The following is a 56,522-nucleotide window of genomic DNA, read 5'->3' as shown; positions in this document are numbered from 1 at the left end:
AAGCGCTCGGCGATCGACGAGACGGCGAGCCGCAACTGCCCGCGCGGACGCCCGCGCAGGTCCCCGGTGCTCTCCATTGCCGCGCGCATGTCGGCAATGGCGGGCGCTATCTCGGCGTAGAGGCGTTCGCCAGCCTCGGTAAGGCTGACGCTTCGCGTCGTGCGCTGGACCAGCGCGATACCGAGCGTCTCTTCAAGCCGCTTCATCGTCTGGCTCACCGCCGAGCGGGTGACGCCCATTCGGTCCGCAGCCGCGCGAAAGCTTCGCTCCTCGGCGACGAGGGCGAAGACGGCAAGCGCATTGAGATCCGGCTGCATTGGTTAGCTGTGCTTTCGACGCTGTGAACAAATGGTCGTCTTATCGCAACAGTGAAACAGATCCATCTTCATGGCAACCGCTGCATGGCGGTTCGCAACAGCAACCAGACGGAGACGAAACATGTCCCTCAACAAAGTCGTGCTCATCACCGGGGCTTCGAGCGGCATTGGCGCCGCCATCGGCCGGGAGCTCGGTGCCGCCGGAGCAAAGCTCATGCTCGGTGCGCGCCGCACCGATCGGCTGAACGCCCTCGCAGAAGAGATCAGGGCAAAGGGCGGGGAGGCAATGACACGCCGCCTGGACGTGACCGACCGCGCCGATGTCGCCGCCTTTGCCGAGGCGGCGCGCCAGGCCTGGGGGCGCGTCGACGTGATCGTCAACAATGCCGGCGTCATGCCGTTGTCGCTGATGGCCTCGATGAAGGTCGATGAATGGGACCGAATGGTCGATGTCAACTTCAAGGGCGTGCTCTACGGCATCGCTGCCGTGCTGCCGGAGATGACGGCCCGGGGCTCCGGCCATGTCGTCAACATCGCCTCCATCGGCGCGCTTTCGGTATCGCCGACAGCCGCGGTCTATTGCGCAACCAAATACGCTGTCCGCGCCATCTCCGATGGCTTGCGGCAGGAGCACGACAACATCCGCGTCACCTGCATCCATCCCGGCGTGGTCGAGAGCGAGCTCGCTGACACGATCACCGATCCGATCGCGGTGGAAGCGATGAAGGCCTATCGCGCCATAGCGCTGCAGCCCGACGCGATCGGCCGTGCCGTACGCTTCGCCATCGAACAGCCGGACGATGTCGACGTGAACGAGATCGTCATCCGGCCGACAGCCAGCAAGTAGGGAGGCAAGAATGGATTTTCGTTTTGATAATTCCTGCATCGCGATTGCCGTCGCGTTGCTGCTCGGCGCGGTTCCTCAAACCGCCAGATCGCAGACGATGGAAGAGCGGCTGCAACGCGGCGACGCCGTTGTCAGGAGCCTGAACAATGGCGCTCCGCAGCCTGCGCTGGAACGCATGAGACAGGAGTTTCCGTTCCTGGCCGGAGCAACCCAGGGCTATGCGCTCGGCGACGTCTGGTCCCGCCCGGGGCTCGACGGCCGCACACGCCAACTCGCCGCCGTCGCGGTATTCGCAGCCATGGGTGAGACTGCCTTCATGAAAATTCATGCCGGTTATGCGCTCAACATCGGCGTGTCCGAGCAAGAGCTGAAGGAAGTCATCTACATGGTGACGGTCCCGGCCGGATTTCCCCGTGCGATCGCAGCATCGCAAACGCTTTCCGAGCTGTTCACAGAACGTCGCGCCGCTCCCGGCAAACAACCCTGAGGAGCTGTCCCATGAAACAGATTTCTCTACTTGCCGCTGCCGTGTTCCTTATCGGCGCGGCCGTCTTATCCGCACAGAAAGGCCTCGCTCAGATGAACTCGCAAAATTCCGCTACCCAACCTTCGGCAAGCCACCCCTATGTCGGGATGTGGGTCACGGCCGATGGCTATATCCGCCACAACTTGCTTCCAAACGGTCGCTATGACGAAGCGCGCGGAAGCCGTGACAGCGCATACCAGGGGCGCTATGAGATCCGGGGAAATCACATCGACTACTGGGACGACACCGGCTTTACCGCCGACGGAACGTTCATCGACGGCGTGCTGCACCACGCCGGCATGATCTTGTATCGGGAGAAGTAGACATCAGTCGCATCTCGATAAAAGGTTTCGCATGGCGCCGCTGCATCATATGTAATTTGCTGCAAAGCAAAACAGGGGCTCGCCTTGCCAAACGAACCACGTTCTCCACGGCTTGCAGTGCTGATCGACGCGGACAATACTTCGGCCAAGATTGCCGACGGCTTGTTCGAGGAAATCGCCAAGATCGGCGAGGCAAGCGTCCGTCGCATCTACGGCGATTTCTCCAGCACTCGCTCGAAGGCATGGGCCGATGTGCTGTCGAAGCATGCGATCATCCCGCAGCAGCAATTCGCCTACACCACCGGCAAGAACGCATCCGACATCACGCTCGTCATCGATGCCATGGACCTTCTCCACAGCGGGCGGTTCGAAGGCTTCTGCCTGGTGTCGTCCGACAGCGATTTCACCCGCCTTGCCGCTCGCATCAGGGAGCACGGCATCGACGTTTATGGATTTGGCGAGCAGAAGACGCCGGAGAGTTTCCGGCAGGCATGCCGCCGGTTCGTCTACACCGAGAACCTGCTACCGACTGCGACAGCCAACGCGAACGACGCGGCGCCGGCGAAATCCTTGCAGCCGCCCAGCGCGGCGACGCCGGTCATCACCAAGGTCATTTCACAGATGGGAACCGAGGATGGCTGGGTGCCGCTCGGGATTGTCGGCAATCAGCTCGCCAATCTGGCATCGGACTTCGATCCTAGGACCTTCGGCTTTCGCAAGCTGAGCGATCTCGTGCGCAAGACCAATGCCTTTGAGATCGATCATCCCGAGGGTGGAGCGATGCGCATAAGGCTCAAGCCAGCTGTGAAGAGCCGAGAGAAATCGAAGTCGGCTGCATCGCGCTGAGCCCTGCAAAAAGCTAGTTGTGCCAGTCCGATTGGTGTCCGATTGGCCTCTGGTCGGACCACAATTTCGCTGGCGAAAAACCGCCATTCGGCGTATTATTCTCGTGGCAGAGAGTTCATGGTGGAGGATGCCAATGAACGTCGTTTCGAGAGCGCCTGTCGTCGACTTGCCGGCCCATGAACTTGTTTCATCCGCGCTTTCAAAATTCCGCGCCGGCGACACCATATCGACCAGAGCCGCAATAGATATCATCCGCCGGGCAGGCCCGGCTTGTGCGGACAGCGACGACCAACTGGTCGAGCTTATCGTCATGACCGCAATTGGTAGGACCATGGGGATCGTATTCGACCATCGGTGCCGATAATGCACATCGCCCGGCCCTCAATTGGCTTGCGCACTATCTAAAATCAGACTGGCCACGTAAGCCACTCAGTAACCATGAATTGTGATCGGGATGGATCGCGCCATTCGCTATCGGAACGGATAACTCCGCTGCGCCGTTGCTGTCCTTGGAGTCAAGGAGTGGCGGCAATGCGTGATGAACAATTCGACGTTCCGGTGACGATCGAGAGCGAACGGACCGGACGCCCGCTTTCTGTGACGAGAACGGTCCAGGCGGCCTCGCTTCTGGTCGACAAATGGCCAAACGAAAAGCGCGGGCCGAAATATCGAGCGGCCTTGAAAGCCATGATGGATGCGATGGAGCAGCGGCGGGCGGTTGGCAGTGCGCGGCGGGCATTCACGGCCGCCGCCAAGGAAGCCCATGTGTTTGTGCGCGAAGGCCGGCATTGAAACGCGTCACGTCTGAAGAGTTCGCTGCGACGCGCTTTTGGTTCTTGTTTTTAGGCATGTCGTTGTCCCAAAACCGCTGCGCAGCTTTGGGCGAAATGCATTAAGGAACCTCACGAAATCTCCGCCGTTATGCTCCAGGTCTAAGAGACTGTTTCGAAAATCGCTCCGGCGACTCATATGGTGGTGGTTTCGAGAACCGGAGCGCAGCGGACATTTGGGTCCGTGAGCACCGGAAGCGCAGAAAAGGCCATCAGATGGCCGCCGGAGTAGACTTTCCAAACAGTCTCTAAGTGAGGAGAGAACTGCCATGCCCGACGACAAGACCAAGACCGACAACCGCGATCGCTCACAAGTAGCCGGCGACGAAGACTATGAGGTGAGGCATCTCGCCGAGGAAGCCGGCATCACTCCCGACCAGGCTCGCACGCTGATCAAGCGCCACGGCACTGACCGCAAGGTGCTGAACGAAATCGCCAAGAGCATAAAGGCATTGTGATGGCTGACAAACGGACCGCAATGGCCGATCGGAAGAGACGCCAACCGGACGACAAGGAGGCTCTGCGCCTGGCCGAGACTACCGACGTTTCGCCCAACCAGGCGAAGGACCTGATGCGCAAGCACGGCAAGGACAGCGCCAAGGTCGAGAAGGAAGCGAAGAACTTCAAGGCCGAAGGCTGAGCCGCCGACTTGGCGGCGCGTCCGCCCTCGAAGCCCCTCATCGGCTTCGCACGCTTCGCCTGGTTGCGTTGTGGGCGGGCTATCCTTTATCAATTTTCTAACAAATTCGGCCTATTCCCGTTCTAACCATGGGAGCTGGGCTTTTGGCACATACAGAGAAAATCGCTGCGCGACGCGCCGTCGCGCTGTCGGTTGTCGTGCCGTGCTACAATGAAATCGGTGGGGTCGCCGAACTTTACCGGCGCGTCACCGCCGTTTGCCGTGAACAGGCGGGGCATTCCTACGAGATCGTGCTGGTCATCGACGGGGCCACCGACGGCACCCGCGAGGCCATCTTCGAACTCGCCAAACAGGACATCCACGTCGTCGGCATAGACCTCGCCCGAAATTATGGCCACCAGATTGCGCTCAGCGCCGGCCTGGAGTTTTGCCGCGGCCAGCGCATTCTCATTCTCGATGCCGACCTCCAGGACCCGCCGGAACTGCTCAAGGCCATGATGGCAAAGATGGATGAGGGGTTCGACGTCGTCTATGGCCAGCGGCTGAAGCGGCAGGGCGAAGGCTGGTTCAAGCGCGCAACCGCCGCATTGTTCTACCGTCTGCTGCGCAAGATGGTCGACGTCGACATGGCGCTCGATTCCGGGGACTTTCGCCTGATGAACCGCCGCGCGCTCGATCATCTCAATGCGATGCCGGAGCGTTACCGCTTCATTCGCGGCATGGTGAGCTGGATCGGCCTGAAGCAGGTGGCCTTTGCCTATGAGCGGCACCAGCGCTTCGCAGGCACCACGCATTACCCGTTGAAGAAGATGGTGCTTCTGGCGATGGATGCGATGACCAGCTTCTCCATCGTGCCCCTGCGGTTCGCCTCGCATCTCGGCATGATCTTCGGCTTTCTCGGTCTTGCTGCGCTGGGCTACACGCTGTTCTCATGGATTGCCGGCAGCGTGTTGCCCGGCTGGACCAGCCTGGCCGCAATCGTCCTGATCCTCGGCAGCGTCCAGCTTCTGGTCCTTGGGATTTTCGGGGAATATCTCGGGCGCATGTATATGGAGACCAAGCGGCGGCCGCTCTACCTCATAAACGAGATCGCTGCCCATGATCCTGCCGCCGGCAAACTGCCCGTCCATCGCCTTCAGGAAATGGCCGAGGAACTGACGAAGGGAGCCGCGCGTGCTTCAGGCCGAATTTGACCAGTTCGCGCTGGAATATCAGCAGCAGCATGCCGCAAGTATCCGGCTGAGCGGCGAAACCCCGGATTTCTTCGCGCAGTACAAGATCGCCGACGTCGCAGCAAGGCTGGCTCGCTCCAATATGAAGCCGCGGCGGATACTCGACTTCGGCGCTGGAGTCGGCAATTCGCTGGGGCCCATGCGCGCCGCATTTCCCGACAGCGAAATCACCTTGCTCGACCCCTCATCGCAGTCGCTCGACATCGCCCGCAAGCGCTTTCCCGGCCAGGCCGATTTCCGGCACTTCGACGGCGAAACCATCCCCTATGACGACGCGAGTTTCGATCTCGCCTTCGCCGCCTGCGTCTTCCATCACATCCCCGACAACCTCCATGTCGGCCTGATCAAGGAGATCGGGAGAGTGCTGACCGCTGGTGGCAGCTTCTTCCTGTTCGAACACAATCCCTGGAATCCGCTGACGACGCACGCGGTGCGAAACTGTGCTTTCGACGAGAACGCAATCCTGATCAACAGCCGCGATTTGCGCAAGCGAATGGCTGCGGCCGGCTTCTCCAAACCCGATGTCGTCTACCGGATCTTTTTCCCACGCGTGCTTGCAAGATTGCGACCCTTGGAGCGCTTCCTGACCAGGATGCCCATGGGAGCCCAATATTTCGTGCATGCGGTCAAGCCTGCCGTTTGAGCGGACGCCCTGCCCTTGGACGAGCGACAAGATGAAACCGCCAATCGATCTGCCGCAGAGCGGCCTGGAGCTATGATATGAACGGGATTCAGGCGACCGCAGCGACCATTGCGACTGCGTCGTCGGTCAACGGCGCGCAGCGGGCCAGGGTGATGTTCTGCCTGCTCGTCGCGCCTGTCGTGGCATTCGCGCTTTCCGCCCACGCCCAGGCCATCCTGCAGGACCCCGACAGTTGGTGGCAGGTCAAGGTCGGGCTCGATCTGCTGGCAAATCGTGCCTTCCCGGTTGTCGACAGCTATTCTCATACTTTCGCCGGCCAGCCGTGGATCGCCAAGGAGTGGCTTGGACAGGTTCTCCTTGCGCTCGCCTACACGGCAAGTGGCTGGAACGGCGTGGCGGTGCTGATCATCTCAACCATTGCCCTGACCGGCACGCTGCTGTCATGGTATCTCAGCACCTGGTTGAGGCCGACGGTGGCAGTCGGACTGGCCTTGTTGGTGGCGGCCTTGATCGCCCCGATCTACACGGCGCGACCGCACATCTTCACCTTCCCCATCATCGTGATCTGGACCGCAACGCTTTTCCGCGCCGCGCGCGATGAACAGGCACCGCCTCTATGGCTGCTAGCCCTGCTTGTGCTGTGGGCCAATCTCCACGCGACCTTTACCATCGGCTTCGTCATCGCGGCTTTCGCTGGCCTCGATCTTCTTGTGCGGACCCGCCTGTCCAACCCAGTGCTGCTTGCGAAATGGATTGGCTTCGGACTGCTTTGCCCGGTGGTTAGCCTGATCAATCCCTATGGTATCAAGGCCATCCTTGCCACTTTCACCGTGGCCTATGGCAATGAAGCGGTTCCCTTGATTATCGAGTGGGACCCCTTCGACGCCTCGGATCAACGGTTCCAGGAAGTGGGTATCCTGATGTTCTTTTTCGCGCTGCTTGTGTCGAGACTTCGTATCGGCTGGGCGAAGGCGCTGTTCATCATCTTCGCCTTGCATGTTTATCTCACCCATGTGCGCTTCATGTACCTGTTCTTCCTGCTGGTGCCGATCGTGCTTGCGGCCGAGATTGCGCAGCAATATCCAGCACTTTCCCTGGCGAAATGGCTGACCGACAGACGCGACGGGTTGGAACGGTTTTTTGCAGAGCGATTTTACCGGATCTGCGGCGTGACAGGGGTCTTGCTGCTGGCGGCAACTGCAATGCTCACCAGCGCCTATCCGGTCGCGCCGAGCCAGAAGACCTCGGCCAGGGATGCGCTCGCATTCGTCGAAAGCCATCATCTGTCAGGCAATGTGCTGAATTCATACAATTTTGGCGGCAGCCTGATTTTCCATGGCATCAAGACATTCATCGACGGCCGGACAGATCAGCTCTTTCTCAACGGCTTCATGAAGACAGATGCCGAGACAGGACGCAGCGGTGGAAAGCCTGTCCTCGAAGCCCAGCTCGAGAAGCATGCGATAGACTGGGCCTTGCTGACGCCGGACGACAGCCGCATTCCATTCTTCGATGAACTGGGCTGGAAGCGAGCGTATGCGGACGACTATGCCGTGATCTATACGCGCGATCGCTGATTTTCGGCAGCTTCGCGCCGGCGCACGACTCGTCTTTGAACGCAGTGCGCTGAGCTCGCGACGGCAAAATCCCTATAGGATCTTTATTTCTTTCCTCTTTGCCCCGGCTCGAACCTTTATGGGGTTTTGACCCATATTCCGTCGGGAAGGACATATCTCGGTCGCCTCGCGACAGAGTGACCTCACATGACCTCAACCCTGCCGGCTGCAGGCAAGGCAGTGCAAAACGAAAAGGGAATAAGTCCGATGGACATTGTCGTTCTCGGGATAGGGTTTTTGTTTTTCGCCCTGTTCTTCGCCTTCGTCAAAGCCTGCGACAGTCTTTAGGCGGAAGGACCGCAACATGCTTGTCGACTATATCCTCGGTGGCGCTGTGACCCTGTTCCTTCTCGCCTACCTGACATACGCCCTCGTTCGCCCAGAACGTTTCTGAACGGCAACTGGCGAAGGCACGGAAAGCTATTTCAATGACTTTCAACGGATGGATACAGATCCTCGTCTATTGCGGGATCGTCGTTTTGCTGGTGAAGCCGCTCGGCGGCTACATGTATCGGGTTTTCAGCGGCGACCGCACAGTCCTCTCGCCGATTTTGGCTCCTGTCGAGCGGAGCCTTTATCGTATCTCGGGGACCAGCGAGCGTGAGGAGCAGCACTGGACGACCTATGCCGCGGCCTTGCTGTTCTTCAACCTCGCCGGCTTCCTGGTGCTCTACGTCCTGCAGCGGCTGCAAGGCAGCCTGCCTTACAATCCGGCCGGCATGAGCGCCGTCGAACCCGGGCTCGCCTTCAACACCGCCGCCAGCTTCATGACCAACACCAACTGGCAGAACTACGGCGGTGAAAGCACGATGTCTTATCTCGTGCAGATGGCCGGCTTCACCGTGCAGAACTTCCTGTCCGCAGCGACCGGCATCGCCATCGCAATCGCGCTGATCCGCGGCTTCACCAAGGCTTCCGGCAAATCGATCGGCAATTTCTGGGTCGATATGACCCGGTGCACCCTCTACCTGCTGCTGCCGCTGTGCATCGTGCTGACGCTGGTCTATGTCTATCTCGGCATGCCGCAGACGCTCAGCGCCTACATCGACGCCACAACCCTGGAGGGCGCGCGGCAGACGATCGCGGTCGGCCCTGTCGCCTCGCAGATCGCCATCAAGATGCTCGGCACCAATGGTGGTGGCTTCTTCAACGCCAATGCCGCGCATCCCTTCGAAAATCCCGACGCGATCTCTAACCTGATCCAGATGGTCTCGATCTTCGCCATCGGTGCGGCACTGACCAACGTCTTCGGTCGCATGAACGGCGACCAGCGCCAGGGTTGGGCGATCTTGACTGCAATGGGCGTCCTGTTCATCGCCGGCGTCGCCGTCTGCTACTGGGCGGAAGCATCAGGCAATCCGCTGGTGCATGCGCTGGGCGTCGACGGCGGCAACATGGAAGGCAAGGAAACGCGCTTCGGCATCGCTTTGTCGGCGCTGTTTGCGGTGATCACCACCGCCGCGTCCTGCGGCGCCGTCAACGCCATGCATGACAGCTTCACAGCGCTTGGCGGCATGATCCCGATCATCAACATGCAGCTCGGCGAGGTCATTGTCGGCGGCGTCGGCGCCGGTCTCTACGGCATCCTGATGTACATCGTGATCGCCGTCTTCGTCGCCGGACTGATGGTCGGACGCACGCCCGAATATCTCGGCAAGAAGATCGAGGCCAAGGAGGTCAAGATGGCGATGCTCGCCATTCTCTGCCTGCCGCTGGCGATGCTGATCTTCACCGCCATCGCGGTGGTGCTGCCGACCGGCGTCGCTTCGATGGCCAATGCCGGCCCGCACGGCTTCTCCGAGGTTCTCTATGCCTACACCTCGGCTGCCGCCAACAACGGCTCGGCCTTTGGCGGCCTGACCGGCAACACGCCCTGGTACAACATCACGCTCGGCATGGGCATGCTGATGGGTCGCTTCCTGGTCATCATCCCGGCTCTGGCGATCGCCGGTTCGCTGGTCGCCAAGAAGACGGTGCCGGCCTCCGCGGGCACCTTCCCGACCGACGGGCCGCTGTTCGTCGGGCTGCTGGTCGGCGTCATTCTGATCGTCGGCGGCCTCACCTTCTTCCCGGCGCTGGCGCTCGGACCGATCGTCGAGCACCTGGCTGGCATCCACGGGCAGATGTTCTGAACCTTCCCACCTTGGATCAAAGTCATGTCCTGGCTCGAAACCATACGTCGCAAGATTCGGCATCGCGCCGATCAGGAAGGGGCAACCACGCCGCCTTTCCCGACCCCGCCTCCTTTCCCGACCTTGTCGACGTTCTTCGGCATTGCGGCAGTCATGATCTTGATCTGGCTGCTGGCCTCCGGGCTTCCGCATCTTCTTTCGGCCTACGATCGATCGGCGCCATCCAACAACATCGATACTGGAGCCACTAAATGAGCCAGTCCAAATCCGCGGTTATCATGGATGCCCGCATCCTGCTGCCCGCCATCGACGGCGCCTTCAGGAAACTGAACCCGCGCACCCTGATGCGCAATCCGGTGATGTTCGTCGTCGCCGTCGTCTCGGCGCTCACGTCAGTCCTGTTCGTCAAGGATCTCGTCACTGGTGGCGGCGATCTCGGCTTCTCGCTGCAGATCATCATCTGGCTGTGGTTCACCGTGCTTTTCGCCAACTTCGCCGAAGCGGTCGCCGAAGGCCGAGGCAAGGCGCAGGCCGATTCGCTGCGTAAGGCTCGCACCGAGACCCAGGCCAAGCTGTTGAGCGGCGACGACCGCACCAAGTTCAAGCTGGTGCCCGGCACCAGCTTGAAGGTCGACGACGTGGTGCTCGTCGAGGCCGGCGACATCATTCCATCGGACGGCGAGGTGATCGAAGGCGTCGCTTCGGTCAACGAGGCGGCGATCACCGGCGAATCCGCTCCGGTGATCCGTGAATCCGGCGGCGACCGTTCGGCGGTGACCGGCGGCACGCAGGTTCTGTCTGACTGGATCCGCGTGCGCATCACCGCGGCCTCCGGCCATACGTTCCTCGACCGCATGATCTCGCTGGTCGAAGGCGCTGCGCGCCAGAAGACGCCCAACGAGATCGCGCTCAACATCCTGCTCGTTGGCATGACGCTGATCTTCGTGCTGGCGACGGCAACGATCCCGAGTTTCGCCGCCTATTCGGGCGGCCACATTTCGGTGACCGTCCTCGTCGCCCTGTTCGTCACCTTGATCCCGACGACCATCGGCGCGCTGCTTTCGGCCATCGGCATCGCCGGCATGGATCGCCTGGTGCGGTTCAACGTGCTGGCGATGTCGGGCCGCGCCGTCGAGGCGGCGGGTGACGTCGACACGCTGCTGCTCGACAAGACCGGCACGATCACGCTCGGCAATCGCCAGGCGACGGCATTCCGCCCGGTCAAGGGCGTCACCGAGCAGGAGTTGGCCGACGCGGCGCAGTTGGCCTCCCTTGCCGATGAAACGCCGGAAGGCCGCTCGATCGTCGTGCTGGCGAAGGAGAAATACGCCATCCGTGCCCGCGACATGGCAACACTGCATGCCGCTTTCGTGCCCTTCACCGCGCAAACCCGCATGAGCGGCGTCGACCTCGATGGCTCCTCGGTTCGCAAGGGCGCGGTCGATTCGGTGCTCGCGCTCGTCAATCAGTCGACCGTCGCCACGCATGGTGCGCGCCCCAGCAGCGACACCGTCCGCGACCTCCAGGCGATCGCCGACGACGTCGCCAAATCCGGCGGCACGCCGCTTGCGGTCGAGCGCGACGGACGCCTGCTCGGCGTCGTCCATCTCAAGGATATCGTCAAAGGCGGCATCAGGGAACGCTTCGCCGAACTGCGCAAGATGGGTATCCGCACGGTGATGATCACCGGCGACAACCCGATGACGGCGGCGGCGATCGCGGCGGAGGCCGGCGTCGACGATTTCCTTGCCCAGGCGACGCCCGAGGACAAGCTGAAGCTCATCCGCGACGAACAGGCCAAGGGCAAGCTCGTCGCCATGTGCGGCGACGGCACCAATGATGCGCCTGCCCTTGCGCAGGCCGATGTCGGCGTTGCCATGAACACCGGCACGGTCGCCGCACGCGAAGCCGGCAATATGGTCGACCTCGACAGCGATCCGACCAAGCTGATCGAGATCGTGGAAATCGGCAAGGCGCTGCTGATGACGCGCGGCTCGCTGACGACCTTCTCCATCGCCAACGACGTGGCCAAGTATTTTGCCATCATCCCGGCCATATTCGCCGTCTTCTACATCGCGCCGGGGCACACATCAGGTCCGCTGCAGGCGCTTAACATCATGCATCTGGCAACGCCGCAGAGCGCCATTCTCTCGGCCATCATCTTCAACGCACTGATCATCGTCGCGCTGATCCCGCTGTCGCTGAGGGGCGTCAGATATCGCGCGATCGGCGCCGGCGCGCTGCTCAGCCGCAACCTTCTTGTCTACGGCCTCGGCGGCATCATCGTCCCCTTCGTCGGCATCAAGGCGATCGACATGGCCATCACCGCGCTTGGCCTCGCATAAGGAATTAAGTCCATGCTCAAGCAAATCAGACCCGCGATCACCATGATCGTTTTCTTCACCATCCTTACCGGCCTGATCTATCCGATCGGCATGACCGGCATCGCCCAGGCCTTGTTCCCGCGCCAGGCCAATGGCAGCCTGATCCAGAGGGACGGCAAGGTCGTCGGCTCCGAACAGATTGGCCAGGCTTTTGCCAGCGAGCGCTATTTCCATGGCCGGCCGTCGGCTGCGGGCGACGGCTACGACGCCGCCGCTTCGAGCGGCTCGAATCTCGGGCCGACCAACGCCAAGCTGATCGACCGCGTCAAGGGCGATGCCGACAGGCTGAAAGCGGAAAATCCGAACCAGCCGGTGCCGATCGATCTTGTCACGACTTCAGGCAGCGGCCTCGATCCGCATATCAGCCCCGAGGCCGCCTATTTCCAGGTCGCCAGGGTGGCCAGGGCCAGGCGCGTCGATGAAGCCAGGGTTAAGGCCCTTGTCGACAGCCATGTGGAGGACCGCGAGCTCGGCTTCATGGGAGAGCCTGTGGTCAATGTGCTGGCGCTTAACCTGGCGCTGGACGAGGCCATCAGGCAATGAATGGTGGCAAGCAATGAGTGGTGGGCTGGGGATCGACACCATCCCCGGCGCCATCCATGATCGATTGTGATGCCGGACGACAGAAGCGACGAAACCCGACCCTCACCCGACGCCCTGCTTGACCGTGCGGAGCGGGAGGCGCGCGGTCGTCTGCGGATTTTTCTGGGTGCAGCACCCGGTGTCGGCAAGACCTATGAAATGCTGATGTCGGGCCGTGCAAGGTTGGCCGACGGAGTGGACGTGGTGATCGGCGTCGTCGAGACGCACGGCCGCAAGGAAACCCAGGTGCTGGTCGACGGCTATGAGGTGATTCCCCGTCGTCGGGTCGACTACAAGGGGCGCATCCTCGAGGAAATGGACCTCGACGCCATCCTTGCCCGGCGTCCGGCGCTGGTCCTCGTCGACGAGCTTGCCCATACCAACGCGCCGGGCAGCCGCCATCCCAAGCGCTATCTCGACGTTCAGGAAATCCTGACGCACGGCATCGACGTCTACACCACGCTCAACATCCAGCATGTCGAAAGCCTGAACGATGTCGTGGCGCAGATCACGCGCGTCAGGGTGCGCGAGACGGTTCCAGACTCCATCATCGACCAGGCCGACGACATCGAGATCATCGATCTCACGCCCGACGACCTGATCAAGCGGCTCGAGGAAGGCAAGGTCTATATCCCCAGCACCGCCCGGCGCGCGATCGAGAATTATTTCTCGCCGGGCAATCTGACGGCGCTCAGGGAACTGGCGCTGCGCCGCACCGCCCAGCGTGTCGACGAGCAGTTGCTGACCCACATGCAGGCCCACGCCATACCCGGACCCTGGGCCGCGGGGGAAAGGGTTCTCGTCTGCGTCGATGCGCGTCCGGGCGGGGCGGCCCGCGTCCGCTATGCGCGGAGATTGGCCGACCGGCTCCGCGCCCCCTGGACGGCGCTTCATGTCGATACCCCTCGTTCAGCCGCCACGTCCGAGGAGGGCAAGGATCGGCTGGCGACGCTGCTGCGCCTTGCCGAGCAACTCGGCGCCGAGGTAACGACCATTCCAGGTCAGAACGTCGCGCAGGACATCGTTCGCCATGCGACCGCGAACAACTTCACCCATATCGTGATCGGCAGGCCGACCCGATCGCGCTGGCGGGAATTGATCGAAGGCTCGCTTACTTATGATCTCATCCGCAATGCCGGCGACATCAGCGTCCATGTTATTTCGGGAAACGAACGCAACGCCGAGGCGACGTCAAGGACCGTCAGGGCGGCGGACGAGCAGTCGCAATTCGAGATCTGGCCCTATCTCAAGGCCACGGCCTATGTTGTTGGCTCGCTCGCCTTCGCCGCCCTTCTCCACCAGTTTCTCGACGTCCGCAATCTGGCGATCATCTTTCTCATCGGGGTTCTGACGTCGGCGGTGACGGGCGGTCTCTGGCCGGCTTTGTATGCCTGCTTCATCAGCGCCATTGCCTTCAACTATTTCTTCCTGGAACCACGTTACACGCTGACGATCCAGGATCCGGAGAGCATCGTGGCGCTGGCTGCCTTCCTGGTTGTTGCGGTCATTGCCAGCAATCTGACAGTGCGCGTGCAGCGACAGGCGGTCGCTGCCCGTTCGCGGGCACGCGCCACGGAAGATATCTATCTCTTCTCGAAGAAGCTCGCCGGCGCCGGCACGCTTGACGACGTGCTCTGGGCGACTGCCTTCCAGATAGCCTCGATGCTGAAGTTGCGCGTGGTGCTGCTGCTGCCGGAAAACGGCACGATTACCGTCAAGGCCGGTTATCCACCCGACGACACGCTGGCCGAGGCCGACATCGCGGCCGCCCGTTGGGCCTGGGAGCACGATCGTCCCGCGGGCCGCGGCGCCGACACGCTTCCCGGAGCAAGACGCCTGTATCTGCCGTTGCGGACCGGGCGCACCGCCGTCGGCGTCGTCGGCCTCGACAACGACAAGCAAGGCCCGTTGCTGACTCCCGAACAGAAGCGCCTCCTCGACGCGCTCGCGGATCAAGCGGCAGTCGCCATCGAGCGCATCCAGCTTGTTGCCGACGTCGACCGGGCCAAGCTCGAGGCCGAGGCGGACCGCCTGCGCTCGGCGCTGCTGACCTCGATTTCCCATGACCTGAAAACGCCGCTTGCCGCCATCATGGGCGCCGCCGGCACCCTGCGGGAATTTGCGCCGGCGCTTCCCGAAACGGACCGGGCGGACCTGCTGTCGACCGTGCTCGACGAATCGGAACGGCTGAACCGCTTCATCGCCAATTTGCTCGACATGACCAAGATCGAATCCGGTGCGATGGAGCCGAACTACGCATTCCACTATGTCGGCGACATTGTCGGCACCGCCTTGCATCGAGCCAGAAAAATCATCGGCGAACACAAGACCGAAATCGACATTCCCACGGATCTGCCGATGCTGAGGGTCGACCCCGTCCTGTTCGAGCAGGCGCTGTTCAATCTCCTCGACAATGCCGCCAAATTTGCGCCGCCTGGTTCGACGATCCGCCTGCAGGGCTGGGCCGACAATGGGTCCGTCATCCTGCAGATCATGGACGAGGGGCCGGGCATTCCGCCAGCGGATCTGGAGCGCATTTTCGACACGTTCCACCGGGTGCGCAAGGGCGATCAGGTCCGTGCCGGCACCGGGCTCGGGCTGTCGATCTGCCGCGGCTTCATCGAGGCGATGGGCGGGACGATTTCGGCGGCCAACAGGACCGACCGCTCGGGTGCGGTTTTTACCATCAGAATGCCGGTACCGGCAGACCAACATGTGGGCGACCCCGACATGGATGACCTGCCATGACGAACCTGGACGTCAGGATATTGGTCGTCGATGACGAACCGCCGATCCGCAAGCTGCTGCGCGTCGGCCTTGGCAGCCAGGGCTATGCGATCAGCGAGGCACCGAACGCCAGGACGGCAATCGAGCTCATGGAGACGGAAAAGCCGGACCTGATCCTGCTCGATCTCGGCCTGCCCGGCATGGGCGGCCACGAATTGCTGCGCAAATGGCGGGACGACGGCCTGGATGTTCCCGTCGTCATCCTTTCCAGCCGCACCGACGAGGCCGGCATCGTCTCGGCACTTGATCTCGGCGCCGACGACTATGTCACCAAGCCGTTCGGCATGAACGAGCTTGTCGCGCGCATCCGCGTGGCGCTCCGCCACAAGTTCCAGCAGCAAGGCGAGAAGCCGGTCTTCCACACCGGCGATCTCACGGTCGACCTGGTGAAGCGCATCGTCATGATCGAGGGCAGGGAGATAAAGCTCTCGCCGAAGGAGTACGACATCCTGCGCATCCTCGTGCAGCACGCCGGCAAGGTTCTCACCCACCAGTTTCTTTTGAAGCAGGTCTGGGGCGATTCGACTGACGTGCAGTATCTCAGGGTCTATGTGCGGCAGCTCAGGCAAAAGATCGAGAAAACGCCCGACCAGCCGCGTTACATCACGACCGAAACCGGTGTCGGGTACCGCCTGCGCGAAGTCGACTGAATGCTGGAAAGCATGGCTTTACGCGGACCAAACAACTCAATCGGCTGAGAGTTCCGCGGTCCGGACAAGCGCGCCGCTGAAGCCGGCCAGCGAGATGGAAAAGCTGACAGGCTGACCGGTATCCGCTGCGACAGCATTGACCTTCAACGTCTTGGCGGACTTGAGCAAGGGCGTGATCTTCGTATCGAATGCCACCGGCACCAGGCAGCCGACGACCTGGCAGGTGCTGAATTGCAGCGCGCCCTCCAGTTGCTTGCCATCGATCTCGATATTGATTCCCTTGGCCAACGCCAGTCCGAATGGCAGCGCCAGGGTGCCATTGGCTTGCTCTGCGACCTTGGTGGCCAATTCTATCGCCAGAAGGCGCTGGCCATTCTGCTTGTTGAACTGCTGATGCGACAGGCTGCAGGCCTTGTTTATGCTGGCTATCTGGCAATTGACAGTCCAGTCGCCATGGGTTTCGGACAGGGCCGACGCGCCGCCGGGCAATTGCGGCGCTTTGGCTGCGCCCGCGACGGGCGCCGTCTTGTCGGCCTTGGTCTGCGCCGCTGCTGTCGCGACCGGAAACACGACGATGCAGGCAATGCCCAGCATCGCAGCCAAATGCGCCTTGCTTCTCATGAATTCCCCTTCTTGCCCGCCTCAAAAACCGGATTCCGCTTCTCCGGATCATGCCCTAAAGCGCGTCGCGTCAGGCCGGCCTCATGCGACACGCTTAGGTTGTAGTGTTATGCCTGTTGTTGTCGCAAAACCGCTGCATGCTTTTGCGCGACATGCATTAGAAGTTGACCTTGAGGGACGCGCTGACCGCGTTCTGTTTTACTGTTTCCCCGAAGGCGCCATTGTATCTGACAGCCATGCCGACGCCATTCACGCCATTGAGTTCGAGACCGGCACCGACGCGATAGAGCGGCGAATCGACCTCCTGTGTCAAGTGCAGCGCCGGATTGCCGGGCAGATCTTCCGCAGCCGCGAAACGACCTTCGATCTCCCACTCCTTGTTCGAGAACTCCACGCCCGCCTTTCCGTAGACACGAAGGCTGGCAATATCGCTGAGCGCAATGTCGGTGCCGAGCTCGAGGCCTGGCGTCGCGGAATAATAGGCATTGGAACTGCCGTCGAAATTGAAGGCGGCGACCGAGCCCTCCTCCTTGCCGGAGACGCGCAGCCACCGCGCATCGAATTGTAGTGTCGGCTGCAGGTAGAAGGCACCCATTTGCTGCGTCACGCCGAACCGCGCGGAGCCGCCGAACTGGGCGGTTCTCTGCGTATAGGTGACGCTGTTGCCGATGCCGTCGAGCAACAGTTCCGGCAGATAGAGGCCGGCAAGCGTTTCGCCGGGAATATAGGCGACCTGGTCGACACTCGTGTCGCGTTCGCCGTCGAACCTGCCAGTGCCGCCGCCCAGCGCGAAATCGACGAAATAGTTCTTGTTCTCGTATTTCGCCAAGGCATAGGCCTGCCAGGATTCACCCTCAGTGGTCGACAGCAGCTCCTGGTTGAAATGGATCTCGGAATCGAATTCGGTCCTGCCGATCGTGCCACCCAGCGACCAGTTCCGGCTGACCTCGGCGATGGCGCCAAACGACATCGTCTTCAGGACATCGTCGCGGCTGGTGGTTCCGGCTCCGGCGTCGCGGCTGTAGTCGGCCTGCGGGCTGATCGACGCCCAGACGCAGCGGCCGTCGGAGTTCTTGTAGACGGAAACACCGGTGCATTCACGCGCCGTTTCCAGCATGATGTCGGCTGAGCGGTTGACCATCTCGAATGCATGCACCGCGTAGTGCGGCGTCAGCCTGGTCAGCGCCGCGCCAAGTGACGCCTCGTCCGGCAGGAAGCGCAGCATGTTGATCAGCCGCGCCATCGGATTGTCCGGGCTCGACGATGCCTCGATATCGTCGAGATATTGCGGCATTTGGAACACGCCCGGATCTGTGGTGCCAGAAGCTGGATCCTGCGCCAGTTCCAGGAAGGTCGGATTGTCGGCGTAGAGAACGAGATCGGTGCCGTTGTCCACCCTGGTCAGGAAGTTGAAGCCGACCGCCGGATGCAGTGTCGTCGGCGTGATGCCGGAATCCACCATCGAGGATCCCCTGGCCAGCAAATATTCCGCAAACAGCTTGTCGATGGAGAGGAAATTCAGCGGCGCCTCGCCGTTGAAGTTGCCGGCGCCGGTCAAGGCGAGGGCGTCGGTGATCTGATTGTTGAGATCCACGTCGGTGACAAAATCGCCGGTGGCGCTCTGGCTAACGCCGCCGGTCACATCGACCGTCTCCACCACTGCGATGCCCTTGTTGGTCATCAGCCCGTCATTGAGGAAGGTGCCGCCGCCGAGATCGATGGTCTTGAGGCCGACCATCGAGGAATCGGCGAAATTGTGGAAGCCGTTCAGGCCGCTGCCGAGATCGATATTGCCGATGAAGCGTCCCAGCCCGACAGCGCTCTTCTGATTGTTGATCTGATCGTTGCCGGAAGTGCCGGTGATCGACAGCGGGCTGAAATCGTCGAGCAGGGATTCAAGGATCGCCTTCTCCGGCACAACCGGCCCACCAGCCGCCAGCTCCGCCAGGTAAGCGGTCAAGTCTGCCGCATTCAGGAAAGAAAAGGACGGCGTCGCTCCCATCGCGTACAACAGGCCGTTGTTGTTCACCGCATTGTTGTTGCCGCCGACAAGCATGACCGCCACGCCGGTGCCCGCGCCACCGATCGTATATTGACCCTGAAGGTCGACGGTGATGTTGCCCTTCGATCCATTGGCCGTGCTTTCGGCGTAGGCGGCGACCGAATCGGCGCCTTGTGCGAACAGGTTGGACCTTGCGGTCAGCCTAACCGCACTGGCGTTGCCCTGGCCGGTCGCGCTCTGGCCGAACAGCGCATAGCTTTCCGCGCCGTAGACAGCGACCTGGCTGTTGGCCGTCGCCGCAGCGGCATTGGCATCGCCAATACCGCCAGCCGAGCCGGCGCCCTTGTTCAGGCCGCCGGCGATACCATCGCCGCCGCCAACCGCCTGTGCAACTATACCGTGCGAGCGGATGCCGGTTGTCTCGATCTCACCGGTCTGGATGACAGTGACGGTGCCTCCAACGCCCTTGGAGCCGTCCAGCATCTCCAGGGACAATTCGCTTGGGCCGCCGCCATTGTCATCGGTCGCGAACCGGCCGAAGCTGGTCCCACCGATGCCACCGCCACCGCCCACGGATTGCGCGACAATGGCGATCGAATCCGCGCCTTCGGTGATGATCGCACCGGTGCGCTCGACATAGACGTTGCCGCCGTCGCCACCCGCTCCGCCGAGCCCGCCAACGCCCAGCGCCACGGCAGCCTTGCCGGAAGCATCCGCACCCATTCCGCCTCCGCCACCGACTGACTGCGCAACCACGCCATGCGCCAGAACGCCAGTGGTGTGGATATCGCCAGCGACCAGTACCTCCACATAGCCGCCGTTGCCGCCGAACCCGCCGTCTACGCCGACCTGAAGCGAGTACGCTCCGTCGCCCTCGGACTCGTTGGTCATCGAGCCGCCGAAGCCGCCGCCGCCGCCGACGGACTGGGCGAAGATACCGATGGCGCCGGCACCGGATGTAGTGATGGCGCCTGCGTTGTGATGGACGTAGACAGCGCCACCATTCGCTCCCGCACCGACCACCTGGTTCGGGCCGGGGAGCAGATCCTCCGGCGCCAGCTGGATGCCGATAGCGGTCTCGCCGTCCGAAGCCTGCGTCAACGAGCTCGACGCGCCGCCGCCGCCGCCGATCGATTGAGCGAAGATGCCGTGCGACATGACGCCAAGGGTGGTGATATCTCCATAATTCGTGACGCGGACAGTGCCACCGTTGGCCCCACCTGCGCCGGTTCCGCCAAGTTGCAAGGTGACAGTCGTGTTGCCGCCCTCGGCCTGGCTGTTGCCCGCGCCGGCGGACCCGCCGCCACCGCCGACCGATTGCGCGAAAATGCCGTGGGCGTCGTCACCGGCGGTGACTATGCGGCCCGTTGCATGGTTGGTGACCGTCACATTGCCACCTGCGCCGCCCTTGCCGCCCTTGCCGCTCAGCGTCGCAGCGATCTGATATTCCGCCTCCTCGCTGGTCGTGCCCGCCGCACCACCACTGCCGCCGCCGCCGCCGATGGATTGCGCCTGGATACCGTGCGATCCGTGGCCGGTACGCGCGCCGGTCAACAGGTCCAGACTGCCGGTCGTGACGATGCCGGCATTTTCCACGATCACCTCGCCGCCGCCGCCACCGCCATTGGCAAAGCCGCCGACGACCAGATTGACGGTCAGCGTATCGCCCGAGCCCTGGCTCTGGCCGCCGCCGCCGCCGCCGGCGCCACCGCTGCCACCGATCGATTGCGCGAAAATCCCGACGGACCGATTGCCATAAGTGCGGATTTCAGCAGTATCGCGATTGAAGACGCGCACAAGGCCACCCAGGCCCGCTGCTCCGCCAAATCCACCCACGGAACCACCAATCGCATACTCGGCCTCGACGCCTGATGACGCCGCACCGCCGATGCCGCCGCCGCCGCCGACGGAGCTTGCGGTAAACCATTCGATTGGTCCCGGTCGGTTTGGATCCTAGCGGCGTTGGTCACCTCGATCTCGCCGCCATTGCCGGCATTGCCGCCCGCCAGTCCGATGCCCGCACCGACTGATACGGTCGCGCCGCCGCCATACTTGCCTTCGCTGCCCGCCGCCGCGGCGCCCGCAACGCCACCGCCACCGCCGACCGACTGCGCGACGATGCCGGCAGACCCATATCCGCGCGTATGGATGTCGCCTGAATTGTTCACAGTCACTTTCGTGCCGCTGCTGCTGCCGCCGAGCGCATAGGTGCCCCATTCCGCTCCGTTGGTGACGCCATCACGGTCGCGATCTCCGGTCGTGTCACCGCCGCCGCCGCCGATTGCCAGGTTCGCGTTGACCGTGGTGCCCTCGCTGCTGCCGATATTGAGAGCCTTGGCATCGGCCGAGCCCCCCGCGCCGCCGCCACCGCCGATCGACTGGGCGAGGATGCCATTGGAGAAATCGCCAAACGTATCGAGCGCACCAGAGTTTATGACGGTGACCGCACCGCCATTGTTGCCATCACCCCCTGGCCGCCGATCGCCACATTGGCGTTTACGTTGACATTCGAACCCGTGCTGACCGACGCCGTCGTGCCGCTGGCCGAACCGCCCGAACCGCCGCCGCCACCGATCGACTGGGCGAGGATCGCATTGCTGGCATGGCCGCCCGTTATGATCGTGCCAGCATTGTTGACATTGACGGTGCCACCGGTGTTGCCGGCGCCGCCCCAGCCACCGACTGTTACCGTTGCATTGACGGTGACAGTGCCGCCGAGACCCCCGGCGCCAGCCATGGAGTCGCCGCCATTGCCGCCGCCGCCGCCGACCGACTGGGCGAGAATGCCGTGGGAATTGTTGCCCGTCGTCACGATCGAACTGGTTGGATCGCCGAGGCCGTAATTGACCGTCACCGTGTTGCCGCCGCCGCCGCCGCCCTTGCCGCCAATCGATGCACCAAGATTGATGCTCACAGTGGGGCTGAAACTGCCCGAATAGGTACGGCTGCGTCCGCCGTCGCCTCCGCGACCGCCAACCGATTGCGCCAGTATGCCGCCGCCATTGTCAGGGTTGTTGCTGCCCGGCACATCCGGATTCGCTACCGATGCGATGTGACCGTTGCCGGTGACCTCCACCGTTCCGGCGTTACCACCGGCACTGCCCGACCCGCCGACGGAAACCGACAGCGCGCCTGCCGGATAAGGATAGATGTTTGCCGCTGCCGACAGGGCGAACGCATCGCCACCACTGCCGCCATTGCCGCCGACCGACTGCGCGAAGATACTCTTGGCGCCGCCGCCATTGACCATGATGTCGCCAGTATGGCGAACCACCACATTGCCGCCGATGCCGCCGCCGCCACCGCCGCCGCCGATCGAAACGGAAATGGCCGCCAAACCGGCCGATACCGCGTTCGACGCGCCGCCATTGCCGCCGCCGCCGTCAACCGACTGCGCGAGGATACCATGCGAAAGGCCCCCCAATGTCCTGATATTGGCATTGTTGGTGACATCGACCAGCCTGCCGTCGCCGCCCAATCCGCCGCCGCCGCCGACCAAAACGGCGGCCGTTGTGCCGACGGCATAGCTGAAGCCGCCATCGCCGCCGCCGCCGCCAACCGATTGGGCAAACAGGCCGATCGAACCATATTGGAGTGTCGTGATTCTGTTGGTGTTGGTTGCGCGAACCTCGCCACCGCTGCCGCCGCCATCGCCACCGCCGGCAACGGACACCGCGGGCCCCAAACCAGCCGCGATCGAGAAACCACCGGAACCGCCGCCGCCGCCGACCGACTGCACCAGGAATCCGTGCGAGAAAATACCGTCGGTTCGCAATTCCGCGCCATTCGACGCCGTGACGTTGCGCCCGACACCACCGACGCTTCCATCGCCGCCGACGCCGACATTGACACCCAGCCCAGCCGAGATTGTCGAGGCTCCGGCACCGCCGCCGCCGCCGACAGATTGCGCGACATAGGCATGGGAATATTGGCCTGAGGTCGAAATGCTGCCGGCGCGAACAGTGGCATGGACTTCGCCGCCGTCGCCGCCGCCGGCGCCTTCGCCGCCGATGCCGACGGAAACAGCCCCGGATCCCGCCAGCGTGAAGCCGCCGCTGCCGCCGCCGCCGCCGACCGACTGGGCAAGAATGCCGATCGACCGGTCGCCGCCGGTGCTGATCGTAGCGGTGTTGACGTCAACATCGACACGTTCGCCATTGCTGCCGGCGCTGGCGCCGCCGCCGATGCCGACGGCTACCGCCGCCGAAACATTGACCGAGAAACCGCCATTGCCGCCGCCGCCGCCAACCGATTGCACGATCAGGCCGGCGGAATCGTTGCCACGCGTCGTGATCGTGCTCGTATTGGACGTATATTTGGCCGTGCTGGTGGTGCCGCCAACGTCGCCATCGCCGCCGACGCCGACCGAAACCGCGAAACTGCCCGTGAACGCACCGCCACCGTTGCCACCGCCGCCGCCGATCGACTGCACGACGATGCCCGCCGACCGGTCCTGCCAGGTATCGACCTTGCCGTTGAAATCAGCGCTTGCAGCCATTGAATTGCCGCCGGCCGACCCGGTGCCGCCAACCGACACCGCCGCGGCGACGCCGACTGCTCCCGAGAAGCCGCCATTGCCGCCGCCGCCGCCAATCGACTGCACGATCAGTCCGGTCGAATCGGTCCCGTGCGTCTCGATTTCCTGAAGACCACCAGCAGCTGTGCGGAAAATCACCTCACCGGCATTGCCGCCGGCGGACCCCCTGCCGCCGACGCCGATCGTCGCACCAAGGCTGCCGGCGATCCGCCGTTGCCGCCGCCGCCGCCGATCGACTGTGCGATAAACCCAGCGGACTGACCGCCGAAGGTCTCGATCGAACCGCCGCTGGTGACGTCGACCAGGCTGGCATTGCCGCCAGTACCGCCGCTGCCGCCAACACCGACGGCAACGCCGAGAGAAACGCTTACCGTGAAGCCGCCATTGCCGCCGCCGCCGCCCACCGACTGTGCAATCACACCAGCGGAATCCGAACCTCTGGTGATGACGTTGGCGTTGCCGACGGCGTAACGCACCTCACCGCCGTCGCCGCCTCGTGAACCCGAGCCGCCGATGGCAACCGAAGCGATACCGCCGGCGGCGATTGCGCCGCCGCCATTGCCGCCGCCGCCGCCAACCGACTGCACAAGCATGCCGATCGCCGACCGGCCGTTCGTGTTGATGACAACGCCGTTTCCAGCCTGGTTGGCGGTGACGCTGCCACCGTTGCCGGCGGCTCCGCCGCTGCCGCCTATTGCGACTGCCGCCACAGAGCTCCCGATCGCAACTGCGTACCCGCCATTACCGCCGCCGCCGCCGACCGATTGGGCCAAGACCCCGATTGCGCCGTCGCCGCCATTGCCGTCGGCGCCAGTGCTGATGTCGCCGCCGATGCCGGCGATCACGGCTCCTGCATTTCCGCCGCCATCACCTTTGCCACCAGTGGAAACGAAGACGCTCCCGGCGCCACCGCCATTTCCGCCGCCACCGCCGATCGATTCGACCAGCATGCCGATTGCGTTAGCCCCGTAGGTCGTGATCCTGCCGGTGTTGGTCGCCCTGGCCTCTCCGCCATTGTTTCCATCGGTGCCGGATCCGCCTCCCGCATAAAACAGCCCGAAAGCACCACCACCATCGCCGCCGGCGCCGCCGATCGACTGGACGACCAGTCCGCTGGCGGATTCTCCGTGGGTCGTGATGAAGCCGGAATTGTCACCCGAAGCACTGCCACCTAGCGTTGCAGACCCACCGTTGCTGCCAGAGCCCGCGAAAAGCGTTGAGGTTTTGTTCTCGTCGCCGCCTTTGCCGCCGGCAGAGCGAATGAGCATGCCATACGAGAATTGCCCGAAGGTCGTGACTGAACCAGCATTACTGCCGCTCGCTGTCCCGGCATGACCGCCATTTCCACCCTCGCCTGCATTGGCGTATCCGGCAGAAATCGCATTGCCCCCGGTGCCGCCATTGCCACCGCTGGCGTCGACCAAGATCCCGATCGAGTTCGCTCCGGTGGTTTCGATTATGCTCGAAGCAGTGGCGGTTGCGCTGGCGTTGCCGCCGGCACCGCCATGTCCGCCGTCGCCGTCGTCCGCAAAGACAAGCCCTCCACTGCCACCCCCATTACCACCTCGGCCGCCGGTCGCCGTGGCGACCATGCCGTGATGAAAATTGCCCTCCGTGAACAGCCCGGCGGTGTTGGTGGCTGCAGCGCTTCCGGCGCTATTGCCGTTGCCGCCCTCGCCGCCATTGCCCACGAAAAACAGAGTCCCATATCCGCCATTGCCACCATTGCCGCCGTCGGCCGTTACGTCGTAGGCGCTGACTTGGGGCAGAGCCGGCGCGGGCACGCTCTGGGCGATGTTGTTGACATGCACCGCGTTGCCACCGGCGCCGCCATTGCCGCCGTCGCCGTCATAGCCGCTGCCGTTGCCTCCGTTGCCGCCATTCTGGTTGATAAGGACTTGGGCATGAACAACGTCTGGTGAAAGCGGAAGCACCCCTGCCAGTGCCGTCGCACCAAGCAGCAGCGCCAAGTGACCTGGTAGAATGGGCCGACTTGGTGGAATGGGCCGGCTCGGCAGAATGCGCCGGTTCTCGCGGCGCGTTCTATTTTGTGTCGGTCCAGATTCCTCGTTCGAGAACATTTCGGCCAGGCATTCCGCCGAATTTGGTTCATTGCCAACGAACCCGCGCCGCACATACGTCGCAGAATGCTTTGAGAACAAAGCCATGCACTCGCCCCCTACCTGCGGACGCTCCAACCCCTCTGTGAGTCTGAAGCCGCCACCCGCCTGCCAGTCAATAAGGAATGCCTAATACGCAATAGAACTCAAAGCAGTAACACCAACACTCCATCTGGTCACTTGTGAAGCCTTAGCTTGATTAGAATACCGTAACCTTTTCCGGACGGAATCGAAAAACTTGATCTTTCATCCGAAGGAATCGAAGTGTTGCGTGAAAGACACTGACGAGAATATCCGGCGTTTCATAGTCGTCATATGACGACTATGCTTCGTCCAGACGCCCGGAATCAGAAGTCGACTCACCAACGCATCAATTCGGCTGCCATCGGCGCCTTGACCTTGGCATCGCCAAACAAACGCAAAGAATACAGACCCGAATTCACACCTGTGACGATGATGCTCCGATCGGTGCATAAGGGCCGACAGGCTTTAAGTTCCGATAACCCGCTCGGCACCGAGCGGCGTCCCGATCTGGATTGCTGGCGGAATGCGGACAAAGGACGAGAGCCCGACCTTCGGCGTAGACTAGGGCATGGGGCGCTTGCGGCCTTTGATCTCTCCATGCCGGCGGCATAGCCGCGGCCCGCCACTCTCGCAGGTCCTCACGGTCTGGCGCAAGTCGCGCGTCGCGAGTAGGCGCACAATTGAGTGTCATACTGGTTGCATTACAGTATGAAACTTTGCGTTATCACGTTCCCACAAATTCTCTTTAACAAAATCATGGTTAACAGGTCCCTGCCGTAGCTTAGCCACAGTCGGCTTTTATCAAGCACGGCTGGGGGATATCTACAGCATGGCGGAAATGTCCAAAAACGAAACAGTGGAGCGACAACCTGATGCCGCAGCATAGCGCACATGAACAATATCTACTTGAACTTATCAACGCGGAGAGGGCTAAGGCCGGCGTGCAGCCACTGGCCTTTGACAATGATCTCAGCGAGGCGGCTGAGGGGCACAGCAGATGGATGCTTGCAACCGACACCTTTTCTCACACGGGGTCGGGAGGGTCCACGCCCACCCAGCGTATGAAGGCTGCTGGCTACACCCTCGCGGGCTCCTGGGCGACAGGGGAGAACATCGCATGGGCTACGACCAGGTCACCGACAGGCTATAATGACGAGATTCTGCTTCTGCACAACAACCTGATGAACTCCTCGGGTCATCGTGCCAACATCCTCAACGGGAACTTCCGCGAGGTAGGTCTTGGCTTCGAGGTTGGCGATTACCGGGGGCGCTCCAGCGGTTTCGTGGCGGAGAATTTCGCCAAGACCGGATCAGACCTGTTCCTGACCGGTGTGGCGATCGACGACAAGGACGGGGACAGATTCTACGATCCCGGTGAAGGTCTATCCGGTCTCACCATCACAGCGAAGAGTTCGACGGGCACGACGTTTACGACGAAGACCATGGCCGCTGGCGGCTACGACCTCGCCCTCAAGCCGGGCACCTACACAGTAACCTTCTCGGGGGCGGGCATCGAAGCTTCGACGCGCACCGTCTCTGTAGGGAGCAAGAACGTCAAACTCGATCTCGTCGACCCCAAGCAGGGAGCCGTCGCTGCCGTTCAGGATGAACCGGCGGCCGTTTCCGATCCGGCGCCGCAGCAGGACCCGACGCCAACGGCGCAAGCTGAACCGGCCACGACAACCCAGCCGGATTCTGGGCAGCCGGTTTCTGGCTCCGAGTGGCTTGCAACCTTCTTCGGCAAGCAAGGCGCAAACTTCCGGTCCGGCCAGACCTTGGCCGAACATGAGGAGGCTGAAGGAACGCCTGGCACGGCTAAGGAGAGTGGTGCACAGGTGGCGCTTGACGGCGATAACATCGTGTTTCCACAACTCGGGAACGCTCGGGGCCAACTCGACGACGCTGTCGAGCAGGTCCGGGACGGTGCATCGACCGCGTTAGCAACTGCAGGCGATCCGAGATCGGCATTTGATTGGGCAGAGTACGCACACACGCAAGCGGGCGATGCCGACGCGCTGGCTGCGAAGCTCATCGAGCAACTGTCTGCGCATAACAACAGCACGATCGCCGATCAGGCCGCTTAGTCGATGCCGGACGATGCGGGCCTGCAGTTATGGGCCCGCATCGCCTGCTGACGCATGCGTTGTGCGAGGGGACATCAATGTCACAATCCGGTTTAGAGAGGCTCCGCCCACCGAGGGCGAAGTCCGAATTGGCTGCCTGCCTGGCGCATTTCCGGCGCGCCTTTTTTGCGGTGGCGGGTTTCAGCGGCCTTATCAACGTGCTGATGTTGTCCGGCTCGGTGTTCATGCTGCAGGTCTACGACAGGGTCCTGCCCAGCCGTAGCTTGCCGACGCTGGTGGCTCTGGTCCTGCTGATTTCGATTCTTTATGTTTTTCAAAGTGCACTCGACGCGATCCGCGGCCGGGTGCTGGCGCGTATCGGCAGCGGACTCGACGAGCGCCTGAGTGAACGGACCTACCGCGTGATGTCGCAACTGCCCTTGGCCAGAGGCCGTTCGGGCGAAGGCATGCAGCCGGTGCGCGATCTCGATCAAATCGGTGGCTTCCTGGCCAGCGGTGGTCCCGCCACTCTTTTCGACCTGCCGTGGATGCCGCTTTATCTCGGACTCTGCTTTGCCTTCCATCCTTGGCTCGGCCTGGCTGCGCTGATTGGTGCGATCCTGCTTTTGGCATTGACCGTGCTCACGGAGAAAACGGTCCGCCGTCCAGCAACCGAAATGTCTGGGTATGCCGGAGCGCGCAGCAATATCGCACTGGCAAGCATCCGTAACGCCGAAGTGCTCGAAGCGATGGGCATGAGATCCACCCTGGCCTCGCGCTGGGCGGAGGCAAACGGCAAATACAGGCAGGCGCAGATGCGCGCCAGCGATGTCACAGGTTCGTTCGGCGCGCTTTCGCGCGGTCTCAGGATGCTGCTGCAATCAGTCGTTCTCGCGATCGGAGCGTATCTGGTGATCGGCGGGGAAGCCACGCCTGGCATCATCATCGCCAGTTCTATTCTCACTGCGCGAGCGCTGGCGCCAGTCGAACTCGCAATTGCGCACTGGAAGAACTTTCTTGCCGCCAGACAAGGCTGGCGCCGGCTGAACGAACTTTTTACGCAGTTCCCTGCCACAGAGGATCGCTTGCAGCTGCCGCCGCCGCGGATGCAGCTCTCGGTTGAAGGAGTTAGCGTCGTTCCGCCAGGCGAACCCCGTTTTGTCGTACAGGACATTGCGTTTTCGCTGAGCGCCGGTTCCGCGCTCGGTGTCATCGGTCCGAGTGCATCGGGTAAATCGTCGCTGGCGCGGGCGCTCGTCGGCGTCTGGCCGGCAGCGCGCGGCAAAATCCGCCTGGACGGTGCCGCCATGGAACAGTGGCCGGCTGAGGCACTGGGGCGACATATCGGCTACCTGCCGCAAGATGTCGAACTTTTCGCGGGCACCATTGCTCAAAACATTGCCCGCTTTGATCCTTCTCCGGATCCGACAACCATTATCGCGGCGGCCAAGACCGCGGGAATGCACGAAATGATCCTGCGCTTGCCTCGCGGCTATCAGACCGAGATCGGGGAAGGCGGCGCGTCGCTTTCAGCAGGACAGCGGCAGCGCATCGGACTGGCCCGCGCGCTTTATGGTGATCCTTTCCTCGTCGTTTTGGACGAACCGAACTCAAATCTGGACGCTGGAGGCGAGCAGGCTTTGACTCAGGCGATACTTGCAGTCAAACAGCGGCACGGCGTGGTTGTCGTAATCGCGCATCGTCCAAGTGCCTTGGCGGCAGTGGACCTTTTACTTGTTCTCGACTCCGGCCGTCAGCACGCATTTGGGGCGAGGGATCTGATCGTCCGGGGCGTGACGCCGAGCTCCCCCGTGGGAACGCTTCAAGCAGTTGCCTCGGAGGGAAAGGCATCAGGATGAATTTATTTCATGATCGATCGTTGTTTGGCGTGCGTGACGGCGTGAGGGAGATGATGCCGCATCTTCGTGCCGGAGCGAGCCATCTGGCGGGCGTCAAGGGCAAGATCGGCGGGCTGCTGTTCGTTCGGGCTAACCTCCATACCGAATTGCGATCGCAGCCGACGCAGAACGACTTATCCCTTCGCCGGTATATGCTTCTTGGTGCCGCAACCGTGGCGCTGCTTGTCGGCGGCCTTGGTGCATGGGCCGCAACGACGGAATTGTCAGGCGCCGTAATCGCCACCGGCCATATCGCAGTGGAATCCAACGTCAAGGCGGTTCAGCATCCAAGCGGCGGCGTTGTCGGTGCGATCAACGTGCGCAACGGCGATGAAGTCAAAGCAGGCGATATTTTGCTTCGTCTCGACGACACGCTTACACGCGCCAATCTCGCCGTCATAACCAATACCCTGGACGAACTCTCGGCGCGGGAGGCACGCCTCACAGCAGAGCGTGAGGGTTCCGAGGCGATATCCTTCTCCGAGGATCTCACCAGCCGCTCCTCTGCTGGACATGTCGCGCGTGTGATCGGCGGGGAGCAGAAACTTTTCGCTTTGCGCCGGGGAGCTTACCGTGCTCAAATCGAGCAACGCAATCAACGGATGAGCCAGCTCAAGGAGGAGATCGCGGGCCTCGAGGCACAAAGGGCGGCCAAGGAGCACGAGATTGCATTGGTCCGCGACGAGATCAGGGGCGTCAGGGGCCTATGGGAGAAAAAGCTCGTTCAGCGGTCGCGACTGCTGGACCTGGAGCGGGGCGAGGCCCAGATCGAGGGAGGGCGCGGCCAGCTCGTCGCTGCGATAGCCGAAGCGAACGGCAGAATCAGCGAAACGGAAATGGCCATCATCCAGATCGAGCAGGATTGGCGCAGCGAGGTCGCGAAAGAATTACGCGAAACGGAGGCTCGCACCGCAGAATTGGAAGAACGAAAGATCGCCGCGGAGGAATTGCTTAGGCAAACCGATATTCGTTCACCCCAGAACGGGCGGGTGCATCAGCTTGCGATTCATACGGTCGGCGGCGTCGTCACTGCCGGCGAGCCAATTATGATGATTGTCCCGACCGCTGACGAACTGACTGTGGACGCACGCATCACGCCTCAAGACATAGATCAGGTCCAGCCCGGCCAGCTTGTCCATCTGCGGCTGTCGGCGTTCAGCCAGCAGGTCACGCCGGAAATCGAAGGACATGTAGCAACGGTTTCTCCCGACCTCGTCGAAGACGAGCGGAACGGACTATCCTACTACACCGTGCGGATCAGGCTTGACGAAGCCAAGCTTGGCTCGTTGGATCCGGAAAGCCTCAAGCCGGGCATGCCGGTGGAGGCGTTCATGCGCACGACCGATCGCACCGTCATCTCGTTTCTGATGAAGCCATTGACCGACCAGATCAGCCGCGCATTCCGCGAATAGTCGCGCGGCTGGGCTATCGCCGTGCCGTGGCCAACGGCTCCGGGGAACGCAGCGCCGCCCCCGAGCTTTTCAACTGTGCGATGTTGCGGTTCAAATTATCTGCTCAAGGCCCGAAAGGTATGGAACTGCAGGATGCCCTCCAGCTTCTTGTCGTCGGCCTCGTATTGGTTCCCTTCGCCAGCACACATCGATCGACGGGCTTTGCGGCCTGACTGGCTAGCCGCCAATTCCGATCCGGCGAGGCTTTAGCCATGGCATCATCAGACAAACGCCCTATATAATCGCAAGGTTCTGTTTTGTGCGGGCCCAAGGTTCTGTTTCGTAAGGGAATGGATGGATGTCGCCGCTTCGCCTATCGACGATCTTGATGTCGGCAACCCTGGCAACAGCGGTGCTGTCGGACGCGGCTCTCTCCGCGCAGAACGTCACTCCTGCCAATCGTAACGCGGTGGTCCGGCAAAGCGACTTGCTGATGCTGGAGAACAGGCTGCGGCGGCAGCAATATCAGCAGCAGCAACAGCAGTTCCGTGCCCAGGATCGCGTGGTCGTGCCGCAACGGCCAGATGTGCCGCAGATGGCGCCCACTTGCCAGTTGCAGCGCTCGGGCAGCCGCTTTATCAGGACCTGCCGATGATGAGCTCATTTATTTAGCCGACTTATATCCTTGAATGCCACTCGCCTCCAAGTAGCATCAAGGCGGTTTTGATTTCGCAACGTGCTTTTGTGCTTTGGCACTGCCCTGATTGGATCGTCGTCAATGGCAGCCACCAAGAAGAAGGTCGTACGCAAAGCGAGGAAGGGCGAGCGGATCCGTCAGGTCGCGGCGATTCCCTTTCGGCTGGGCGAGCATGGCGGCGTCGAGGTGATGCTGGTCACCTCGATATCGACAAGGCGCTTTATCGTGCCCAAGGGCTGGCCGATGAAGGGCAAGAGTGGGCGCAAGGCAGCCACCATCGAAGCGCAGGAGGAAGCCGGCGTCCTCGGCAAGACGCTGAAGCAGCCGGCCGGCACCTATTCCTACTGGAAGCGGCTGACGAACCGTTTCGTCCGCGTCGACGTCACCGTCTACCTGCTGGCGGTGACGGACGAGCTGGCCAACTGGCAGGAAGCCAAGCGACGGCAGCGATCATGGCTGACGCCGGCAGACGCAGCAGTGCTCATCGACGAGCCCGATCTTTCAACACTGCTGAAGAACCTGAAAATTCCCCAGCCAGCGCGCGCCGGCGAACTTGAACCAAGGCCTCATTTGGCGTCGTCTTCTCCCTGAGGAAAAGGCCGCACCGGCCTGCCCGTATAGGCCCACAACCATTCGCGCGGCAGTGGTCCCTTGTTGCGGTCGCTCTGTTGCGACTGTTCCCACGCATGCGCCAATATGCCGACCGAGCGCGACAGCACGAAAAGGCCGCGTGTCAGCGGCGGCGGAAAGCCGAGTTCGCCATAGATGACGGCGGTGGCGCCGTCGATGTTGAGCGGGATCTTCTTGCCCTTGCGCCGCGCGACCTCGGCCTCAACAGCCTCGGCGATGTCGGCGAAACGTCCACTGACGATGCCGCGCGCGGCAAAATCGCGGGTCAGCTCGATGAGGCGCGGCGCCCGCGGATCGACCGGATGGAAGCGGTGCCCGAGCCCTGGCACATAGGACTTTTCCTCGGCGAAGAATCGATCGAGCCGCGCCACGACGGCATCGCCAAGCGTCACGCCTTCGTCCACTGCCGCAGCGATGTCACCATAGAAGGCAAGCGCCTGCTCACCGGCGCCGCCATGCACATCGCCAAGCACGTTGATGGCTGAGGCCATGGCACTGTTGATGCCGACGCCGCAGGTAGCCGCCATGCGGGCAATGGCGATCGACGGCGCCTGTGGCCCGTGGTCGACGGCGGCCCCCAGCGCGATGCCGAGCAGCGCCGCCTGCTCCTCACCAGGCAGTTCGCCGCGCAGCATCAGCCAGATCATCGCCGGAAAGCTGACGCGGCCGATCAGGTCCTGGACCTCATAGCCGCGCAGCCGGATCACGCCAGGGCGCATTTCGATGATATCGGTTTGCCACCATTCCTCGCCGCGCTCGCGGCCGGTTTTTTTCCCACCGTCCCTCATGTTCTCGCGTCGCTCATGTCTGCGCTCTTGTCTTGACGCGCGGCGGCAGACTGGCAAACACCTCGTCCATATGCTCGCCCAGCGTTGGTGGCGGCCTGGTCGGCAACGGTGCTGCGCCATCGACCATGAACCCGCCGCGCACGACGGTCAGCGGTCGGTGGATGTTCGGCATGCCATCGAAGCGGGCGGTCATCTCGCGCGCGATCACTTGCTGCTCGGCCAGCACCTGCGGGATGGTCAGCACCCTGCCCGCTGGCACGCCTGCGCGATTGAGGGTCTCCTCCCAGGCTACGGCCGAGCCGCTCGCCAGTGCGTCCTCGATCAGCGCCTTCAAGGCGATGCGGTTGCGCTTGCGCGTCTCGCGCTCGGCAAATCGCGGGTCCGACGCCAGCTCCGGCAGCCCGACCAGCCGGCAGAGCGTGACGAACTGCTCCTGCTTGTTGGCGGCGATGTTGAGCAGGCCGTCGCCGGTGCGAAACGTGCCGGAAGGTGCCGCCGTCATGTTCTCGTTGCCCATCGGCTGCGGCTCGACGCCTGCCGTCAGATAGTTGGAAACCGGCCAGCCCAGCGCGGAAAGCGTGCATTCGAGCATCGACACGTCGAGGAAAGCGCCCTCGCCTGTCGTCTTCTGCTTCACAAGTGCCGCGGTGATGGCGAACGCCCCGACCAGCCCACCCAGCGTGTCGGCGACCGGATACCCGACACGCAACGGCGCGGTCTCCGGTGTGCCGGTGATGCTCATGATGCCCGAAAGACCCTGGATGATCTGGTCGTAAGCCGGATTGTCGCGCATCGGCCCGGTCTGGCCGAAGCCCGAAATCGCGCAATAGACAAGACTGGGGCGGACCTCTTTCAGCCTGGCATAGCCGAGCCCCAGCCGATCCATCACGCCTGGGCGGAAATTCTCGACCAGCGCGTCGGCGGAGGCGACCAGATCGAGGAAGCGTTCGCGATCGGCCTCTTTCTTGAGATCGAGCACCACCGATCGTTTGCCGGCGTTCTGCGCCAGGAACGAAGCGCCCATGCCGGTGCTGTTGAGTTCCGGCGAGCCGCCGAGCTGGCGCGCCAGATCGCCGCCTTGCGGCGCCTCGACCTTGATCACATCGGCCCCGAGCAGCGCCAGCTGATAGGCACAGTAGGGGCCAGCCAGAACATTGGTCAGGTCGAGGACGCGGATGCCGGACAGCAGATCGGTCATGATGTCACAAACAGGTCAGGCATCGCCCGGCACGTGTTCCGGTCCGCGCGTGCGCCGGCGTTCGATGAAAGCGTAGATATGCGGTCCAATCAGCCCGATGAACGCCAGCGTCAGCAGCGTCAGCGACAGCGGATGTTTGTAGAACACCGACCAGTCGCCGTTCGAGATGGTCATCGCGCGGCGGAACTGGGTTTCGGCGAGCGGCCAGAGGATCATGCCGATGATCACCGGCGCCGTCGGGAAATCGAAGCGCCGCATCAGGAATCCGGCCCCGCCGAGCAGATAGAGGATGACGAGGTCGATCGGCGATTGAGAAATACCGTAGGTGCCGACCGTGGCGAACACCAGGATGCCGGCATAGAGCTGCGGCGCCGGGATTTTCAGCAGGCGCACCCACAACCCGATCAGCGGCAGGTTGAGGATGACGAGGATGATGTTGGCGATGAACAGGCTGGCGATCAGCCCCCAGACCAGATTGGCCTGCGTCATGAACAGCATCGGCCCGGGATTGATGCCATAGCTCTGGAAGGCCGACAGCATGATCGCGGCCGTCGCCGAGGTCGGCAGCCCAAGCGTCAGCATCGGCACCAGCACGCCGGCCGCCGACGCGTTGTTGGCGGCTTCCGGTCCGGCAACGCCTTCGATGGCGCCGACCGTGCCGAACTCCTCCTTGTGCTTGGAGAGCTTCTTCTCGATTGCGTAGGACAGGAAGGTCGGGATTTCGGCGCCGCCGGCCGGCAGGGCGCCGATCGGGAAGCCGAGCAGGGCGCCGCGCAGCCAAGCCTTCCACGAGCGCGCCCACTCGGCCGCCGTCATGTAGAGCGAGCCCTTCAGCGGCACGATCTCGTCCTTGCCGGCATAGCGACGCGAGGCCATGTAGAACGTCTCGCCGACCGCAAAGAGGCCGACGGCGACGACGATCACGTCTACGCCATCGAGCAATTGGCTCATGCCGAAGGTGAAGCGCGGCTGCCCGGTCTGCAGGTCGACGCCGATCATGCCGATGACGAAGCCGACGAACAGGCTGGTCAGGCCGCGCACCGACGACGAGCCGAGCACCGCCGAAACCGTGATGAAGGCCAGCACCATCAGCGAGAAATACTCGGCCGGGCCGAAAGACAGCGCAAATTTGACCACGACCGGGGCCAGAAAGGCGACGCCCAGCGTGCCGAGTGTGCCGGCGACGAACGAGCCGATCGCCGAGGTGGCAAGTGCCGCGCCGCCGCGACCGGAACGGGCCATCCTGTTGCCTTCTAGCGCAGTGACGATGGTCGCACTTTCGCCCGGCGTGTTGAGCAGGATCGATGTCGTCGAACCGCCATACATGGCGCCGTAATAGATGCCGGCAAACAGGATGAAGGACGCTTCCGGCGCCACCTGATAGGTGATCGGCAAAAGCAGCGCGATGGTCAGCGCCGGTCCGAGGCCGGGCAGCACGCCGATCGCTGTCCCCAACGTGGTGCCGAGCAGGCACCACATGAGATTGACCGGCGTAAAAGCGACCGAGAATCCGTGCGCGAGATGGCCAAGCGTTTCCATGGCTTCAGCCTCTCAACATACGGATAATGGAATCGACTACCGTGTTCAGCTGGTTCTCGATGAAGCCGGCGCCGATGTTGACGCCGAGCGCCCTGGCGAAGCCGAAATAGGCGGCAAGCGCCAGGATCAGGCCGAGCAGCACATCACGCAGCGGATGTCTGCTGCCGAACCCGTGGCAGATGAGAACGAACATGACCACAGAGGCTGCGGTGAAACCAAGCGGCTGGATCAGCACAAGGTTCGCGACCAATCCGACGGCGACGATGCCCATCGCCTTCCAGTCGGTCGGCGTTTCCTTTTCTTCCTCCGGCTGCCAGCCGCCCCGCAGCGCGGCGACGATCAGCAGCAGCGAAAGGATCGTCATGCCGACCATGGTGATGTAGGGGAAGACGGTCGGGCCAACCTTGGAGTAGAGCGGCGACACCGGGATCGACAGCGTCTGCCAAGCCACTGCGCCGGCGCAGGCGAGAAGCCCGATGCCGATCAGCAATTCGGGCACGGCGAGGCGCGGCTGCGCCGCCTGCTGGTCGCTGGTGCTCATGATCGTCCTCCCTGGATGGCCGGTCTCCCACGGCCGACCTCACCGCAGTTTCACTCGCGCCGGATCGCATGTCCATGCGGCTGGCGAACATCGGAAAGGGGCAGTGCAGACCGCCCCCCTCTCCGAGGACATCAGGCAAGGCCGAGGTCCTTGAGGATGGCTGCGATCCGAGCCGTGTCTTCGGCGAGAAATTTCGCATAGTCTTCGCCGGTGAGCAGGATCTGCGTCCAGTTGCGGTTTTTGCATTCGGTGGCCCAGGCATCGCTCTTAGCCATGGTCTCGACCAGCGTGATCATCGCCGCCTTGTCGGCGACGGAAACGCCCGGCGGTGCGAAAACGCCGCGCCAGTTGAACAGTTCGACATCGATGCCGGCTTCCTTCAGCGTCGGTGCGTCGATGCCTTCCTGGCGCTTGTCCGCGGAAATGGCGAGCAGCCGAAGCGCGCCTGCCTTGACCTGTTCGGAGAACTCGCCATAGCCGGAGATGCCGGCCGCGACCTGGTTGCCGAGAAGCGCCGACAGTGCCTCGCCGCCGCCGGCGAACGGCACGTAGGAGAGGTTGGCTGCCGGGACACCGGCCGTCTTGGCGATGAGGCCGAACAATATGTGGTCCGAGCCGCCGGCTGAACCGCCTGCCACCGGCACCTTGGTCGGATCGGCCTTGAGGGCGGCGACGAAATCCGCTGCGGTCTTGAACGGCGAGGCCGCCGGCACCACAAGCGCCTCGAACTCGCCGGTGAGGCGGGCGATCGGCGTGACCTCGGTGAGATTATTGGCCGATTTGTTGGCAATGATTGCGCCAACCATGACCATGCCGGCAACCATCAGCGAATTGCCCTTGCCGTTCCACTGGCTGATGAATTGCGGCAGGCCGACTGTGCCGCCGGCGCCGCCGACATTGGTGATCTGCGAACCGGAGATCAGCTTCTCACTGCGCAGCACCTGGTCCATCGTGCGCGCCGTCTGGTCCCAGCCGCCGCCGGGCGCTGCCGGTACGAAGATCTGGATCTGCGGTGCATCCTGCGCGAAGGCGTGCGAGAGATGCAACGCCGCGAAACCGGCGGCGCCGGCAGCGGCGGTGCTCGTTAAAAATCTGCGTCTGTTCAGCATGGGATTCCTCCAATCACGACACCTCCTCCGGTGCCTGCCAGCAACGTAGCCTGAATTCAGACCCGCTCGACAAAAATTCATGCAGTCTTTGCCTCGTTCTGTCAACCGGAATATCATTCTGCTGGACAGAACTGTCTGGATGCGGCACAATTGCTCCGATCGGCCCTTCTGTCCAACTGGGAATGGAATGACGTGGTCAAGCAGATGACCGTAACACAATCCAAGACTGCGTCGACCAACGGCGTTGCCGCGCTCGATCGTGCGATCGCCATCCTCGATGCTTTCGCTGCCGCCGACCGCTCGCTCAGCCTGGCCGAAATCGCGGCGCGGACCGGCCTCTACAAGAGCACGATCCTGAGGCTGGCGAACTCGTTGCTGCGCGGGCAATTGCTGGAGCGACTCGACGACGGCCGCTACCGTGTCGGCCCTGCCACCTTCCGGCTGGGCGCCCTATACCAGCGTTCGGTCGTGGCGATCGACATCCTGCTGCCGATCATGCGCGATCTGGCTGAGCGAAGCTGGGAAAGCGTCGCTTTCTATGTCCGTTCGGGCGACGTACGCACCTGTCTCTATCGCGTCGAGTCCAAGCATCCCATCCGCTACACCATACGGGAAGGCGACGTGCTGCCCCTGCTGGCTGGTACGGGCGGCCGCGTGCTTGCGGCGTTTTCCGGCCAGCAGGGCGAACCATACGAGACGATCCGCAAAACCTATCATTGTTTGTCGGTCGGCGATCGCGACCCCGAGACGGCGGGCGTTTCGGCACCTGTTTTCGGGCCGGGGCACACCTTGCTCGGTGCGTTGACGCTGTCAGGCCCGAGCACACGCGTCGACGCGGCCTTTCTGCAGCGCATGAAAAATCCGCTGATCGAGGCGGCCGCGCGCGCCACCCGCGCTTTCGGCGAAGACGCCTCGATGCTCGAACAGGCGGCCCTAAAGGCCGAAGCGGAAGGCCCGGTGCTGAAGCGGCAGGCCTAGAAAGCCTCGATTCGGCCCGATCAGAACCGCAGGATGACAGGCCGTAACCCCTAGGGCTGCCGTTCCAGCAGGATCGTCGCATTGTCGTGATAGGTGGTCCGCAACACTTCGCTGTAGCCGCATTTGGCCGCGACGCTCAGCGAAGCGGTGTTTTCCGGATCGATGATGCAGACGGTCCTTGCGCGCCCGAATGTCACGTCGCCCCAGGCGAGAATCCGTCCGACGACTTCGCTGGCGAACCCCTGGCCATGTGCGCTCGGGACCAGCGCCCAACCGGCTTCCGGAACGCCTTCGATCGACGGCACCATGTCGCGCTTCAGATCGTGGAAACCGGCCTCGCCGATGAAGCGGCCGGATGCCTTGTCCTCGATCGCCCAGAAGCCGTAGCCCAGCAGCGACCACAGGCCGGCATGACGCAGGAAGCGCATCCAGCTTTCCTCGCGCGTGCGCGGCTTGCCGCCGATGAAGCGGGTGACATCCGGATCGGCCCACATGGCGACATAAGCATCGAAATCATCGAGCTGGTGCGGCCGCAAGATGGTTCGCTTCGTCTCGATGACCGGTGCGCTGGCTGCTCTTGGATTTCCCATAAACTCTGCCTCACGGCGCATGACCGCGGAAAAACCGCCTCCGAAAGGATCATGCGCAAATTCAAAAGTGGTTGTTTGTGGGTGCCTCATGCATGTCGCCCAAATGTCCAACAAGAGCCAAGCCAGCGCAGATCATCTTCCAGCGCGAAAAAACGAGGTTCGAGGCGCATCGAGCGAGGGAAACTGTGACCCGATAAGCGCGATTTCAGCCGCGCCAGGGCATGTTCATGTAGACGCCGCCGCGCTTCAACTCGTCCAGCATCTGGTCGAGCCGCTTATGTCTTGTCTCGGCGCGTTTGGCACGAGCGATCCAGCCGAGATAGTCGTTCTTCTGATAATCGGGTCTGTCATCGTAAGCCGCCAGCAGTCCCTGCTTTGTCAAAGCGGTTCGGATATCGTCCGGCACCGGGTTCAAGGCGCGTTTCAGTCTGGTCATGCTCAAAATTTAGGCTGTCAGGATTTGGCGTCAACAACGCTGGGAAGTAGCCGCGAACTCCAGCTCCGGCATGGGAATCTTGCCGAACGATGCTACCCTTCGCACGAAACTGATTCAGCGTCCGCTGTGCCGTCCGACAGAGGGAAAAGGGCATGAATACCACCGATCTTCTGCTTGCCATCTTTCATCATCTGCTGGTGTTTTCACTGGCCGGCATCATCGGCGCCGAATTTGTCCTGGTCCGCGGCGATCTGCCCGCCGCGACGCTTCGGCGGCTTGTCGGCATCGATCGCCATTACGGCATCATCGCCATGCTTATCATCGTCGTCGGCATCGGCCGCGTCATCTACGGCCTGAAGGGTTGGGAATTCTACGTCTACAACTGGGTGTTCTGGGCAAAGATGGCGGCCTTCGTCGCCGTCGGCCTGCTGTCGATCATCCCGACGGTCCGCTTTGCGTCCTGGAGCAGGCAGGCCTCGGCCAGTCCCGGCTTTCAAGTGCCGGCAGCACAACTTGCATCCGTTCGCACTTATGTCCGCGCCGAAGCCTTGATCTTCCTGCTGATCCCGGTCTTCGCCGCGGCTATGGCGCGCGGCTACGGCTACTGAATTTCGCTTAACGGTTCGAGCGGCGCAATTTCTACCAGCGGCGCCGGAACATCATTCGTCTTCTCCTCGGCCTTGCAGATGTCGGCGATGACACAGACCGGGCAATCCGGTTTGCGTGCCTTGCAGACATAGCGGCCATGCAGGATCAGCCAGTGATGCGCATGGCGCATATATTCGTCCGGAATGATCCTCAACAGCCCCTGCTCGACCTGTTCCGGCGTCTTGCCGGGCGCCAGCCGCAGCCGGTTGCCGATGCGAAAGATATGCGTGTCGACCGCCATGGTGTGCTGGCCGAAGGCCATGTTGAGCACGACATTGGCGGTCTTGCGCCCGACGCCCGGCAGCTTGACCAGTTGGTCGCGGTCGTCGGGCACTTCGCCGCCATGGTCGCGGATCAGCGCCTCCGACAGCGCGATGACGTTCTTGGCCTTGTTGCGCCAGAGCCCGACGGTGCGGATAAAGTCGCCGACCTTGGCTTCGCCGAGAGCCAGCATCTTTTGCGGCGTGTCGGCGACCTTGAACAGCGCGCGCGTTGCCTTGTTGACGCCGACATCGGTCGCCTGTGCCGAAAGCACCACCGCCACCAGCAGCGTGAAGGCGTTGACATGTTCGAGTTCGCCCTTCGGTTCGGGCCGCTGAACGGAAAAGCGTCGGAAAATCTCGTGCACCTCGGCCGGGCGGTAGAGCGAATGGGACCGCACCAGCCGGGCACGCGGCTTGGCGTTCGATCCGTCGCGTCGGCCGGGGAGCAGTTCATTTTTGGGTGTAGAGGAATTTTTGGACTTGGGGCTCGTCATCCCCTTCCTATAATATCCCGGCATGAGCGACACAAACGCCTCATTTCAGGCCGACGAGCCATTCTTCCAGGCGTTGCTGATTCCGCATCGGTCGCTGGGCAAAACCGGCTTTGCCATCCTGATGGGCGTTCTGCTGTTCGGCTCGTTGGTGACCGGAGCGTTTTTCCTGTCGCGCGGCGCCTGGCCGGTGTTCGGCTTCCTCGGTCTCGACGTCATCGCCGTCTACATCGCCTTTCGCGCCAACTATCGTGCCGCCCGCGCCCGCGAGGAAGTGTCGGTCTCGCGCACCAGCCTCGACATCCGCAAGACGGCGCCATCAGGCAAATCGGAAGCACATCGCTTCAATCCGTTCTGGGCTCGCTTTTCGGTCGCCCGCCACGCCGAGATCGGCATCACCAGGATGGCGGTGGAAGCACAAGGCCAGAATGTGCCGATCGGCGGCTTCCTCAATCCCGACGACCGCGAGAGCTTCGCGTCAGCGTTTTCGCGCGCCCTGGCGACCGCGAAAGTGCGCTGAATGTGAGCGAACCGCCTCGTTCGCGAACCGGTTCTGCAGTGCCTTGCCATAGACGGTAATCGGCAGCGTCTACTTCTCCTTGGTGGGATGCATCTTTTCGCTAGCCATCGTCGGCTCCTTCCTCGAAGCCAAATCTATCTGGATGCACATGACGAGAAGGCAAGTTTCGGGTGGTGATCGGAGCCGCGAAGGACGATATTCACGATCAAGGAGATGGTCCGATGAACGCACAGACAGCTATTCTGAAGAAAGACATCACACCCGAAGACGGTGACTACGAAGTTGTTCGGCGCGCGATCGAGAAGATCAGCCTTGACTATCGTGACCAGCCGTCGCTCGAAATATTGGCGAAGGAAGTCGGCGAGACGCCGACCGGGTTGCAGAAGCTCTTCACCCGTTGGGCCGGCCTGTCGCCCAAGGCGTTTCTGCAGGCGGTCACGCTCGACCACGCGCGCAAACTGCTCGATTCCGGCATGCCGCTGCTCGAAGCTTCTTTCGAGGTCGGCATGTCGGGCCCCGGCCGGTTGCACGACCTTTTCGTCACTCACGAAGCGATGTCGCCGGGCGACTACAAGACGCGCGGTGCCGGGCTGACGATCCGCTACGGCTATCATATCTCGCCCTTCGGCATCGCCCTGATCATGGTCACAGACCGTGGGCTTGCCGGCCTCGCCTTCAGCGATTCCGGCGACGAGCGCGCAGCCTTCGCCGACATGTCCGGCCGCTGGCCGAACGCAAACTATGTCGAGGACATGGCGGCGACGGCGCCCTATGCGGCGCGCATCTTCGATCCGGCGCTGTGGCGCGCCGACCAGCCGCTGCGCGTCGTCTTGATCGGCACCGACTTCCAGGTCCGCGTCTGGGAAGCCCTGCTGCGCATCCCGATGGGCAAGGCCTGCACCTATTCCTCGATCGCTGCCGGCATCGGCGCACCGAGCGCCAGCCGGGCGGTGGGTGCCGCGGTCGGCGCCAATCCGATGTCCTTCGTGGTGCCGTGTCACCGGGCTCTCGGCAAGTCCGGCGCGCTCACCGGCTACCACTGGGGCCTGACCCGCAAGCGCGCCATCCTTGGTTGGGAAGCGGGACAAGTCGGATCTTGAATGAAACGCCCATAGATTCGGGCCAGACCGCGCGGGTTCATCTCGCGCGGTCTGGCAAGCGGCGGTCTTACGGAGTAGCTTCCCGCGCAATTAGAGCGACGTGCGTCCATTCGGACGCACAAAGTACGCTCTAACACTTTAATTCTACGCATCGTGCTTTCCGAAAATCGATTCCGATTTTCGGAAAGCACGATGCGTCAGCAGGGAGGCACCACTTGATCATCGTTGTCGGCTCGATCAACCTCGATCTTATCGCCAATGTCGACCGCTTGCCCGCACCCGGCGAGACGGTCCGTGGCTCCGGCTTTACCACCGCACCCGGCGGCAAGGGCGCAAACCAGGCGCTGGCCGCCGCGCGCGCCGGCGCCAAGGTGCGCATGGTCGGCGCGGTCGGCAAGGACAATTTCGCCACTGAAGCGCTGGCGCTGTTGCGCGACGGCAAGATCGACCTGTCCGGTGTCGGTGAAACCTTCGCCTCGACCGGCACGGCATTGATCATGGTCGCCGACGACGGCGAGAACGTCATTGCCGTGGTGCCGGGCGCCAATGGTTCGGTCGTGACAGGCGACCTCTCCAAGGCTTTCATGAAGAAGGGCGATGTCGTGCTCCTGCAGCAGGAGATCCCGCTGCAGACTGTCGATGCAGCACTGGACGCAGCACGGGAGGCAGGCGCGGTTACCGTGCTCAACACGGCACCGTTCCGCGCAGAGGCGGCCGCCTTCCTCGGCAAGGCCGACCATGTCGTCGCCAACGAAACCGAATTCGACCTCTATGGCGAGGCACTGTCGCTGAGCGGCCGCGATCGCCCGGCGCGGATGCGCGATTACGCCGGGAAGACCGGCCGCACAATCGTCGTCACGCTCGGCGGTGACGGCGTTCTGGCTGCCACGCCAGCCGATCTTCTGATGGTTCCAGCGCTGAACATCACCCCTGTCGATACGGTCGGTGCCGGCGACACGTTTTGCGGCTATTTCGCTGCCGGGCTGTCGTCTGGCCTGCCGCTCGATCAGGCGCTCGCCCGTGCTGCAGCCGCTGGTTCGCTCGCTTGCCTGAAGCCCGGCGCCCAGCCGGCGATCCCGCTGGCGAAAGAAGTCGACGCCGCGCTACAAAAACCTGCCAGCTAGGTGAGAGCCATGCGTCCGGCCACAAAACATGCCCTGCCGCCTGCCGGTGATATCTGCCGCCTGTCCGCCGTGGACCTTGCCGACGCGATCAAGCGCCAGCAGTTGTCCGTGCGCGAGGTGGTGACGGCATTCCTCGACCGGATCGACGCCGTGAACCCGCTGGTCAATGCCATCGTTTCGCTGCGCGACCCTGCCGACATCCTGCGCGAGGCCGACAGGGCGGACGCCCATCTGGCGCATGCAGGGCATGCCGGACCGCTGTTCGGCCTGCCGATCGCCATCAAGGATCTCGCGCAGACCAAAGGCCTCAGGACCAGCTTCGGCTCACCGATCTTCGCCGATTTCGTGCCGCAGGAAGACGATTTCTTCGTAGAGCGCATCCGCAAGGCCGGCGCCATCATCATCGGCAAGACCAATGTTCCCGAATTCGGCCTGGGCTCCAACACCTACAACACCGTGTTCGGCCCGACACTCAATGCATTCGACCCGGCCTTGACCGCCGGCGGTTCGAGCGGCGGCGCGGCGGTCGCGCTGGCGCTCGACATGGTGCCTGTCGCCGACGGCAGCGACTTTGGCGGCTCGCTGCGCAACCCGGCCGCCTACAACAACGTCTATGGCTTCCGTCCGTCGCAGGGGCTTGTCCCGGCCGGCCCCGAGCTTGACGTCTTCCACGCCCAGATGGGCGTCGAAGGGCCGATGGGCCGCAGCGTGCGCGATATGGCGTTGCTGCTCGACGAGCAGGCTGGCTACGACCCTCGCGCGCCGCTCTCACATCACAAGCAGGACTGCTTCCTACAGGGACTGCAAACGCCGACGGCCGGCGGCCGCATCGCCTGGTTCGGCGATCTCGGTGGTCATCTGCCGGTCGAACCCGGCATCCCTCGTCTTTGCGAGGCCGCTCTCGGCCGGTTCGCCGAGGCATCCTTTCAGACCGAAGCGCTGGTGCCGGATGTCGACTTCGAGGCGCTGTGGCAGGCCTTTGTGACGCTGCGCCAGGCGAGCAGCGGTTGTGCGCTCAAGGCGCACTACGACGATCCCATGAAACGCAGTCTTCTGAAGCCGGAGGCCGTGTGGGAGGTGGAACAGGCGGCGCAACTCACGGCGCCGCAGATCCACGCCGCCACGGTGAGGCGCTCGTCCTGGCACAAAACCCTGCTGTCGCTCTTCGATCGCTTCGACCTGATTGCCCTGCCGACTGCGCAGGTTTTTCCGTTCGATGTCAGTACTCCTTGGCCCAGGGAGGTGGCCGGGCGTGCCATGGACAGCTATCACCGCTGGATGCAGGTTTCAGCGCTCGCCACGCTGGGCGGCTGCCCGGCGGTCAACGTACCGGCCGGCTTCGATGGTAGAGGCAGGTCGATGGGCATGCAGTTGATCGGGCGGCCGCGCGGCGACATGGCCGTGCTGAGAGCGGCGGCAGCCTACGAGACGACGCTGCCGTGGCAGGCTGGAGCCTAAAATCCAGGTCAAGCTTGCCAGCGACATCTCCTGCCGGCTTGCACCCGCGTTACTGTCATGCATTGATCGCAGTCAGTTGTGTCGCAAAGCCGCATACTGTCGAGGAAATCATGTCGCTGGAACTCTATGCCACCTATCTCGTCGCCTGCCTCGTCATCATCCTGGTGCCCGGACCGACGGTCACGCTGATCATCGCCAACAGCATCCGCCACGGCTCTCGCGCCGGCCTCGCCAACGTCGCCGGCACGCAGGCCGGACTGGCGATCATGATCGCCATTGTCGGCATCGGATTGACCTCGCTGATCGCGGGAATGGGCCATTGGTTCGAATGGGTCAGGCTGATCGGTGCCGCCTATCTGATCTGGATGGGTGTGCAGATGTTCCGCTCCAAGGGCAAGCTGAACGCCGACGGATCGGCGAAGACACCGCGCGGCGGCTTCTTCCTGCAGGGCCTGCTGGTGGCGATCAGCAATCCCAAGACGCTGGTGTTCTTCGGCGCCTTTTTTCCGCAGTTCATCGCCCCTGACGGCAACTATGGGTTGCAGATCGGCGTGATGGGTCTCACCGCCATGATCTTTGCCGCCGTATCGGATTCGACCTACGCGCTGGCCGCCGGCCGCGCCGGACGCCTGCTTTCGGCCGGCCGCGTCAAGCTGCTGTCGCGGATAAGCGGCAGCTTTCTGGTCGGCGGCGGCCTGTGGCTGGCGTTTTCAAAGGCGAAGTGAGCGGCACCTTTCCTTCCCCCCTCTTGTGGGGGAAGGAAAAACCCTAAAGCCGGCCCAGCCTTTCCAGCAGCAGCGCGAAAAACGCATCATGGTCGATGTCGCGCATCACCATGGCGTTGTTCGGGCGCTTGGTCACACCCCACCAGTCGATCACGGTCATGCCCATGGTGAGTTCGGAGGCAGTTTCCACGGTGACGTTGCAGTTGCGGCCCCTGAACAGCTCGGGTTTCAACAGATATGCGATGACACAAGGGTCGTGCAGCGGGCCGCCGTCGGTGCCGTATTTCTCCTCGTCGAAGCGCTCGAAGAATTCCAGCATCTCGGTCGTCGCCGTGCCGACCCTGGTGCCGAGCTTGCGGAAGGCCTGAGTCCGCTTGGCGGTGGTCAGCGCCTTGTGGGTGACGTCGAGCGGCATCATGACGATCGGAATGCCGGATTTGAACACGACATCGGCGGCATGCGGGTCGACATAGATGTTGAATTCGGCGGTCGGGGTGACATTGCCGCCTTCGAAGAAGCCGCCGCCCATCAGCACGATTTCCTTGATGCGCGGCGCGATCTTCGGCTCGCGGATCAGCGCCAGCGCGATGTTGGTGAGCGGACCGAGCGCGCAGAGGGTGACCGTGCCGCTCTCTTCCTTCATCAGCGTCTCGACGATGAAATCGACCGCATACTGGTCCTGCAGCTGCATTGTCGGTTCGGGCAATTGCGGTCCGTTGAGACCGGTCTCGCCATGCACCTCCTCGGCGGTGACCAGTTCGCGCGCCAGCGGCCGGATGGCGCCAGCATAGACCTTGATATCAGGCCGCCCGGCCAGTTCGCAGATCTTGCGTGCATTCTTTTCGGTGAGCCTCAGCGGCACGTTGCCGGCGACGGCGGTCATGCCGACGATCTCCAGCTCGGCGCTGCCGATCGCCAGCAATATGGCGACAGCATCATCCTGGCCGGGATCCGTGTCGATGATGATCTTGCGGGATTGGGGCATTTCAATTCCTTGTTTAGGGAGTCTTTTTGGGCGGGGCTTGTGACGGCTTGAACTCGACCGCCGGGCGGACCATATCAAGACCATCGGGAAAAATGCCATCCGGGTTTTTCCACTTTATGTCGCTCTTGAGAGGACAGTGTAACATGAGCCGAATGACGCCTTTTTCCAGCCCGCTTCTCCTGGGTTTCGACGCCATGGAAAAGACCCTGGAGCGTCTGGCGAAGTCGGGTGACAGCTACCCTCCCTACAACATCGAGCGCCTCAGCGGTGCCGACGGCAAGGCCGAAAGGCTACGCATCACGCTCGCTGTCGCCGGTTTTGCTGAAAACGATCTCGATGTGACCACGGAGGAGAACCAGCTGGTCGTGCGCGGCCGTCAGAACGACGATACCGAGCGGGAATTTCTTCATCGCGGCATTGCCGCGCGCCAGTTCCAGCGCTGTTTCGTGCTGGCCGACGGCATGCGGGTGATCGCGGCGGAGCTGAAGAACGGTCTTTTGTCTATCGACCTCGATCGGCCCGAGTCCGAACGGCTGGTACGGAAAATAAACATATCGGTGAAAGACTGATCTTTACCGATCGCTCTTATGCGAGGCGGCCTTGAACGGCGTCCTCGCGACAAGGAGGCTTAAATGACTAGAACTGACGAAAATCTTATCATGACCAGCGGCGAATTCGCCCATCTCGGCGAAGGCTCGGTCGCCTATCTCAGGAAAATCTCGAGCGACGATCTGCGCGGCCGTTTCCCGGGCCTCGGCGAAATCGCCCCCGGGCTGGAACTGTGGGCCCTGTTTGCCGCCAACGGCCAGCCGATCCTGCTTTCGGACGCTCGCGACCGGGCGCTGGCCGGCGCCCTGGAAAACGACCTGACCCCAGTCGCCATCCACTAAGTCGCCATCCACTAACAATACGGCGCAGCGATCTGGTTAGAAACGCACGGGGCCGCTCGCGGCGGCTCTTTGACGGACTGATCGAAAAAGCTTCAGGCCGCGTGCGAGGCTTGCGTATCCGATAAAAGCGCGTGGATCGCGGCGGCGTCGCGGGTGCCCCTGATCTTGGCCACTGTGTCGGCGTCGCGCAGCACCCGCGCGATGCGCGACAGCGCCTTGAGATGGTCGGCGCCGGCGCCTTCGGGCGCCAAAAGCAGGAACACCAGATCGACCGGCTGGTCGTCCAGCGCCTCGAAATCGACCGGCGTCTCCAGCCGGGCGAAAACCCCGGCGATCCGCTTCACCCCGGCCAGCTTGCCATGCGGAATGGCAATGCCATTGCCGACACCGGTCGAGCCCAGCCGTTCACGCTGCAGGATGGTGTCGAACACCTCCCGTTCCGGAATGCCGGCAATCGCCGCCGCCCTTTCGGACAGCATTTGCAGCAGTTGCTTCTTGGAGTTCGCCTTCAACGCCGGCAAGATTGCCGGAACGTTGATAAGATCGCTCAGGTCCATACTTGAAATCCCTTGTTCGCCTGCCGTCGCCAGCCCTCACTCTCGCGTGCGACTGGTGCCTTATCTCAGTGCGGCCTTGGCCGTCATCTCAGTGCGGCTTTGGCCGTCACCCCTGCGCGACCTTGGTCGTAGACGGGTCGATCCAGCCGATGTTTCCGTCCGGCCGGCGATAGACGATATTGAGATGCTCGTTTCCGGCGTTGCGGAAGACGAGGACCGGGCTGTCCTTGGTGTCGAGTTCGATCACGGCTGACGCCACCGACATGGTCCGCAGCGTCATGGTTGATTCGGCGACGATGGCTGGCGCGAAATTCTCCGGTATTTCTTCGTCATCGTCGGCAAGCGGCGCCATCACCGTATAGGCGACGTCGGTGGGTTCGCCATTGGCGTTGCCTGAATTATGCGACTTCAACCGACGCTTGTAGCGGCGAAGGCGGGTCTCGAGGCGATCCGCCGCCGCCTCGAAAGCGAGCGTCGGGTCCTGCGCTTCACCGGTCGCCTGCAGCGAAGCGCCGGAATCCAGCCGGATCATGCAATCGGCCGTGTAGCGCGACCCCGATTTGACGACTACAATTTGCCCTGAAAAGCCCCGATCGAAATATTTCCCGATCACTTCTCCGACACGGTCGTTGATGCGCGTACGGAACGCATCGCCGATATCCATGTGTTTTCCTGATATGCGCAGTGTCATCTGAATACTGACCTTCCTTGCTCAGGCTTCAAACTGTCCCGAGTTTATACCCGTGGTCTGAGCGCACAAGCTTTGCGGCGTCACTTGCGCCGATTTTAAATCCGAACTTTTCCGATTGATCACAAGCCGCCTTCTTGACCGTCCCGTGGCCAACGTCGTGACGGACCATCCGCATGCGGGCAGTAGCCCGTCCCATGCGGGCGGGCTTCTAGCCACTTCATTGCGGCTTGTCAATGAAGTGCGAAAGCTGTTGGGAAGTGCGAAAGCTGTGGAAGTTCGGTCGGAGATCAACGTCCGGCGCTGGCCAAAGCGCGTTTTTCACGCCGCCGCTGCACCGACGAGGGAATATTCATGCCCTCCCGATACTTGGCGACCGTGCGCCTGGCGATATCGACGCCGCTTTCCCGCAACATATCCACAATCGCGTCGTCGGAAAGCACGTCGGCAGGTTTCTCCTCGTCGATCAACTGCTTGATGCGGTCGCGCACCGCTTCCGACGAATGCGCGTCACCGCCACCCGACGAGGCGATCGAGGCGGTGAAGAAATAGCGCAGTTCGAACACGCCGCGCGGCGTCAGCATGTATTTGTTGGCGGTGACCCGGCTAACGGTCGATTCGTGCATGCCGATGGCATCGGCCACCGTGCGCAGGTTGAGGGGCCTCAGGTGACGCACGCCATGGACGAGGAAGGCGTCCTGCTGGCGCACGATTTCTGAGGCAACCTTGAGGATAGTCTTCGCCCGCTGGTCGAGGCTGCGCGTCAGCCAATTGGCGTTTTGCAGGCATTCCGCCAGGAAATCCTTTTCGGTCTGATTTTTCGCATGCGGTGAAACCCGGGCGAAATAGATATGGTCGACCAGCACGCGCGGCAGCGTTTCGGGGTTGAGTTCGATCACCCAGCTCCCGTCATTGGCCGCACGCACTTCGACATCGGCGATGATCGCGTCGCTGGCGCCGCCCGAAAACGCCATCCCCGGGCGCGGATCGAGCGCACGTATCTCGGCCAGCATGTCGAGCAGATCCTCCTCATCGACCCCACAAATCCGTTTCAGGGTCAGGAAATCGCGCCGGGCCAGGAGTTCGAGATTGGCAATCAAAGCCTTCATCGCAGGGTCGAGACGGTCGCGGACGGCAAGCTGCAGCGACAGGCATTCGGCGAGGTCGCGGGCAAACATGCCGGTGGGCTCGAATGTCTGGCAGACCGCGAGTGCATTTGCCACCGCCGCTCTGTCGGTGCCGAGACGGGCGGCGATCTCAGCCATGTCGGCGCGCATGTAGCCGGCCTCGTCGAGGCCATCGGCCAGTTCGCTGGCGATCAGGCGTGCTGCCGGGTCGGCGAAGGCCAGCGCAACTTGTTCGGCGACATGCTCGCGCAGCGTGATGGCTCCGGCCGCCATGTCTCCGACGTCAAAACCGTCGGAAGAGGATGCGGAACCGTTGCCGGATGCCGATTTCCACTGGGCCGTCAGGTCGGGACCGAGCCGCTCGCTGGTGCCGGGGTCGTCGGGAAACAGGTTTTCCAGTGAAGTATCGAGCTTTTCCGAGATCGCCTCGGCGCTCCACGCCGTGTCCTTCTCGAACCAGTCGCCGGCGGTGGCCGTTTCCGGCGCAGCATCGATCTTCTGCGCCTGGTCGCTGACGGCATCGTCCTGCGGCTCGGCGCGCTCGAGCAAAGGATTGCGCTCGATCTCGTCGTCGATGAAGCGTTCCAGCTCGATGTGGGTGAACTGCAGCAGCCGTATCGACTGCATGAGTTGCGGCGTCATCACCAGCGACTGGGACTGTCGTAGCTGTAGTTTTGCCGCCAACGCCATGGTTCGGTTTCAAACGCCCTGTCTACGCATCCGGACTGCCGGAACGAGTTGGGCATAGAAACTGGCCCGGCTTTTGCTTGTCAAGGCGACGGCGATCAAAACTCGCCTGTCCGTGCGTATTCCGACGAGAATTCGAAGAAAAAGCTCTGTCTCGCGTCAAAAACCGCGTTTGGACAGAAATTTCACGCTTAATACATGTCGCGCAAAAGCATGCCCCCGGGCTTGAACCGAGGGTGCGCAGCGGTTTTGCGATAACGACATGCACAAGAAACAAGAACTTAAAGCGCGTCGCATGAGTCCCTTCAAATGCGACGCGCTTTAGAGTGTAAACCCCTCACCGAGATAAAGCCGCCGCACATCCGGGTTTGCGACCACTTCGTCGGCCCGGCCATGGGTCAGCACCTGGCCGGCATGGATGATGTAGGCGCGGTCGATCAGGCCGAGCGTCTCGCGGACATTGTGATCGGTGATGAGCACCCCGATGCCGCGCGCCGTCAGATGGCGCACCAGTTGCTGGATGTCGGCGACGGCGATCGGATCGATGCCGGCGAAAGGCTCGTCGAGCAGCATGTATGCGGGGCGGGTCGCCAGGGCGCGCGCGATTTCAAGGCGCCGCCGCTCGCCGCCGGAAAGCGACAGCGACGGGGCCTTGCGCAGATGGCTGATGTGAAACTCCTCGAGCAGTTCGTCGAGACTGCGTTCGCGCTCCTTGCGGCTCTTTTCGACCACTTCGAGCACGGCACGGATGTTTTGCTCGACGCTCAAGCCGCGAAAGATCGACGCCTCTTGAGGAAGGTAGCCGATGCCAAGGCGGGCGCGGCGGTACATCGGCATAGAGGTGACATCGAAGCCGTCGATTTCGATCGTGCCTTCGTCGACCGGCACCAGGCCGGTGACCATGTAGAAGCAGGTGGTCTTGCCGGCGCCGTTGGGACCGAGCAGTCCGACCGCCTCACCGGCGCGCACGCCGATCGTCACGCCGCTGACGACTTTGCGGCCCTTGTAGCTCTTGGTCAGCCCTTTGGCGATCAAGGTTCCCTTGAATTTTATCTGATCGAGGTTAACCGCGGCCGGTGCCGCAAGTTTACTGGCGGCGCGTCCCGGAAGACGCGCCAACAGCGATGCTACGTCGACCATCAGGGGTTCGTCGCTCCCGACCTCGCCGGGGGTGTGATCGACATCATGACGCGTCCACCGCCGCAGGGGTCGACCTGGGCCAGACCGCTCTTCATCTGCACAGTCAGCTTGCAGCCGACCAGTACATTGTCGCCTTGCGAGAGCACGACCTTGCTGCCTGAAAGCACCAGCACTTCCGTCTTCATGTCGAAGGTGCCGCTGTCGCCTGTGGCGACCTGGTCGTCCGATTTGATATAGACCTTGTTGGCGACCTCCAGACGGTCGATGTCGGCCGAGCCGGTCATCGCGGCACCTGCGGCCTGCTCACCCTTGGCGGCAGCGTCGGCGTCCTTGACGTAATAGACCGTCATCTTACCGGCCTTGAGCAACGTCGGACCCTGGACGACGCTTACATTGCCTGTGAACACGGCGACGCTGTCCGCCTGGCGGACCTCGAGCTTGTCGCTTTCGATCTGGATGGGCTTGTCGCCGGACAGTTTGAGGCCCGACAGCTGGCTGGTGGTCCTGGACTGCGACAGAGCCGGCGCCGCCCCCAAAGCCAGCCCCAAAGCCAGCCCCAGGGCGGCCAGCCCAACAGCCGGCAACGCCGAAGCCGCGGCCACGAGCCGTGTCGAACTACTGAACCGCATTGGATTCTCCGCTCATTGCCTTTGCCGCCTTCAAGCTGGCGGGATCGATGTTGACACGCACTCTGTTCTCGAAAACCACGATCTTGCCGTTCTCCTGGATCGACATCGAATCCGCGGTAATCCGTGACCCGCCACGGCTGACGTCGACCGGATCGTTCGTCTTCATAGTGCCTTTGCCCATGTCGAGAAAGACCGATTTGAACTTTGCCGCCAAGCCATCTGTGGTGGTTATGGTGACATCGCTGGTCAGGCTCATCGTGTTGCCATCGCGATTGAAGGAGCCGTGCGAGGCATTGATGGCCGCCACATTGTCGATTGATATCGGCAACTTGGCGTCGATGCCCTCCAGATTGATGATGCCTTGCTGGCTCACGTCCTGTATGGCGCGCAAAGCCGTCATGGAATAGGGCAGTTTCTGCTTGGTGAACCCGTTGAGCTTGGGGTTGGCCATCACCAGCTTGCCATTGGCGAACGCGCTGGCGTCGGCCTGGATCTGGATTGAGCCAGGCGCCGCGAGATAGGAATAGACCGGGACGGCGACCGCGATCGCGGCAGCGGCCAGCGGCACCGCCAGCTTCAAGATACGCACGCGGCGCGAATGGCGCTGGGCGATGCCGAAGGCGTCGACTCGCGCTGGGCCTACGTCCGGGGGAGCCAACCCCGTCTCGGTGTTGGTCGGTTCGATCGGTCGCGCTAACATAACTGCTTTCTTCTAAACCCCTGCCGCCAAGCACCCCTATAGGTGGGATGCCGGCGCCCTCAAGCAAGCACAAGCGGAGGAAAACCGCAAAAGTGTGACGGTTGCTGTTGCACAAACGAAAATGAAACCGGCACAACTTGCACGTCATACCAGATACGGGCCGACAGCGTTAGGGGCTGTGGATTGGTCTTTTATGTTCTCTCGAAACGCCGGCTCGCCAACGTCGAGACCTTGTCTTTGGCACAAGCTCGTCAGGAATCGGTAGCCGGGCGCGGGCGGTTGCTTTAAAAGCATCTGCTCCCACCGACTGTGAGGCTGACCATGGCACTGAGAGCCGACGACCTGATCGACCGCCGCCGCTTGCGCCGCAAGCTGACATTCTGGCGCGTTGCAGCGCTTGTTGTCGCGGCAGCCGGGCTGATTGCCTTTTCGACCTGGATCTACGGCGACGACTTCACTGGCGCGGCGGTCGACCATATCGCCAAGGTCAAGATCGAGGGCACCATCACCGAAGACGAAGACCTGATCAAGCAACTGGACGCCATCCGTGAATCCTCGAGGGTGAAAGCTGTGATCCTGTCGATCGATTCACCGGGCGGCACCACCGTCGGCGGCGAATCGATCTACGAGGCAGTGCGCAAGCTGGCCGCCGAGAAGCCGGTGGTGGCCCAGGTCGGCACGCTGGCCGCATCGGCGGGCTATATGATCGCCACCGCGACCGATCATATCGTCGCACGCAAATCGTCGATTGTCGGCTCGATAGGCGTGCTGATCCAGTATCCGGACGTCAGCGGCCTTATGGACAAGCTCGGCATCAAGCTCGAGGAAGTGAAATCCTCGCCGTTGAAAGCCTCGCCATCCCCTTTCAAGCCGACCAATGACGACGAGCGCACCATGGTCCGCAAGCTCATCCTCGACAGCTACGACTGGTTCGTCGGCATCGTCGCCGAACGCCGCAAGATGACCAAACCGGAGGTGCTGGCGCTGGCCGACGGATCGATCTTCACCGGCCGGCAGGCCGTTGCCAACAAACTGATCGACGCGGTCGGCGGCGAGACCGAAGCGATCGACTGGCTCGCAACCAAGGGCGTTGACGCCAAGCTCAAAGTGGTGGAGTGGAAGGACGCGGAAAGCGGCGGCTTCCTGTTCTCGAAGGCGATGGCGCGAACCATCGGCAGTGCGCTCGGCCTGCCCGACTATGGCGGCGACATCATTCAAGAACTTGGTGCCGATCGCTTGTTTCTTGACGGTCTTGTTTCCGTCTGGCACCCTTGAGACGAGTGAAAAAGCAAATAAAATCATCCTCATAATTTGACCGCAGTGTTTTCACGGGGAGCCTTCTCATGATCAAATCCGAACTTGTGCAGATCATCGCCACACGCAACCCGCACCTTTTCCTGCGTGACGTCGAAAACATTGTCGGCGCGATTTTCGACGAGATCACCGACGCGCTTGCCGAAGGCAACCGGGTCGAGCTGCGCGGTTTCGGCGCTTTCTCGGTGAAAAACCGCCCCGCCCGCACCGGCCGCAATCCGCGTACCGGCGAATCCGTCGAGGTCGAGGAGAAATGGGTGCCGTTCTTCAAGACCGGCAAGGAATTGCGTGAAAGGCTGAACAGCGGCAAATAAGCGCCGCGCGGGCTCATGCGCCATGCCGGCCTTTTCAGGTGGGCCCGGCCTTCGGTAGAGCCCGCCTTCGACAGGAAATTCCATGTTCAATCGTTTCATGCTCATCGTGGTCTTCGTGCCGCTGGCCGTCATTCTGATTGCGCTGGCGGTCGCCAACCGCGATCCGGTTGCGTTCACCCTGGACCCATTCAACCCTGGCAATCCGGCGCTGACGATGACGCTGCCGCTTTTCATCTTCCTGTTCCTGGCCCTCGCCGTCGGCATGGTCGTCGGCAGCCTGGCGACCTGGATCAAGCAGGGCCGCTATCGCAAGCTGGCGCGCCAGCGCGGCGTCGAGGCCGAGAACTTGCGCCAGGCGGTCAGCCGGGCACCGGCCGCGCAACAAGGCCCCTCCTTGCCGAAGCCGACGAGCTGAGCCTGAACAGCCTCACGTCCTTTTGGACGCGCAAAGGACGCTGTACCATTTTGATTGCGCATGACCTTTGCGGAAAATCGCTTCTGATTTTCGCGGTCATGCGTCAGGCGTATTTCTCTCGACGGAGTTTCCTATGCTGAGCATTTCGGCGGCCGAGGTCGATCAGGCGCTGACCTTTCCCGGCCTGGTCGAAACGCTGCGCGCGGCCTTTCGCGATGGCGCGGTACAGCCGGTCAGGCACCACCATACGGTCGAACGGCCCGACGGCGCGGCCTCGACCCTGCTCCTGATGCCAGCCTGGACCGACTTCAATACCGCCGGCTCGTCGGCAGGCGGCCATATCGGCGTCAAGATCGTCACGGTGTCGCCCGACAACAACGCTGTAGGCAAGCCCGCGGTGATGGGGCTTTACCTCCTGCTCGACGGTGCGACGGGCGAGCCTGAAGCCATGATCGACGGCCAGCGGCTGACGCAGTGGCGCACGGCCTGTGCCTCGGCGCTCGCCGCCTCCTATCTGGCCCGCGAGGATGCTTCGCGGCTGCTGGTGGTCGGCGCCGGCGCACTGTCGCCGTTCCTCGCCAGGGCGCATTCAGCGGTGCGGCCGATCACCGCCATCCGCATCTGGAACCGCACGCCGGCCAATGCCGAAAAGGTTGCGGCGGAATTGCGCGCCGAGGGCTTTGCGGCCACCGCCGCGAGCGATCTCGACGCCGAACTCGGCCAGGCCGACATCGTTTCGTCGGCAACGATCACGACCACGCCGCTGATCAAGGGCGCGCTGTTGAAGCCGGGGACCCATGTCGATCTGGTCGGCGGCTTCACGCCGGCTATGCGCGAAAGCGACGACGATGCGATTGCCCGTGCCCGCGTCTACGTCGATACAAGGGCAGGCGCCACCAAGGAGGCGGGCGACATCGTGCAGCCGCTGGCCTCGGGCGTGCTGAAGGCGCAAGCCATCGTCGCCGACCTGCATGAATTGGCGCGTGGCCAGAAGAAGGGCCGGCAGAGCCCCGGTGAGATCACGCTGTTCAAATCGGTCGGCGCAGCCCTCGAAGACCTCGCCGCCGGGATTGCGGTGTACAAGGCGCGGAGTAGGGGAGTAGGGGAGTAGGGGAGGCTGTCCCAATCGTAGTGGCTTCGTGCAAGTCATACTTTCCTTATTCACTTACTGCCTTACTGCCCTACTGCCTTATTCCCCTACTCCCCCACTCCCCCACTCCACCGCTGAAG

The 56,522-nt window shown here is 62.6% G+C and carries 56 protein-coding genes and 1 pseudogene (1 of these 57 only partly in view); 36 read left to right on the top strand and 21 right to left on the bottom strand.

Annotation, left to right across the window (positions count from 1 at the left end; genetic code table 11):
* A protein-coding gene (locus NMG80_RS09045) for a LysR family transcriptional regulator (RefSeq protein WP_254017799.1) crosses the window boundary here: on the bottom strand, window positions 1–317 show its 5' end (the start). 574 nt of this gene lie to the left of the window's left edge; only the first 317 of its 891 coding nucleotides appear in the window; its start codon is at window positions 315–317; its stop codon lies beyond the left edge, outside the window.
* A gap of 121 nt (window positions 318–438) precedes the next feature.
* Here NMG80_RS09045 and NMG80_RS09040 point away from each other — a divergent pair, with 121 nt between their 5' ends.
* The 18 genes from NMG80_RS09040 to NMG80_RS08955 all read left to right on the top strand — a co-directional run bounded on the left by NMG80_RS09040 (window position 439) and on the right by NMG80_RS08955 (window position 16,355).
* Window positions 439–1,164: an SDR family oxidoreductase gene (locus tag NMG80_RS09040; protein ID WP_254017798.1), complete on the top strand. Its 726-nt coding sequence runs from the start codon at window positions 439–441 to the stop codon at window positions 1,162–1,164.
* Window positions 1,165–1,174: 10 nt separating this feature from the next.
* Window positions 1,175–1,651: a carboxymuconolactone decarboxylase family protein gene (locus NMG80_RS09035; protein ID WP_436798571.1), complete on the top strand. Its 477-nt coding sequence runs from the start codon at window positions 1,175–1,177 to the stop codon at window positions 1,649–1,651.
* A 92-nt stretch (window positions 1,652–1,743) separates the two neighbouring features.
* Complete coding sequence (locus NMG80_RS09030) at window positions 1,744–2,013, top strand: Atu4866 domain-containing protein (RefSeq protein ID WP_254017805.1); 270 nt, start codon at window positions 1,744–1,746, stop codon at window positions 2,011–2,013.
* 84 nt (window positions 2,014–2,097) lie between these two features.
* The gene (locus NMG80_RS09025) at window positions 2,098–2,859 is read left to right on the top strand and encodes an NYN domain-containing protein (protein ID WP_254017797.1); all 762 of its coding nucleotides are present in this window, start codon (window positions 2,098–2,100) and stop codon (window positions 2,857–2,859) included.
* A 531-nt stretch (window positions 2,860–3,390) separates the two neighbouring features.
* The gene (locus NMG80_RS09020; protein ID WP_254017796.1) at window positions 3,391–3,651 is read left to right on the top strand and encodes a DUF982 domain-containing protein; all 261 of its coding nucleotides are present in this window, start codon (window positions 3,391–3,393) and stop codon (window positions 3,649–3,651) included.
* A 307-nt stretch (window positions 3,652–3,958) separates the two neighbouring features.
* The gene (locus tag NMG80_RS09015; RefSeq protein WP_023797481.1) at window positions 3,959–4,147 is read left to right on the top strand and encodes a DUF3606 domain-containing protein; all 189 of its coding nucleotides are present in this window, start codon (window positions 3,959–3,961) and stop codon (window positions 4,145–4,147) included.
* Window positions 4,147–4,329: a hypothetical protein gene (locus tag NMG80_RS09010; protein ID WP_254017795.1), complete on the top strand. Its 183-nt coding sequence runs from the start codon at window positions 4,147–4,149 to the stop codon at window positions 4,327–4,329. The genes NMG80_RS09015 and NMG80_RS09010 overlap by 1 nt, the downstream gene beginning before the upstream one ends.
* Before the next feature lie 143 nt (window positions 4,330–4,472).
* The gene (locus NMG80_RS09005; protein ID WP_254017794.1) at window positions 4,473–5,522 is read left to right on the top strand and encodes a glycosyltransferase family 2 protein; all 1,050 of its coding nucleotides are present in this window, start codon (window positions 4,473–4,475) and stop codon (window positions 5,520–5,522) included.
* Entirely contained in the window at window positions 5,503–6,204 is a 702-nt protein-coding gene (locus NMG80_RS09000; RefSeq protein WP_254017793.1) for a class I SAM-dependent methyltransferase, read from the top strand. Before NMG80_RS09005 ends, NMG80_RS09000 begins: the two co-directional genes overlap by 20 nt.
* Window positions 6,205–6,281: 77 nt before the next feature.
* Window positions 6,282–7,781: a hypothetical protein gene (locus NMG80_RS08995; protein ID WP_254017792.1), complete on the top strand. Its 1,500-nt coding sequence runs from the start codon at window positions 6,282–6,284 to the stop codon at window positions 7,779–7,781.
* Between the two features lie 186 nt (window positions 7,782–7,967).
* Window positions 7,968–8,108, top strand: a complete 141-nt coding sequence (locus NMG80_RS08990) for a hypothetical protein (protein WP_254017791.1) — start codon at window positions 7,968–7,970, stop codon at window positions 8,106–8,108.
* A gap of 16 nt (window positions 8,109–8,124) precedes the next feature.
* The gene (locus NMG80_RS08985) at window positions 8,125–8,214 is read left to right on the top strand and encodes a K(+)-transporting ATPase subunit F (RefSeq protein WP_036266998.1); all 90 of its coding nucleotides are present in this window, start codon (window positions 8,125–8,127) and stop codon (window positions 8,212–8,214) included.
* 34 nt (window positions 8,215–8,248) lie between these two features.
* A complete protein-coding gene (gene kdpA, locus NMG80_RS08980; protein ID WP_254017790.1) occupies window positions 8,249–9,952 on the top strand; it encodes a potassium-transporting ATPase subunit KdpA in 1,704 nt (567 codons plus the stop codon).
* Between the two features lie 24 nt (window positions 9,953–9,976).
* The gene (locus NMG80_RS08975; RefSeq protein WP_254017789.1) at window positions 9,977–10,207 is read left to right on the top strand and encodes a hypothetical protein; all 231 of its coding nucleotides are present in this window, start codon (window positions 9,977–9,979) and stop codon (window positions 10,205–10,207) included.
* Complete coding sequence (gene kdpB, locus NMG80_RS08970) at window positions 10,204–12,297, top strand: potassium-transporting ATPase subunit KdpB (protein ID WP_254017788.1); 2,094 nt, start codon at window positions 10,204–10,206, stop codon at window positions 12,295–12,297. Before NMG80_RS08975 ends, kdpB begins: the two co-directional genes overlap by 4 nt.
* Window positions 12,298–12,309: 12 nt before the next feature.
* On the top strand, window positions 12,310–12,879 hold the full coding sequence (kdpC, locus tag NMG80_RS08965) for a potassium-transporting ATPase subunit KdpC (RefSeq protein WP_254017787.1): 570 nt from the start codon (window positions 12,310–12,312) through the stop codon (window positions 12,877–12,879).
* 69 nt (window positions 12,880–12,948) lie between these two features.
* Window positions 12,949–15,666, top strand: a complete 2,718-nt coding sequence (locus tag NMG80_RS08960; protein ID WP_254017786.1) for a DUF4118 domain-containing protein — start codon at window positions 12,949–12,951, stop codon at window positions 15,664–15,666.
* Complete coding sequence (locus tag NMG80_RS08955) at window positions 15,663–16,355, top strand: response regulator transcription factor (protein ID WP_254017785.1); 693 nt, start codon at window positions 15,663–15,665, stop codon at window positions 16,353–16,355. Before NMG80_RS08960 ends, NMG80_RS08955 begins: the two co-directional genes overlap by 4 nt.
* Window positions 16,356–16,391: 36 nt before the next feature.
* Here the strand turns inward: NMG80_RS08955 and NMG80_RS08950 are convergent, their stop codons facing one another.
* The 5 genes and pseudogenes from NMG80_RS08950 to NMG80_RS08930 form a co-directional block, all read right to left on the bottom strand.
* Window positions 16,392–16,976 (bottom strand): invasion associated locus B family protein, encoded by a 585-nt coding sequence (locus NMG80_RS08950; RefSeq protein ID WP_254017784.1) that lies wholly within the window; start codon window positions 16,974–16,976, stop codon window positions 16,392–16,394.
* Window positions 16,977–17,133: 157 nt separating this feature from the next.
* The gene (locus tag NMG80_RS08945; RefSeq protein WP_254017783.1) at window positions 17,134–20,775 is read right to left on the bottom strand and encodes an autotransporter outer membrane beta-barrel domain-containing protein; all 3,642 of its coding nucleotides are present in this window, start codon (window positions 20,773–20,775) and stop codon (window positions 17,134–17,136) included.
* 634 nt (window positions 20,776–21,409) lie between these two features.
* Complete coding sequence (locus NMG80_RS37020) at window positions 21,410–23,653, bottom strand: hypothetical protein (protein ID WP_301943210.1); 2,244 nt, start codon at window positions 23,651–23,653, stop codon at window positions 21,410–21,412.
* Window positions 23,650–25,485, bottom strand: coding sequence for a hypothetical protein (locus tag NMG80_RS08935; RefSeq protein WP_254017782.1), 1,836 nt, complete (start codon window positions 25,483–25,485; stop codon window positions 23,650–23,652). The genes NMG80_RS37020 and NMG80_RS08935 overlap by 4 nt, the downstream gene beginning before the upstream one ends.
* Before the next feature lie 667 nt (window positions 25,486–26,152).
* A pseudogene (locus NMG80_RS08930) lies at window positions 26,153–26,307 on the bottom strand (IS5/IS1182 family transposase); the annotation flags it as partial.
* Window positions 26,308–26,531: 224 nt separating this feature from the next.
* Here NMG80_RS08930 and NMG80_RS08925 point away from each other — a divergent pair.
* The 5 genes from NMG80_RS08925 to NMG80_RS08905 all read left to right on the top strand — a co-directional run bounded on the left by NMG80_RS08925 (window position 26,532) and on the right by NMG80_RS08905 (window position 32,299).
* Complete coding sequence (locus NMG80_RS08925; RefSeq protein WP_254017781.1) at window positions 26,532–27,743, top strand: CAP domain-containing protein; 1,212 nt, start codon at window positions 26,532–26,534, stop codon at window positions 27,741–27,743.
* Between the two features lie 77 nt (window positions 27,744–27,820).
* Window positions 27,821–29,581 (top strand): type I secretion system permease/ATPase, encoded by a 1,761-nt coding sequence (locus tag NMG80_RS08920; protein ID WP_436798570.1) that lies wholly within the window; start codon window positions 27,821–27,823, stop codon window positions 29,579–29,581.
* Window positions 29,578–31,032 carry an HlyD family type I secretion periplasmic adaptor subunit gene (locus tag NMG80_RS08915; RefSeq protein WP_254017779.1) on the top strand — a complete coding sequence of 485 codons (1,455 nt, stop codon included), beginning with the start codon at window positions 29,578–29,580 and terminating at the stop codon, window positions 31,030–31,032. Before NMG80_RS08920 ends, NMG80_RS08915 begins: the two co-directional genes overlap by 4 nt.
* A gap of 337 nt (window positions 31,033–31,369) precedes the next feature.
* Window positions 31,370–31,666 carry a hypothetical protein gene (locus NMG80_RS08910; RefSeq protein WP_254017778.1) on the top strand — a complete coding sequence of 99 codons (297 nt, stop codon included), beginning with the start codon at window positions 31,370–31,372 and terminating at the stop codon, window positions 31,664–31,666.
* A gap of 123 nt (window positions 31,667–31,789) precedes the next feature.
* Window positions 31,790–32,299, top strand: coding sequence for an NUDIX hydrolase (locus NMG80_RS08905; protein ID WP_254017777.1), 510 nt, complete (start codon window positions 31,790–31,792; stop codon window positions 32,297–32,299).
* On the opposite strand, the gene NMG80_RS08900 is transcribed toward NMG80_RS08905, so the two are convergent.
* From NMG80_RS08900 to NMG80_RS08880, 5 genes are all read right to left on the bottom strand, one after another.
* Window positions 32,275–33,126, bottom strand: coding sequence for a citryl-CoA lyase (locus NMG80_RS08900; protein WP_254017776.1), 852 nt, complete (start codon window positions 33,124–33,126; stop codon window positions 32,275–32,277). The genes NMG80_RS08905 and NMG80_RS08900 overlap by 25 nt on opposite strands.
* A gap of 13 nt (window positions 33,127–33,139) precedes the next feature.
* On the bottom strand, window positions 33,140–34,324 hold the full coding sequence (locus tag NMG80_RS08895) for a CaiB/BaiF CoA transferase family protein (RefSeq protein WP_254017775.1): 1,185 nt from the start codon (window positions 34,322–34,324) through the stop codon (window positions 33,140–33,142).
* Window positions 34,325–34,339: 15 nt separating this feature from the next.
* Window positions 34,340–35,863, bottom strand: a complete 1,524-nt coding sequence (locus NMG80_RS08890) for a tripartite tricarboxylate transporter permease (protein WP_254017774.1) — start codon at window positions 35,861–35,863, stop codon at window positions 34,340–34,342.
* Between the two features lie 4 nt (window positions 35,864–35,867).
* Window positions 35,868–36,404 carry a tripartite tricarboxylate transporter TctB family protein gene (locus NMG80_RS08885; protein ID WP_254017773.1) on the bottom strand — a complete coding sequence of 179 codons (537 nt, stop codon included), beginning with the start codon at window positions 36,402–36,404 and terminating at the stop codon, window positions 35,868–35,870.
* A 131-nt stretch (window positions 36,405–36,535) separates the two neighbouring features.
* Window positions 36,536–37,513, bottom strand: coding sequence for a Bug family tripartite tricarboxylate transporter substrate binding protein (locus NMG80_RS08880; RefSeq protein ID WP_254017772.1), 978 nt, complete (start codon window positions 37,511–37,513; stop codon window positions 36,536–36,538).
* A 204-nt stretch (window positions 37,514–37,717) separates the two neighbouring features.
* Here NMG80_RS08880 and NMG80_RS08875 point away from each other — a divergent pair, with 204 nt between their 5' ends.
* Window positions 37,718–38,491: an IclR family transcriptional regulator gene (locus tag NMG80_RS08875; protein ID WP_254017804.1), complete on the top strand. Its 774-nt coding sequence runs from the start codon at window positions 37,718–37,720 to the stop codon at window positions 38,489–38,491.
* A 50-nt stretch (window positions 38,492–38,541) separates the two neighbouring features.
* Here the strand turns inward: NMG80_RS08875 and NMG80_RS08870 are convergent, their stop codons facing one another.
* Together NMG80_RS08870 and NMG80_RS08865 are read right to left on the bottom strand one after the other, a co-directional pair.
* On the bottom strand, window positions 38,542–39,081 hold the full coding sequence (locus NMG80_RS08870; protein ID WP_254017771.1) for a GNAT family N-acetyltransferase: 540 nt from the start codon (window positions 39,079–39,081) through the stop codon (window positions 38,542–38,544).
* 205 nt (window positions 39,082–39,286) lie between these two features.
* Window positions 39,287–39,517, bottom strand: a complete 231-nt coding sequence (locus NMG80_RS08865) for a YdeI/OmpD-associated family protein (RefSeq protein ID WP_254017770.1) — start codon at window positions 39,515–39,517, stop codon at window positions 39,287–39,289.
* A 152-nt stretch (window positions 39,518–39,669) separates the two neighbouring features.
* Between NMG80_RS08865 and NMG80_RS08860 the strand changes: the two genes are divergently transcribed.
* Complete coding sequence (locus NMG80_RS08860; protein ID WP_254017769.1) at window positions 39,670–40,125, top strand: DUF2214 family protein; 456 nt, start codon at window positions 39,670–39,672, stop codon at window positions 40,123–40,125.
* Here the strand turns inward: NMG80_RS08860 and nth are convergent.
* Window positions 40,119–40,922 (bottom strand): endonuclease III, encoded by an 804-nt coding sequence (nth, locus tag NMG80_RS08855; protein ID WP_254017768.1) that lies wholly within the window; start codon window positions 40,920–40,922, stop codon window positions 40,119–40,121. The two genes, NMG80_RS08860 and nth, sit on opposite strands and share 7 nt — an antisense overlap.
* Before the next feature lie 22 nt (window positions 40,923–40,944).
* On the opposite strand from nth, the gene NMG80_RS08850 reads away from it, so the two are divergent.
* From NMG80_RS08850 to NMG80_RS08830, 5 genes are all read left to right on the top strand, one after another.
* Window positions 40,945–41,439 carry a DUF2244 domain-containing protein gene (locus NMG80_RS08850; RefSeq protein WP_254017767.1) on the top strand — a complete coding sequence of 165 codons (495 nt, stop codon included), beginning with the start codon at window positions 40,945–40,947 and terminating at the stop codon, window positions 41,437–41,439.
* A gap of 221 nt (window positions 41,440–41,660) precedes the next feature.
* Window positions 41,661–42,539, top strand: coding sequence for a methylated-DNA--[protein]-cysteine S-methyltransferase (locus tag NMG80_RS08845; protein WP_254017766.1), 879 nt, complete (start codon window positions 41,661–41,663; stop codon window positions 42,537–42,539).
* A gap of 215 nt (window positions 42,540–42,754) precedes the next feature.
* Window positions 42,755–43,663: a ribokinase gene (locus tag NMG80_RS08840; protein ID WP_254017765.1), complete on the top strand. Its 909-nt coding sequence runs from the start codon at window positions 42,755–42,757 to the stop codon at window positions 43,661–43,663.
* A 9-nt stretch (window positions 43,664–43,672) separates the two neighbouring features.
* On the top strand, window positions 43,673–45,121 hold the full coding sequence (locus NMG80_RS08835) for an amidase (RefSeq protein WP_254017764.1): 1,449 nt from the start codon (window positions 43,673–43,675) through the stop codon (window positions 45,119–45,121).
* Between the two features lie 110 nt (window positions 45,122–45,231).
* Window positions 45,232–45,846, top strand: a complete 615-nt coding sequence (locus NMG80_RS08830) for a LysE family translocator (protein WP_091595683.1) — start codon at window positions 45,232–45,234, stop codon at window positions 45,844–45,846.
* Between the two features lie 43 nt (window positions 45,847–45,889).
* On the opposite strand, the gene NMG80_RS08825 is transcribed toward NMG80_RS08830, so the two are convergent.
* On the bottom strand, window positions 45,890–46,831 hold the full coding sequence (locus NMG80_RS08825; RefSeq protein WP_254017763.1) for a nucleoside hydrolase: 942 nt from the start codon (window positions 46,829–46,831) through the stop codon (window positions 45,890–45,892).
* 143 nt (window positions 46,832–46,974) lie between these two features.
* Here NMG80_RS08825 and NMG80_RS08820 point away from each other — a divergent pair, with 143 nt between their 5' ends.
* Window positions 46,975–47,400, top strand: a complete 426-nt coding sequence (locus NMG80_RS08820; protein ID WP_023797450.1) for an Hsp20 family protein — start codon at window positions 46,975–46,977, stop codon at window positions 47,398–47,400.
* A gap of 63 nt (window positions 47,401–47,463) precedes the next feature.
* Window positions 47,464–47,721: a BQ00720 family protein gene (locus tag NMG80_RS08815; protein WP_254017762.1), complete on the top strand. Its 258-nt coding sequence runs from the start codon at window positions 47,464–47,466 to the stop codon at window positions 47,719–47,721.
* Window positions 47,722–47,813: 92 nt separating this feature from the next.
* On the opposite strand, the gene ptsN is transcribed toward NMG80_RS08815, so the two are convergent.
* The 6 genes from ptsN to lptC form a co-directional block, all read right to left on the bottom strand.
* Window positions 47,814–48,278 (bottom strand): PTS IIA-like nitrogen regulatory protein PtsN, encoded by a 465-nt coding sequence (gene ptsN, locus NMG80_RS08810; RefSeq protein ID WP_023797448.1) that lies wholly within the window; start codon window positions 48,276–48,278, stop codon window positions 47,814–47,816.
* Window positions 48,279–48,384: 106 nt separating this feature from the next.
* On the bottom strand, window positions 48,385–48,969 hold the full coding sequence (hpf, locus tag NMG80_RS08805) for a ribosome hibernation-promoting factor, HPF/YfiA family (protein WP_254017761.1): 585 nt from the start codon (window positions 48,967–48,969) through the stop codon (window positions 48,385–48,387).
* A gap of 287 nt (window positions 48,970–49,256) precedes the next feature.
* On the bottom strand, window positions 49,257–50,783 hold the full coding sequence (gene rpoN / locus NMG80_RS08800) for an RNA polymerase factor sigma-54 (RefSeq protein ID WP_254017760.1): 1,527 nt from the start codon (window positions 50,781–50,783) through the stop codon (window positions 49,257–49,259).
* Window positions 50,784–51,101: 318 nt separating this feature from the next.
* A complete protein-coding gene (gene lptB / locus NMG80_RS08795) occupies window positions 51,102–51,920 on the bottom strand; it encodes an LPS export ABC transporter ATP-binding protein (protein WP_254017759.1) in 819 nt (272 codons plus the stop codon).
* Window positions 51,920–52,549 carry an LptA/OstA family protein gene (locus NMG80_RS08790; protein ID WP_254017758.1) on the bottom strand — a complete coding sequence of 210 codons (630 nt, stop codon included), beginning with the start codon at window positions 52,547–52,549 and terminating at the stop codon, window positions 51,920–51,922. The genes lptB and NMG80_RS08790 overlap by 1 nt, the downstream gene beginning before the upstream one ends.
* Window positions 52,536–53,249, bottom strand: coding sequence for an LPS export ABC transporter periplasmic protein LptC (gene lptC / locus NMG80_RS08785; RefSeq protein ID WP_254017757.1), 714 nt, complete (start codon window positions 53,247–53,249; stop codon window positions 52,536–52,538). Before lptC ends, NMG80_RS08790 begins: the two co-directional genes overlap by 14 nt.
* A 321-nt stretch (window positions 53,250–53,570) precedes the next feature.
* Between lptC and sppA the strand changes: the two genes are divergently transcribed.
* The 4 genes from sppA to lhpI all read left to right on the top strand — a co-directional run bounded on the left by sppA (window position 53,571) and on the right by lhpI (window position 56,403).
* Complete coding sequence (sppA, locus tag NMG80_RS08780) at window positions 53,571–54,524, top strand: signal peptide peptidase SppA (protein ID WP_254017756.1); 954 nt, start codon at window positions 53,571–53,573, stop codon at window positions 54,522–54,524.
* Between the two features lie 68 nt (window positions 54,525–54,592).
* A complete protein-coding gene (locus tag NMG80_RS08775; protein ID WP_023797441.1) occupies window positions 54,593–54,877 on the top strand; it encodes an integration host factor subunit beta in 285 nt (94 codons plus the stop codon).
* Between the two features lie 82 nt (window positions 54,878–54,959).
* Window positions 54,960–55,292, top strand: a complete 333-nt coding sequence (locus NMG80_RS08770; RefSeq protein WP_254017755.1) for a DUF1049 domain-containing protein — start codon at window positions 54,960–54,962, stop codon at window positions 55,290–55,292.
* A gap of 133 nt (window positions 55,293–55,425) precedes the next feature.
* Entirely contained in the window at window positions 55,426–56,403 is a 978-nt protein-coding gene (gene lhpI / locus NMG80_RS08765; RefSeq protein WP_254017754.1) for a bifunctional Delta(1)-pyrroline-2-carboxylate/Delta(1)-piperideine-2-carboxylate reductase, read from the top strand.
* Window positions 56,404–56,522 lie beyond the last annotated feature (119 nt).

This window comes from Mesorhizobium escarrei (assembly GCF_935825525.1).
GTDB classification, from domain to species: Bacteria; Pseudomonadota; Alphaproteobacteria; order Rhizobiales; family Rhizobiaceae; genus Mesorhizobium; species Mesorhizobium escarrei.
This window is presented reverse-complemented; position numbering and strand designations above follow the sequence as displayed.

Bases quoted from the DNA above. Each gene is read 5' to 3' on its own strand.
- NMG80_RS09040 (WP_254017798.1), top strand. From the start codon at position 439: ATGTCCCTCAACAAAGTCGTGCTCATCACCGGGGCTTCGAGCGGCATT.
- NMG80_RS09035 (WP_436798571.1), top strand. From the start codon at position 1,175: ATGGATTTTCGTTTTGATAATTCCTGCATCGCGATTGCCGTCGCGTTG.
- NMG80_RS09030 (WP_254017805.1), top strand. From the start codon at position 1,744: ATGAACTCGCAAAATTCCGCTACCCAACCTTCGGCAAGCCACCCCTAT.
- NMG80_RS09020 (WP_254017796.1), top strand. From the start codon at position 3,391: ATGCGTGATGAACAATTCGACGTTCCGGTGACGATCGAGAGCGAACGG.
- NMG80_RS09015 (WP_023797481.1), top strand. From the start codon at position 3,959: ATGCCCGACGACAAGACCAAGACCGACAACCGCGATCGCTCACAAGTA.
- NMG80_RS09010 (WP_254017795.1), top strand. From the start codon at position 4,147: ATGGCTGACAAACGGACCGCAATGGCCGATCGGAAGAGACGCCAACCG.
- NMG80_RS08995 (WP_254017792.1), top strand. From the start codon at position 6,282: ATGAACGGGATTCAGGCGACCGCAGCGACCATTGCGACTGCGTCGTCG.
- NMG80_RS08990 (WP_254017791.1), top strand. From the start codon at position 7,968: ATGACCTCAACCCTGCCGGCTGCAGGCAAGGCAGTGCAAAACGAAAAG.
- NMG80_RS08985 (WP_036266998.1), top strand. From the start codon at position 8,125: ATGCTTGTCGACTATATCCTCGGTGGCGCTGTGACCCTGTTCCTTCTC.
- kdpA (WP_254017790.1), top strand. From the start codon at position 8,249: ATGACTTTCAACGGATGGATACAGATCCTCGTCTATTGCGGGATCGTC.
- NMG80_RS08975 (WP_254017789.1), top strand. From the start codon at position 9,977: ATGTCCTGGCTCGAAACCATACGTCGCAAGATTCGGCATCGCGCCGAT.
- kdpB (WP_254017788.1), top strand. From the start codon at position 10,204: ATGAGCCAGTCCAAATCCGCGGTTATCATGGATGCCCGCATCCTGCTG.
- kdpC (WP_254017787.1), top strand. From the start codon at position 12,310: ATGCTCAAGCAAATCAGACCCGCGATCACCATGATCGTTTTCTTCACC.
- NMG80_RS08960 (WP_254017786.1), top strand. From the start codon at position 12,949: ATGCCGGACGACAGAAGCGACGAAACCCGACCCTCACCCGACGCCCTG.
- NMG80_RS08955 (WP_254017785.1), top strand. From the start codon at position 15,663: ATGACGAACCTGGACGTCAGGATATTGGTCGTCGATGACGAACCGCCG.
- NMG80_RS08950 (WP_254017784.1), bottom strand. From the start codon at position 16,976: ATGAGAAGCAAGGCGCATTTGGCTGCGATGCTGGGCATTGCCTGCATC.
- NMG80_RS08925 (WP_254017781.1), top strand. From the start codon at position 26,532: ATGCCGCAGCATAGCGCACATGAACAATATCTACTTGAACTTATCAAC.
- NMG80_RS08920 (WP_436798570.1), top strand. From the start codon at position 27,821: ATGTCACAATCCGGTTTAGAGAGGCTCCGCCCACCGAGGGCGAAGTCC.
- NMG80_RS08915 (WP_254017779.1), top strand. From the start codon at position 29,578: ATGAATTTATTTCATGATCGATCGTTGTTTGGCGTGCGTGACGGCGTG.
- NMG80_RS08910 (WP_254017778.1), top strand. From the start codon at position 31,370: ATGTCGCCGCTTCGCCTATCGACGATCTTGATGTCGGCAACCCTGGCA.
- NMG80_RS08905 (WP_254017777.1), top strand. From the start codon at position 31,790: ATGGCAGCCACCAAGAAGAAGGTCGTACGCAAAGCGAGGAAGGGCGAG.
- NMG80_RS08900 (WP_254017776.1), bottom strand. From the start codon at position 33,126: ATGAGGGACGGTGGGAAAAAAACCGGCCGCGAGCGCGGCGAGGAATGG.
- NMG80_RS08895 (WP_254017775.1), bottom strand. From the start codon at position 34,324: ATGACCGATCTGCTGTCCGGCATCCGCGTCCTCGACCTGACCAATGTT.
- NMG80_RS08890 (WP_254017774.1), bottom strand. From the start codon at position 35,863: ATGGAAACGCTTGGCCATCTCGCGCACGGATTCTCGGTCGCTTTTACG.
- NMG80_RS08885 (WP_254017773.1), bottom strand. From the start codon at position 36,404: ATGAGCACCAGCGACCAGCAGGCGGCGCAGCCGCGCCTCGCCGTGCCC.
- NMG80_RS08880 (WP_254017772.1), bottom strand. From the start codon at position 37,513: ATGCTGAACAGACGCAGATTTTTAACGAGCACCGCCGCTGCCGGCGCC.
- NMG80_RS08875 (WP_254017804.1), top strand. From the start codon at position 37,718: ATGACCGTAACACAATCCAAGACTGCGTCGACCAACGGCGTTGCCGCG.
- NMG80_RS08870 (WP_254017771.1), bottom strand. From the start codon at position 39,081: ATGGGAAATCCAAGAGCAGCCAGCGCACCGGTCATCGAGACGAAGCGA.
- NMG80_RS08865 (WP_254017770.1), bottom strand. From the start codon at position 39,517: ATGACCAGACTGAAACGCGCCTTGAACCCGGTGCCGGACGATATCCGA.
- NMG80_RS08860 (WP_254017769.1), top strand. From the start codon at position 39,670: ATGAATACCACCGATCTTCTGCTTGCCATCTTTCATCATCTGCTGGTG.
- nth (WP_254017768.1), bottom strand. From the start codon at position 40,922: ATGACGAGCCCCAAGTCCAAAAATTCCTCTACACCCAAAAATGAACTG.
- NMG80_RS08850 (WP_254017767.1), top strand. From the start codon at position 40,945: ATGAGCGACACAAACGCCTCATTTCAGGCCGACGAGCCATTCTTCCAG.
- NMG80_RS08845 (WP_254017766.1), top strand. From the start codon at position 41,661: ATGAACGCACAGACAGCTATTCTGAAGAAAGACATCACACCCGAAGAC.
- NMG80_RS08835 (WP_254017764.1), top strand. From the start codon at position 43,673: ATGCGTCCGGCCACAAAACATGCCCTGCCGCCTGCCGGTGATATCTGC.
- NMG80_RS08830 (WP_091595683.1), top strand. From the start codon at position 45,232: ATGTCGCTGGAACTCTATGCCACCTATCTCGTCGCCTGCCTCGTCATC.
- NMG80_RS08825 (WP_254017763.1), bottom strand. From the start codon at position 46,831: ATGCCCCAATCCCGCAAGATCATCATCGACACGGATCCCGGCCAGGAT.
- NMG80_RS08820 (WP_023797450.1), top strand. From the start codon at position 46,975: ATGAGCCGAATGACGCCTTTTTCCAGCCCGCTTCTCCTGGGTTTCGAC.
- NMG80_RS08815 (WP_254017762.1), top strand. From the start codon at position 47,464: ATGACTAGAACTGACGAAAATCTTATCATGACCAGCGGCGAATTCGCC.
- ptsN (WP_023797448.1), bottom strand. From the start codon at position 48,278: ATGGACCTGAGCGATCTTATCAACGTTCCGGCAATCTTGCCGGCGTTG.
- hpf (WP_254017761.1), bottom strand. From the start codon at position 48,969: ATGACACTGCGCATATCAGGAAAACACATGGATATCGGCGATGCGTTC.
- rpoN (WP_254017760.1), bottom strand. From the start codon at position 50,783: ATGGCGTTGGCGGCAAAACTACAGCTACGACAGTCCCAGTCGCTGGTG.
- lptB (WP_254017759.1), bottom strand. From the start codon at position 51,920: ATGGTCGACGTAGCATCGCTGTTGGCGCGTCTTCCGGGACGCGCCGCC.
- NMG80_RS08790 (WP_254017758.1), bottom strand. From the start codon at position 52,549: ATGCGGTTCAGTAGTTCGACACGGCTCGTGGCCGCGGCTTCGGCGTTG.
- lptC (WP_254017757.1), bottom strand. From the start codon at position 53,249: ATGTTAGCGCGACCGATCGAACCGACCAACACCGAGACGGGGTTGGCT.
- sppA (WP_254017756.1), top strand. From the start codon at position 53,571: ATGGCACTGAGAGCCGACGACCTGATCGACCGCCGCCGCTTGCGCCGC.
- NMG80_RS08775 (WP_023797441.1), top strand. From the start codon at position 54,593: ATGATCAAATCCGAACTTGTGCAGATCATCGCCACACGCAACCCGCAC.
- NMG80_RS08770 (WP_254017755.1), top strand. From the start codon at position 54,960: ATGTTCAATCGTTTCATGCTCATCGTGGTCTTCGTGCCGCTGGCCGTC.
- lhpI (WP_254017754.1), top strand. From the start codon at position 55,426: ATGCTGAGCATTTCGGCGGCCGAGGTCGATCAGGCGCTGACCTTTCCC.